Genomic DNA, 57,671 nt, shown 5'->3' with positions numbered 1-57,671 from the left:
TACAATTTCATGGCTCAAGATAAAGAGGTCGTGGAAGAGGGTTTTCCGGGCGACGTAATTGGTTTATATGATACGGGTACCTTTAAGATTGGCGATACGCTGACGGAAGGCGAAGTGATGAATTACCAAGGTATTCCGAGCTTCTCGCCGGAGATCTTTAAGGAACTCATCAACTTGGATCCGATGAAGGCAAAGCAATTGGAAAAGGGAATTGACCAATTAACCGATGAGGGTGTTGCTCAATTATTCACGCAGCCTCAACTCGGTAATCGCAAGATTGTGGGTACGGTGGGTGATCTACAATATGAGGTTATTCAATACCGTTTGGAGCACGAGTATGGCGCAAAATGTCGCTTTGATGGCATGTCGGTGACCAAGGCTTGTTGGATTACTTCCGAGGACCCGAAAAAACTCCAAGAATTCGTGCGCCTAAAAGGCCAAAACATCGCCCAAGACAAAGACGGTAACTATGTGTTCCTCGCGGAATCCGATTGGATTCTTCGCATGAATCAGACGAATAATCCGGAGATTGAATTCCACTTTACGAGTGAGTTTAAGTTAGCGTAGAGATGTAGAGACGCGATACCTCGCGTCTTTTTTATGTCAGACGCGAAGTATCGCGTCTCTACATTATTTGAGTTTATTTATTTTCTCTTGAAACTTTCTGCTAGCCTCGTGAAAATATTGGAGTATTTCTTCGTGGGTAAGACCTTCCAACTCCTTGTTGATTTTAGTTCTAACTCGTCGGACAGATTTCACGCAATCATATCCTTTGATTGTATCTTCGGAGGTTTTCATAGAATTTCTCTTGGAGATTTTATGGTGATTTGGGTTAATCCATGCAGTGAATTTACATGATTGTATCCTTGAATTCTATTCGAATTTACGATATGTTTAAAATTCCAACTTACGAGTAAATCTGCATGATAAATTGTTGCGATTGCGATATGTGTGCAATCCTCTCTACTTGTCTTCCCTACTACTTTTTGATTTATATATTCTTCAGCCAAATTTATAACTTGTTGGTTTATGACTAACCTCTCCCTGAATTTTGAAGGTAAATTTTTTAAAAGATTGTGTACATGAGTTGGAGCCGGGTATAATTCCCTTTCAGTTAATTCTGAGTACAAACAAATCATTTTACCTGCTCTTACCTGGTTGAAAAGTAAATGCGTTTCAATTGAAAATTCATCATCAAAATATCCGCCAAATATTGAAGTGTCAAAATAGCATCGTTGAATCATGCCTGGTTTTTTTAGGCAAGTTCCAATCATTTTAGGCGACGAGAATGGCTAAAACTGATAATGAAAATCGGGTTATTGATTAATTTTATCAGTCAATTGAAAACAAAAAAAAGACGCGAAGTATCGCGTCTCTACAAGATGGTGTTTTAAAAGACGCGAAGTATCGCGTCTCTACAATAACCCCAAATCCTTCTGTATCACCCCCACCTTCTCCTGCAAGGCCGCGAAGGTCTTGTCGAAATCAGTAGCTGAGGCTAATGGGGCATTTACCGATACGTAGAACTTAATCTTCGGTTCCGTTCCCGATGGACGGGCGGAGACTTTTGATCCGTCTGCGAGGATGAGTTGGATCACGTTGGAGGCTTCGATGCCACGGCCAACGGCGATAGGCGTTTGGATGCCCGTCAACAGGTCTGTGGAAACTAGTCCTTCGTAGTCCAATACCGTTACCGGTTTAGACCCCGCTACCGAGGCAGGAACATTCGAACGCAAATTGATCATCATTTGCTTGATTTCCTCGGCACCGGCTTTACCTTTTTTGGTAAGGGAGATTAGGCCCTCGTAGTAGAAATTATTCTCGATGTACATCTCGGCCAAGAAGTCGAACAAAGACTTCCCTTGGTCTTTCGCATAAGCCGTCAATTCCGCAATCATGGCACATGAGGCCACCGCATCCTTGTCGCGCACCGCATCGCCGATCAGGTAGCCATACGACTCCTCGCCACCGCCGATGAACTTCTCCTTGCCCTCCAACTCGCGAATAACTTGCGCGATGTATTTAAATCCGGTCAAGGTATTGTAACATGGCACACCCTTGGACGCACACATTTTATCAATCAAATCCGTGGTGACAATCGTTTTGGCAACGAATTCATTGCCTTTGAGATCTGTGACCTTCAACAAGTAATACAGGATCAAACTCGCCATTTGGTTCCCATTCAAGAGTACCCATTCGCCATGTTGGTTCTTCACGGCAGCCCCCACGCGATCCGCGTCCGGGTCCGTCGCAATCACCAAATCCGCATCAATCGCCTTCGCCTTATTCAAGGCCAAAGTCATCGCCTCCTTTTCCTCCGGATTCGGATATACGACCGTTGGGAAATTTCCATTCGGAATTGCTTGTTCCTCCACGACCGTCACCGCCTCAAAACCCAAGGATTCCAGGGCTTTGGGTACCAAGGTAATGCCCGTTCCGTGAATTGGTGAGAAGACAATTTTTAAATCCTTTTGACGCTGGATCACCTCCGGCTTGCGGCAATTGGCCTGAATGGTTTTTAGGTAAGCCGCGTCGATCGACTCGTCCAACAGATGTAATAAGGCATCATTGCCCTCAAATTTAATTTCAGATACGGATGAAATGGCATTCACCTCCGCCACGATGTTTTTGTCGTGCGGGGCAACCACCTGCGAACCGTCCGCCCAATAAGCCTTGTAGCCATTGTATTCCTTCGGGTTGTGGGATGCGGTGATTACCAAACCGGCTTGACAGCCCAACTCGCGTACGGTGAAAGATAGCTGCGGCGTAGGACGCAAAGCAGGGAAGAGGTAAACTTCGATTCCGTTAGCCGTAAAGATATTCGCCGCGTTCCGCGTGAATTCCGGGGAATTGTTCCGAGAATCGTGCGCGATGGCGACCTTGATTTTTTGTCCCGGCAGACATTTGTTTAGGTAATTGGCAAAACCCTGTGTCGCTGCACCCACCGTGTATTGGTTCATGCGGTTACAACCCACACCCATCTCGCCGCGCATACCGCCGGTTCCGAATTCCAGCGATTTGTAGAAGGAATCCGTCAAAGCGGTTTGTTCACCGGCTGCGATGAGGGCTTGAATTTGGGATTTGGTTTCGGCGTCGTAGGGGCCGTTTAACCATTGGTCGATGTTTGCTTGGGTTGTTGCGTCAAATGTCATATCCTATATTTCTCCGGTAAAAACGTGTTTGGCTGGGCCAATTAAAAATATTTGCGTGTAACCTTCTGTGCTGTTTCCCTCGAATTGCACGGCGAGTTCACCGCCTAATGTCTTGATTTGAATGGGGCTGCTCATGCCCTTCGTGGCATTGGATACCAAAGCCGCTGCCGTCACCCCCGTTCCGCAGGAATAAGTCTCGTCCTCCACGCCGCGCTCATAGGTACGAACGAAGAGGCTTTGGGAATCGAGCTTCTCGACAAAATTCACATTGGTTCCATTCTGCCCCTGATGGGCCTCCGAATAACGGATGGCCGCACCGATGTTCTTCACATCCGTGAATTGCACTTGTTGGACGTAACGCACCACATGTGGCGAGCCGGTATTGGTGAAATAATCGTCGTCGTGCTGGGCGATATTCGCCACATCCTGCATTTGCAAGGAGATGGATGCGGGTGAAATATGGGCCAAATGCGGTCCATCCACCGCGATAAAGTGTGCTTTTTCTTTCACAATCCCCAGGTCGGAAGCGAAGCGAACAAGGCATCTGCCGCCGTTGCCGCACATGGTTCCCTCGGTTCCATCAGAATTAAAATAGACCATGCGGAAATCGTATCCTTCGGCTTCTTGGAGGAGCATGAGCCCATCCGCTCCAATCCCAAAACGGCGGTGGCAGAGCTGCGCAATCGCTTGGGTATCGAGCTTGAAGCTGCGATTTCGGTCATCGATGATGACGAAGTCGTTTCCGGTTCCTTGGTATTTGTAAAATTGCATGTCCTAATTTAAGAAAAATGTGGCAAGTATCGCGCTTGAATGATGCTAAGATGATGTTTTTCATGTCCGGCGATCATCCAAGACAAGGCCCGTGCCGAGATTTTATGCCCATTGGCCGAGCCAATCGCATTTCCCTGAGTTTGCGTAAAGGACTGCACCAAGGCAATCGTGGCCGCGCGTGCGGTTTTGTATTGGCTTACAACGGCCGACAAAGATTGATTCTCATAACCCGCCTGATCCATGTATTCGTTCTCATCGAATCCCGGCAGCGATTGCATTTCGCCCCGTGAAATCGCTAACGCCCGGTAACCGAATATCCGTTCCGAATCCACCATGTGTCCCAAGAGTTGCTTGAGCGACCATTTGCCCTCCGCGTAAGCGTATTCCGCTGTTTGCTCCGTCAAAGCCTCGTAGATCGCAAGCAGCTGCTTCGTTTGATCTTCAAAAACCTCCAGCAAATTGGCATTGGGGTCAAATTGCAAGTACTCCGCAAAGTATGGGGCGTTTGGGTATTCGTAAGAGGCTGGGAAATTCATAAATATAATTGCTTTCAGTTCTTCAAAGGTAAGTTTTTTGAAGGAAAACAGCTGAACGAAAACTGATAAAATGCACTCAGAAAGTATTCAATACACAGATTAGTCAACCCGATGATTTTCAAGTGGATAGGCGAGTAGGGAGCTTCGAGATGTAAATTTTTCCCGTTTTTTTTAGCCAAGCTCTTGCAGGCCCAAAGAATTTCCTTAATTTTGTGCCACCAATTACAAGACGGTCCGGTAGTTCAGTTGGTTAGAATACATGCCTGTCACGCATGGGGTCGCGGGTTCGAGTCCCGTCCGGACCGCCAACTAAGAAAAAACCCTCAGAGAAATCTGAGGGTTTTTTTTATGTATTTACCAACCAAAAATCATTTTGTAATTCCAAGATCTTTTAAAAAGTGATTTAAAAAACTTAAATCGTTAATCGTTATACCTGCCATATTTAATTGAAATTTTTCAATGATATCTTTACAAGTGTTTAATTCCCGAATGAATTTTTCTTCATTTAATTTATCCGAGTTATATTTTTCGGAAATTAAAGTATAAAGGTTTAAATAACATTTTTCTTTGTCTAAGAAGAAGTACTTATGTATCAGATGATAATCCAAGTTTTTAAAATCTAAATCATTCTTGGTGGAATTTAAATCTAATCCTCTTTTTTCCAGTTCTCTTCCTAATTTATATATCTCGTTTAATTTTGTAAGGCTAATTATTGATATTCCCTCCCTAATTCTGGTTATTAAATTTTTTACAGCTGTTCTATAATTTGAATATTGATTATCAATATTTACGTATTGATGAATAGAATTCAACTTTTGTGCCTCATCTTTTAAGAGGAATGTAATTATTTCAAAAAATTGTTCTTCTTCGGTTTTTACATTATCCTCTCTTTTGGAGGATAACATAAATGGTTTTAATGATTGTATAATTGAATCATCAATCTTAATATTATCTTTAACATATTCCCAGCATTCTGTTTTTTTTGTTTGTTCTTGTGCGGAAGTATTTCCAAATGTTGCAATTTGTTTCCAAGTTTGTTTAATGAAATGTTCCAATATTTTATCCAAATCAGAATTAATTCTTTTATCTGATTTTAATAAAGATCCTGCAACTTTATAATTCAAATCATAAATTTTATGATAATCAATTAATCCATTAGTGATATGTTCTAGGTAACTCATCGCATAAATTGTTGTTGCCATGCCTACACTTGAGTCAGCTATTATGCTAGGATAATCTCTATTTGTTTTTGTCCCACATAATTTCCTTGCTCTTTTAAATAAAATTCCAAATCCTATTAGATCTTTATATTGCGATTCATTTAAATTTGATAACCGATCTTCACTATCCATAAAAATGGTAAATTGTTTTTCAGCGCTTAAGGCTGCAATGTGAGGTTTTTGTGAAATGCAATTATACCATCTAGCAACATCAATTTTGTTAAAAACGAATTCTTTTGGTCTACTATTTTCCCAGGATTTAATCATTAATCCTTGGCTATTTTTCGAAACACTATATTGTCCTGCCATCCTTTCAAAAAAATAAAAGACAAACTTGCCATCTTTATCTTGAGCTGGTATTTTGTTGGATAACCTTTCAATGTTTATTAAAAGGGAATCATTAGAATAAAAATCACTTTCTCTTATGGAAGTTTGAGTATTTGCAGCTTTTGAAATTTCTGCTACTATTTTAGCATAATTAGTGTCATTTGAATTAATTGAAGTGATTTTAACTTGAACAAAAACATTTGATAAAGATAAGCCGTCCCTTGTTTTAGCATAATGAATCGTAGCAGTTGTTTGACCGCCATTAACTATCTGAAAATCTTGAATTTCACTTATTCTTCCATCTTTAATTACTACATTCGAAGCAGTTGCTGAAATACCATTATTAAACGAAAAAAAATTTTCTGGATATTCTTTTATTGTATTTCTTATTGCTTTATTTGCTTTTCTATTGGCTGACAAGAAAACTCGAACATTATTTTCAAGCAATTGAGTATTTTTATCATCATAAAGTTCGGCTAACAAATCGCCGGGGAATATTGCCAAAATATAATTTAGTTCACCTTGTTCTTGTTTAATGAAACTCACATTATAATTTTCATAATCTGTAGATTCAAAATTTATGTTTATTGGAATTCGTTTCGATTTACTTCTTTTTTGATCATTATATTTCTTTAAATCCCAATAGTAAATCCTACCTGAAAGATTATAATCATTCAGCGAAAATTTGTTTTCTAAATTGTTTGACTCAATTAATTTATCCGTTATAAAAATTATTTCAATTTTGTCTAAGGTCTTTTCTTTAAAAAATTTATTTATTTTTTCTTGAAGGTCTCTTCCTTCATTTAAATCTTTAATATAATAACCTTCTAATGCATTAATTATAAAATTTTTAGCTTGTTGAATCAAATCCAATATTTCATCTTTTTTGATGAATTCAATTTCTAAACTATTACTAAAGGAACCGGTAATTATAGAAACATGGAAATTTGGTATCAGTGAAACATTAGTCACTTCTTCTGGTATATCATCTGATGATGAACTATCATCATCATTAATTATAAAATGAAAAATACTATTTCCCAATATTCCCCATTTTTTCCCATTTATGGAGCCACTAAATCTAGAAACAACTGGAGGGTATCTAATTATTTCAGAATTGTATAAAAGGTCCATAAAACGCAAAAATTTACAATCTTCAATAAAATTTTCATTCCTTGAAATCTTATACAGATTGTAATATTCTGAAAATAATATCCCTTTTGTTATTTCTAATTCTTTATTCATATTTTAAACTTTTCTAGCATAGAAATGTCTACGCTGTAATTAACATCACTAATTCCAATATCTAGGTTGGATCTTCTAATTCGCGGGAATTCATTTTGATCTACTAGAAATTTCATCTTCTCAATAAGGACAAATTTGTAATTTAGTGGAGTTAATGATGGACCTAAATAATTTATTTCATCCATAGAACATTTTGTTGCAAACATTTCATCTAATCCTTCTGATTTAAGCATATCTATTATATTTGAATATAACTTGCCCAGAGAGTCTTCCAAGCTATTATTTATATTATCCAAGCGATAGCATACTAGATACAAATCTGAAGATTCTTGGCTTTCAAGTTGATATTCAGAAGTAATTTTAATTGTAGTGTTTTTTTTAGAAATTGTTTTTATTTCAATTTCAATTTTCTCAAATGAAAAATCGTGATTTGCAGGAGATGGTCTATGCCAAGAATCGATTAATTCTCTATAAAACCTTGATTCCCGTTCAAGTAGTAATTCTTCTAAATATTTTAATTCTCCAAATAGGCCCCTAGCACTATTAATTGATATTTGAGGATTTTTTTCCCCCAACTTAATTAAATCTCTAATTGAATTATTGAATTTTTTTATCAAATCAACTGTGGAATCTTTCTTTTCTAGTTGCGAATAGAATATATAAATAAACTTGCTGAAGTAATCAATTAATGATTCATCATTTATATGTACCATTAGTTCATTATTCCCTAATACAAAATATAAGTATTTTAATTTGGGTAAAAATAACTTATGAATTTCCTCATCTGAAGAAAATTTTATACTTAACAAATCATAATGGTTTAACTCGTTTTGCCTTTTAAAAAGAGATACGATTTCATTTTTTGTATGAAACTTAGATACCACATTTTCCATATTATTAACGATTTTTTCTGACGATATATGAAACTTTGTCAACACCATCCATTCCTGGAATTGTAAGATAAAATAGTGGGAAAAAGTGCTCATCAAATTTTGTTAAATAAATAATTAAAATGGCCTTTTTACTTTCCTTTCTTAATTCATAGCGAAATTTATGTTTAAAGCTTCCATTTTGAAGCTCATGATATTGATTATAAACATTTTCATTATTTATGATATCAAATGTGTTATCCAAATCGCTATCTAAAAGTTGTTCAAATACTAATTCGTTTATAGGTTGATGTGATTGTTTTGGAGATCGTATTATTCCATGTACCTGATGACCATCCTTGCTAGCTATTACCCATTCATTTTTCGGATAAATTTTAGAATTCATTTTTTGTTTAATTACAATGGAAAACGAATTGATTTTTGAAATGTTAACACTCAAAAATTTAAATACTTCTTTAAATTCACTTTTCTCGTCAGGATGTAAATAAATTTTTTGAAAAAAATCTAATATTTCGGTTGGATCAATATTTTGGAAATTAATATTTTGATCTAGTTTATTCGTTTTTTTAAATCCAATTAATTCATTGTTGTCTACCAAAATATTTTTGTGGTTATTTAACAATGAATCAATAAATTCCTTAAAATATTCAAAATTTTGACAATGGGATTCAATATTATTTAAACTAATTTTTCTTGTATAGATAGATGTGCCTGAAAACGATAATGGCATTTCCTGGGTGTTCTGTAATTTTAATGGATCGCAAATTTTTAATTTTGCCTGAATTGATGCAAGTGATTGATTTCTTGACATTTTGATTGACCATTCTCGTGGTTCAATCTGACGTTCATTCATTTCTAACAAATCATCTCTAAGGCTTTTCTCAAGCTTACAAATATCTACATACCAATCAATATGCTTTTCCTCTAAATATATCTTCACTAAATCTTCATAATTTTTTCTATATCCAAACCATCTACCCATTTGATAAAGTGAGTCCATTCGAGATGAATTTCTGACAAAATAAGAGGTTGTTAAACCCTCTAATGTTAGCCCCCGTGACAGTCTATTACCACCTACGACAATGTAATTTCTTAATCTTTCATTGAGATCTCTGGAAGCCTTGTAAATTAAATTTCGATTGCTATGCTTAAGAGGCTTATTGTTTCCATTTGAATCAATTAGTGTTTTGGACGAGTGATAACTTACCACCTCTAATGGCTGAATTTCTGAATTTAGGATGTCAATAATATCATTTATAGAAATTTTATCTGGGGTCAAATAAGATCTGTCATCACCAAATTGCAATTTGTAAATTGGATTTAGTGAATTTGATTTAATTAATTCTAATGCATTATTATATTTTTGATATGTGTAATTATTTTGAGCTATTAATAATTCTCTTTGATTGGTTAGAAAAACGTTAATTTGGTTTGCAAGGTAATCAACTCTTGATGTCAAATGTGAAGTGTGTATTAACATTGAATTGTAATCGTGTTGACCCCTATATTTTCTTACATAAATTGTTACCAAAAAATGTATGATGGCATCTGATAGGCTTTCAGGAAGTTGTTCAAAATTATAATCTTGATTTTGCCCCCGGAAAAATATCTCATCAAGATTTTCGGAATAAATTTGATTAATATTAACTAATACAGGTATCGAGTCATTATTGCCGCCGAAAATTTTCTCAATTCCCATGTAGGATTTACTCGGGTTAAGTGGTGTTATGAAATGTTTTGGGAAAAGTTGGCTATTTTTATCGATTCGATATTTTTTTTGATTTATAATAATGTCTTCACGTTCAATATTCAGTTCATTTTGGTTAATTACTGAGTAGGGTGTTGCTGTATATGCAATAAAAGTTTTTTGAGAAATAAGTGATAATGCTACCCTTATATATTTATTAATTGTAGATATTACTTGATTTTTAGCATTTTCTAAAATTACTTGTTCACTTTCACTTAATTCATCCTTAGCTTCCAAATCTATTGCTAAATCATACAAGTTAAATTCAGATTTAGACATTGATTGAATTGAGGCATTATCAGCTTCATCATCTATAATTAAAAAAGGGGTATTTTGAAGTTGATAGTTCTCATCTTGTCTATTGCTATGATTATTTAACCAAGTAATTAAATTTTCTAAAACAGTTTTATTTTTCTTGATTACCCATATTGATTTATGGTTTATCCCAACTAAAGTATCTAAATTACCAATTCTTGAAAGATCTGAATCTGATGAGGTTGGACATGAAATATTATCGTCAAGATCTTGGAACAATTTATCTTCACCAATACCAACCCATTCCCCATTCAAAATTCCAAGAACACCATGATCTATCCTTGCTTGAGTTTGTCTTCGTAAATCTTCGGTAATTCCTGTCAATACAATTATTACTTTATAACCGACATCAAATGCCCTATTTATTAATCCGACATAATTTGCTGTTTTTCCTGACTGAACGTGACCATATACCAACCCTCTCCGATCCCATGACTTATTTATTGTGTTTGGGTCTTTGGGATTATGACAATTATCTAGGATTTCAAACGTATCAGCTTCGAGTTGTTCAATAAGATCTAACTTTCCTGTTCTGGTTAGATACCTTTTATAACATTCAAATCTTATTTTTTCATTTTTTCTCCAGGCCGAATCTAACCATGGCTCTATATCATGTGATTTTGCTGATTCTGCAGCTTTTTTTTCCCCAAATGATTCGGATAATATTTTATAAAATTCTTCAAAACTTATATCATTTTGATTTGATAGAAGGCCATTAAAATAAATAGATGATATTGAAGAAATAGTTTTTTCGATATTTTCAAAACTATTGTTGCCAAATAAATTTAATTCTTCAATTTCTGCGCTAATCTTTAACCTGCAACCGTTTAAAGCTTTTTGTATAGTTTCATTCATTTAGAAAAGATTTGATTTGTTCTTGATGTAAATAAAAAGGTTCACATTTAAACAGTTGGATTAAAGATTCATGATGATTAGAATTTAGGCGATATTTTGAATATAACTCCTTTGCAATTTTTAGGTATTCAGTACCTAATTTTTCTGTATGTTTTATTCTGTCATGATGTGTAGGTTTTAAATCATTATTTTCAATAATTTTTGAAATAGGCAAATTAGATTCTATGACATTTAATATAATTTTTAATGTTTTTAAATCAATTAGTGATTTTTGAATTAGTATTTGAAATATTGGATGGTTTTCATTGATTTTATACTGGTAACTAGATTTTTCAATTTGATCTTTCCATATAGTTGCATTCTCATAGTTGGCTCTAAAATCCTTTTGAATTTTTCGACCTCCTCCATTTACTTTTACCCCTGATAATATCTTAGTTTTTTCTACAAAAAGTATAATCTCTTTAATGAAATCATAAGGAATATTGGCGTTTGTTTTTGTAATTTCTAAGTTCCATTTTTCATCTATTTCGGTATTGTTCGGTATATCTATCTTAACTCGCGCTAATTTTGAAGAGTTTTTACTTTTCATTAGATCTCTCCATCCGCCATATGGAGTAATTAATCTGTTTAAACGATAAATATATATTCCTTGCTGTTGTTCAAAGCCATTAAATAAGCAATACGAATTAAATCTAAATGTGGCATTTTCGTAATCCTCGTCCCAATGAATTGGGTGTTGTAAACTATAAGAATTTAATGTAGTATCTTCTTGGTCACTTAATTTTATCGTTGAACTTAGAGTTGATGAATTTGGAATTGGATTAATGCCTATAATTTTAATATCGTTAATTATAATTTTTAAGGTTTGATTCTCTAAAAATCTGTGAAAGCATACGGATATATAATTTATGGTTTTAACAATCTGAGAAGCAAAATTTTCTAAATCTTGTGGTGCTCTATCCCAATTGTTCCAAATTAATATAGTTCCACTTGTTCTTTTTTCTAAATAATCGAAATCCTCCTCAAAATCCTCTAATTGTGGTTTAATCAAATTCCATGAATTATTTTTTTGAATGAAATCTAAATCAAGAGACCTAGCAACTGGTTCAAAGCTTTCTTTTTTGGAAATTATAATAAGTTTTCTTGCTTGACTAATTGAGGCTGTTTTCATCCCAAATCCAAATCGCCCTAAATCATTCTTATTTCTCTCTTTTAGCGATCCTAACTTAAATGAATGGATTAATTCATTTAAATTCATTCCATTTCCATTGTCTATAATTTTAAAGTATGGACTGCAATTATTCCAATTTAATCTCAGTTCTATTTCCGTTGATTTAGCCGATATTGAGTTATCAATTAAATCCGAAATTGCTTCCTCTATTGAATAGCCCAAATTTCTATTTGACTCTAAGAGAGCAAATGGATCTGGTGTAAAATCCTCGGCAATATTATTATAATTTAACCCCATTGTTCAACCATTGCTTTTGCTATTCCAGGAAAAGTTTTACTTCTTAAATGGCCATTTCCTGAAGCCTGAGAATACCATTTTGCCATTCTTTTCCCACTTGAAAATGTTACGAATTCACCTTTGTGTGTATGGGTAACTAATTCCGGGAAGAGAGGCGCTTCTTTTATGTGCACTAGTTTTGGTAGACCCTTTAACCAGAGGCAAGTTGCTTTAGAATATGGATCTCCAAAATAATAGGGTTGGATTATTTGCGTTGGTTTTTGATAAATTGAGCTCATAATTCCAATAGGATTTTCTATTGCTATTTTAGGAATGGGAGCATTGACCATTTTCATGAAAAAGTCAATACCTTGCTGTTGTCTACCATCTTCTTTTTTTTTCTTAAAATGTCTAGCTCCGCTTACAGCTAAATGTGTGCAAGGGGGGAATGCAATCATCATATCCCAATTATCATTCAAGATTTCTAATACATCACCTTGGATATGCCACTCAGGGAATCCTCCTGAACAAGGTAAAATATCCGCAGAATAAGCCTCATGTCCAATTTCCCGAAACCCTTTACATACTTCTTGGGATTCTTCGCATGCTAATAAAATTCTCATATTTCAACTAAAATATTTTTAACAACCTTACATATTCGTCAAATATGTCCGAAACAGTAAAAAAGCCTTCTACTCTCCAATTACTACCATCTTCTATTAATAATAAAATTGGATGCTTATTTATTTTTTGTAGAATAAGACATTTATTTGCAGTTTCATTTTCGTTAATAATTCCTTTCTGTGCCTTGAAGGAATAATTGTAGTAGTCTTTTTTTTCATAACCATCATGTATGTACTTGCCTGCTTTAGTTTTTATGATTACTAATTTAAATTCAGGCATTTTACCAACCCAATTTATACCTTGTTGTGGAGTATTTCCAATAATATATGTTTCATCGATATAATATTCGCTTCCCTTAACTTTTGAATATTGTATGAGGTCCCAAAGATTTTTTTTGGTTAAAAGGCTGTTTGGTTTCAATTCGAGCAAATCTTTGTAAGATTTCAGATTTATTACTTCATTCATAATTATTTTTTGACTCTAATGGCATGCTCCTTTTAATCCTTTCCACCGGCTCCATACTATTCACCTCCACATCCAGCAACCACGAACCATCTTTTTGTTCCGTTAGAAAATCAACCGTTGCCGGATAATCATCTTTTAGGAAGAGCATAGCACGCATGCTGAGTTTTAACTGGATGTGAAAGCGTTCGCCGGTTTCGTTGAAACCAAAGACGTCTGGTTTTAGCAGTTGGTGTGCGTCCATGAATTTACAATTTTCTTCTAATATTTCTAGGCCACCCATGCGCTCGAGTTTGAAATATTTATTTTGTTGTGACTCGATCTCAAAGGCGCAGAGGGTTTGGTAGTTGTCGGTGAATCCAATCGGTTCTATGACTCGATCAGTGATGCTTTCGCTGCTTGCCGACTGGTATTTAAAAATCTTGACTTGTTTCTGGTTTTTAATCGCCTCCTGAATTTGGGAAACGAGCTTGGCTAAATGAACGGCCATGACTTGGTTGGCTCGGGTTTGGGATTCCGCCAAGTAGGGGAGTTTGGCTTGAATGGAAGCGGCCAAGGGATTGTTTTTGGCAGCAACCGAAAGAGCCTCATGGATGAGTTGGGATTCCTCCTTCGTAAAGGGTTCCGAAATGGTTTCCGAACGTAAATAGAATTTATGGTGCAGGTCTTTCTCCACCTCAAACCCGAGTTCCCCTAATAGATCGAGGTAGCGGTAGCAGCTACGCTCAGAGATTTCCAGGGACTGCGCGAGGCGTTTGATGGATTTGGCAGGAAAGGTTTTTAATAGGGTGATCAACTTGAAAACCCGCAGAATCCGATGTTGGTTGAACATAAATTCGGTTTTAAAATTTAAACTTAATGAATTGTTTTTTAGGGTTTTGGGGAAATGACTTGATTTGTCAGTGAAAGTTAGTGGGCGGTGGGCAGTGGGCAGTCCGAAGTCCGAAGTCCGGAGGGGAGTTAGATTAGGTGGTGTTTGGTGTTATTGATGACCATGGGGACTAGACGCGAAGTATCGTGTTTTTACAAAAGGGGATAGACGCGAAGTATCGCGTCTCTACAAAAGGGGATAGACGCGAGGTATCGCGTCTCTACAAAAGGGGATAGTCGCGAGGTATCGCGTCTTAAACTTTGGCAAACCTGAAAGGATTGCCAAAGAGGCTGTCTGCAATTTTCCTGCCAAATCGGGTCGGGGAAATAGGTTTGACTCTAGCTGTCTTTGGCTTGAACTTATTTGCCAGAAACAAATTATATACACATGAAAAAATTAGTTCTAGTACTTGCTTTAGCAGTTATGAGTTTGTCGGTTAATGGGCAGACGGCTGTGGTGTCGCCGTGTAACGATAGTCTCTATACGGTATTGAAAACACGGTCTATCGGTCAAATGACAGATCGTGAGTTTGCATATTTTAATCAGAAGGAAAAGGATTGTGCGGAGTTTCGTAAAGCGGTGATGCAGGAAGAGGTAAAAAAAGAGACCTTGGATTTAACGAAGAAGACAGTTAATACGTATTGGACGATTGCGATTATAGGAGTGGCGTTGTCTTTGGTGCCATTGTTGTTATTGTAAGAAGGGGAGACGCGAGGTGTCGCGTCTCTACAAGAAAATGGCGACGAATTTTGTCACTGAAATTCCTTTCCGTGTTTTTAGGCTCTTTACTAATTCACTTTCTTGCAGTGAATTAATTACATACTATGCAAAAAATCATTTGGGCTTTATGTTTGTTGGCCTGCATGGGCTGTCGGGAAACGACCTTGGAATGGGGCCAAAAGTTAATTGCCGCGAAGAATTATGAAAAGGCCCGGGAGGCTTTGACCTTGTGGATACAAAGTGACACGACGCACTGGGAGGCCTATTACGATCGCGCGCGCTGTGAAACGGAGCTGTATCAATATTCGGAGGCCTTGGCGGATTATGAGAAAGCCTACGCGATGCATCCTGATGCGAAGACGTGTACGGGACTCGGGAAGGGCTATTGGGACCTGAATGACACTGAAAAGGCCAAAGCCTATTTGAATCGGGCCATTGGGATGGACCCTACTTATGCGGATGCATATTTGAATCTGGGGATAATCTATACAAAAGAAGAGGCCTTTCAGGTGGCATTGCCCTATTTGTTGAAGGCGAAAAGTTTAGCGGATCAACCGTCCGATGAACTATCCATGGCCTTAATGATTGTTTATTTTGAGACAGGAAATGATCCGGCGTGTTTGGAAATGATACAATCCTTTAAATCTTCGGATACCTTGACTTCCGACGCCTATCAATTCCATGGACGATTATATCAGCGGAAAAAGCAGTATCAAAAGGCGCTGAAGGAATTCGATGCGGCGTTGGATATCGATTCGACCAATGGTTTCGCGCGTTTGTGCCGGGCGGATACCTATTCCGCCTTGAAGCGATTTGATTTGGAAATCGGGGACCGGACGCGTATCATTCGGGCGATGGAAGCCATGGACGATAATGCCTATTTAACGGGACAGTCCTATTATTACCGTGGCATTGCCAAAGGGAATGCGGGGGATAACCGAGGGGCACTTCAAGATTTCAATCAAAGTTTAGCCATTGCGGGGGATGAAGCGGGCACGTATTTCAGTCGGGCCATCGCCAAAATCCATTTGCATGACCTACCCGGTGCCTTGCGTGATTATCAAAAGGCAAGTAGGTTGGAGAAGAATGTGGCATTTGATCGCTATTTGACAGAAGATCCACGGGCATTTTCGGCTTTTTTGGCCTACGCGAAAAAGCGGGGTGTTCAAATTAAACAGATGTAAAATGATTTTACCTAATTTGATCCACATCGGTGGAGATTTGAATGTTCAGGGAAACCAACAGGTGGATGAACACAGCTTTCCCAATTTGGAGGTGGTAAAGGGGAATTTGGTGTTGGCACATTCAGGCTTCCAACGGTTGCCCGCGAAACTTAATCAAGTAGGCGGGGATGTGGTGTTGTCCAAATCAAGTCCTGCTAGCCTTTTGGAGGATGTCAAGCGTCTGAAGAAGAAGGGGGTGATATTGGGGGTAGTAAAATATTGTTATTAAACATCTTTAACAGATAAAATATGGCTTATCTCATTGACCGCCCTGAGGAACCCTCGGAGCTCTTTTTGGCCGCGAGGCAAATGGCTGGCATGCAGCTTCAGGAGCAATTTACTCGATTCAATTTTTCGGCTCCCCCCGCTCATTTACCTGCGTTTCGATGGATTAAAGCGGAGATGACATTTCCATCTTTTGACCACCTAAGTTTTGCGCATAAAAACTCAATATTTTCGGTTCTGATTGATATTCGGCATGGAGAAGAATCTTCGCTTAGCGAACAACAAATGCGAAATTTATTGGATGCCTGCCGGGCGCACCAATTAATTCCATGTGTTTTCAGGATTGATTTTGATGATGAAATATTGTTGCCTAGGTCAACAGGTTGGAATTTGATTCATGGCCAAACGGGGGAGTTAATTGATCCACCTGGGCAGTCGGAGGAAGCTCCAGTGGTTATGTCAGCCTGGGAATTATCGAATTTTGCCATCCAAGTAGTTCGCGATTTTGTAGAAAAACAGGGGAATGAGGTTTTATCCTTTTGTGATTTGCCGGAGGTGAATCCGCAAATCTGGTTTCGGGATGCACAGGGGAAGGAATGTTGGCTAATTGTGGAAAATACGGTCACGAATGAAGCCTTAGATGCTGCGAAATGGCAGGATTTCGAGCAATCTAATCCGCAATTAAGTGGGATGGATGGCTATTATACAGGCGTTCGGATCAAGTCTAGGAATCCTCAGGTCATGCGGGGAGATGGATTGATGGTGGATTTTAAGGGGATGGAAAAAATAGGAGAATAGCGATGTTGGGCGAGTAGAATTCTGCATCTTTCTTTGTCTATGTCATCCAAAGAATTCCTTTGTTAATTATCAGTTTTTTTGATTAGTAAACGTAATGAATTGACTAGTTTAGGTTTAAATAACCTAATAGGAATGGGGAAATATGCTACGGACATTGAAGCTCAAATTCGCTTACTACAGGCAAGAAGAATGCAATTTGAAATACCTTTTGGTATCGAAAAAGCCAAAGAGATATTATTAGACATCGGATATTATCGCTTAGGTTTTTATTGGCAGCCATTTGAGGAAGATAAAAATCATACTTTTCGTAGAGGGGTGAAATTTCAAGATGTAGTTGATTTATATTATTTGGATGCTGATTTAAGAGAGGTCCTATTTAGGGCCATCAAGCGAATCGAAGTAAATTTTCGAACTCAGCTCGTCTATCATGTATCAAACAACTACGCTTCAAATGCGCAATGGTATGTGGATTCAGAAATTGTACAAGAAAAATTTGTCCAAAAATTCAAGCAAAATTATTACACAGCTCAATTTATCAGTAGCAACAAGGCAATCAAAAGGCACCATACGAAATATCCTGCCGACCTATATGCCCCAGCATGGAAAACCTTGGAGTATTTGACTTTTGGCACGATTGAATTATTGTTTAAATCAATTAGAGATGAGAATGTTAAAATGGCAATTTCGCTCAGGTATGGCATTAATCGCTTGGATATTTTTAGTAATTATTTGAAAACAATTGTCTTCATTCGTAATATCTGTGCACACAACGAAGTGCTTTTTGACTCCAATACGGCTCAGGGAATCAAGATAACTCCGTTGATTCCTCTTTCGAATGATGATCGGCATAGCTTATATGGTTCCATACAAGTTGTCTTGTATTTTTTAGGTCAAATCTCTAGGAATAGAAAGCTGGATTTAGAAGTTCAGATGAAGAACTTATTCAGTAAGTTTGTTGATAATGCAATAATTCGAGGTGTTATTGAGCATGATATGATGATTAAATTATAAGTTTATTTTTTCTGTTTTGATTTATTTATTTTAAGTTTGTGTTGTCGTGCCCAACTATGCTTCGATGTAGAACTGCACGTTAAAAAGTATACATAACCCAGACTCGATCTGGGTTTTTTGTTTAAGGCTTTCGAATTGCCAGATTTTCTTTATCTTATCGCCAGATCAGAATTTTCATACTGTACATCTTAGGTCTAACTCAGAACAGTGAAACCAGTTTATGTAAATCATTGTTCGAGCAATCTAGTAAATTTTGTCACTGAATTCATTGCCCAATTTCCTCATTCAATTCCGAAATTGCCTATTTTTTTTTATCTTGAAGAAACAGTCTTTTTAGCTTATGAACCCAAGCATCGAACTCTATACGATCAAACGAACAGACGTGCGTGTCTATATGAACCTCGGATTTGAGGGAGAGGATTTAAAATTTGATGGGCATGATTTGGGAACTACTGTCGATGAAAATTGGGGGAGTTCCGAATATGAATATACAGCGACGGTTTTGGCGAAGGATCTGGGGCCTTTGTATGATTTACATGGGATTAAACCGGGAGCGAAAGAGGCTTTACTGGAGGCATTGGCCCCCTTGTTTTCAAATAATTCAGGTTATACCCAATTCAAGACTTACTTGAAGAAGCATGGGATAGCCTTTGATACATTTACTTATTAATATGAAATTTGATTTAATTGGCGATATCCACGGCCATGCCGACAAGCTTGAAGAGATTTTGACCCTCATGGGCTATGTCAAGAAAGAAGGCGTTTATCAACATCCGGAACAACGGACACTGGTATTTTTAGGGGATTACATCGATCGCGGGCCCAAGATTCGCGAGACACTTCATCTTGTAAAGGATATGTGCGACGCGGGACATGCCTTGGCCATCATGGGAAACCATGAATTTAATGCGATTTGTTTTCATACGAAGGATACTGTCAATGGAGGGTTCTATCGAAAACATAGTATCGTTGAAATTGATCAGCATATTGAAACCTTACGTCAGTTTAGAAATTATCAGGAAGAATGGGAGGAGGTATTTTTACCTTGGTTTCATCGCTTGCCGCTCTACATCGACAGGCCCGAATTTCGGGCCGTACATGCTTGTTGGGACGAAGACCAAATAAACTGGTTGGCCGAAAACAACATCTACGAAACGGTCCATGGTCAAAAGCGCATTGCGCAAAACGTTCTGGCTGATTATGCGAGCAAGAAATCCCCTGTTTATGATGTATTAGAGGAACTGTTGAAAGGCAAGGAATTTGATTTGCCTGAAGGACAAGGTTTTGTGGATAAGGATGGGACAAAGCGGCAGCGTGCCCGGGTAAAATGGTTCCAGCCTGTTGAACAACGCCAACTGCATAAGGATGTGTTTCTGGGAATTGGAGAGGACTTTGGCAATTTGGTATTGAATGAAGATATTCACGCCGCGCTCCACAGATATGAGGGTGAAACCTCCGTGTTTTTTGGGCATTATTGGTTGAAGGGTAAGCCCACAGATCCATTTGCTAAATCCATTTGTTTGGATTACAGCGTTGCCAAAGATGGGCATCTCGTGGCATATCGTCTGGATTCAAAAGAATTTGTGATTGTTTAGCGATGTGTGAAATAAGCGACAAGATTAAGTTTTGTACCTGCGTCAAAGGTCATTATTCCAAACTCCCACATTACTGGTTGTATTACCGGGTGGGGGAGAAGAATGAGTTGCATTGCATGGGTATGCCTAGGACCCCATTTGACTATTTTGTTTCTGATTTTAAGGCAAATGAGATAAAATTGGCTGAGCGCTTAAATGAATCCGATGCATTTGATATACCGATCAATCCAAAGGCCGGCGACCGCATGGAAATTGTAATTAATAATTTGAAATCATATGAAGAGCGGGTTGTTTATAGTTTTCGCTATAAAAAACGGCAATGGATGATTGATGAATATGATCCATTTGAATCGTTGAATCATCACATCAAAAAAATCGCCAAAGGCCCGATACGTTTTGAGGGTTCCTCTCAAGAATGATTTAGCTATTTCCACTTTATAAATTAAGTTTCGAAATCATGAATTGAAAATCATCTTTGATGAATTCCCAATATTTACCTCTCAAGCAGATTGGATTTAGGTCTTCATCGGCATATTGGAAATTGGAGAAATTATGAAGGATTAATGTTCTGTCATGGGAGTATGGGTAGCGTAAGGCATGTAGTTCAATCATGTCATGGATCGAATAGCGTGATACCAATTCGTGCAAATCCCAAAAGTCTTTTTTCCGACCACCCCGTTGAATAACATCGATTTTCATGGCAATGATTTCCTCGACGGTCGCTAAGCGAATGGAATCGATTAAAAGAAAAGGTTGGATGAATGGATCTGTGTAGAATATGTCCAACTTGAAGGTTTGATTTTTATTTTTTCCCAAATAGTACGCTTTCCCAATCAATGGAAGCATCGAGGACGTAGAAACGTAGGAAAAGGTTTGTCGGAGAAAGTAGTCAATCCGATCAAAATCGATGCTTCCATAAGGTGCATCGCTGAATAAATCAAGGTCTATGGATTCGCGATGGCCTACTTGTAAACTTAGTGCTGTACCGCCAACGAGCCGAAAGGGATCAAACACGGGCGCCTGCATCAAGATTTGAAGGCTATTTTTTAATAATTCATTGATCGTGTTGGTGTAAAATGTTTGCATCCGGCGAATTCGCATGGAGGGTATAAGGTGCCCTGGGGGAATTCTTAAGAGCAGCTTGGAAAATAGCCGCTCCATAGAATTGCTTGATTTCCTTTATTTCAAGCTCATTGCCTCGTTCCATGATGCGGCGAATAACCGCATTTTTTTGCCTCTCCCAATCGATTTGACTGATATCCGTATCCCAAAAAACTGATTTTCTAATTAGGCTAAGATTGGGGGTCAAAGGTTTAAGCTTTTTCTTCGCTTCTTCAATTTCATAATAGGTCTGCAAAATCGCTAAGCTCCCTTCCGCCCAACCCAGTTTTTCCTCGATTTTGAGTGCGATGGAAATAGGTAAATTTCGTTTTCCCTTCGTAATCGCATGAAGCGTTTGCGGGTGCTCGCCAATCGACAAGGCAAGAGGTCGCTGCGCGATTCCTCGCATTTTCAATTCCCGTTCCAGAATGATGCCTGGATGAATACCCTTAAATTTAGCTAGGTAATCGCTCATGAAACAAATGTAAGCAAATTTGTTTACATATTTATTCGGTCCATTGATTCGAAAGGGTGATTATTCATACTTTTTCGAATGAGCAACTGTTCGTAAATACCGAACAGTTCAATTTAATGTGAAAATGAAGATATCGGTGTAGATTTGCCTAAGAAAGCAATATGCAAAACATGCATATTACTAATTCGAATGAGCAGTTGTTTGTTTTCCGTGTCAATTTGAACATAAAATCAAACGCAAATAGCCTACTTCGTAATCCACCCCACCATCACCTCCGCCGTTTTCTCACACCCCTCATCCAACATCAAATCATGCGATCCGCCTGCAATGATTTCAATGGGTGCCTTGTAATGTTTAGCGGTTTGTTGGAATTCATTCACGCTAATTAATCCATCGGCGGAACCACCGATGACCAAAACCGGACAATCGATGCGATGCCTCACTGGGATAAATAGCCCCAAATACGCCCAAAAAGATTCGGCGCAGAGTTTGGGTTTGTAGACGTCCGACAAGGGGTTGTCGTTGAAAAAGAGTTTGGCGTATTTCCGAAAGGCCTTCAGCAGATTACCTTGCAGCAAATAAGGAATCGCACCTGGATAGCGGAAAAGCGTCCGTAAACTCGGGAACAACACCCCGCTCGGGGGAACAGAGGCGAGCAAGATGGCCTTTTTGGCCTTACCCGTCTTTAAATAACGCTGCACAATCATCCCGCCCATGGAATGTCCGATCAAAATAGGAGGGGTGTCGAGTTTGTCCACGAATGCGCCCAAGGCATTAAGATAATCGTTAACACTATACGATATTGCTTGTGAACTGCCTATCTCCTCATGCCCCGGCAGATTTATCGCGAAACAAGTATATCCTTTGGCCTCAAAATAAGGGATGAATTTCTTCTCCCAGCACCAAGCACCGTGACTCATTCCATGCACGAAAACGAGGGTTTCCTTCATGCCACCGGCGTTTTGCTCACGTAGTTTTTGGGGAGATGCTTCTTCAACTGGCCCACGAATAAATGAAAGTCGACCGTTATCGTATGCCGCGGCGTTTTAATCTGATTCAAATGCGGATGCGTCACCTCATGCTGGCATAATTCCGCGATATTCTTCGGTCGTTGCCAAAGTCCCTTAATCGCCCGCGCCACAATTTTACTCTGTAATTCCGCCCCCGGCCAAATGCATCCCAAGGGCTGGAACATGCCCACGAAAAACAGATTCTCGTATTTTTCATGCAACATCTTCAAATACAAAGGCACATCCCCCTCGCTGTAATTCAAGAAGCTCTTCTCAAAGAATGGATGCTCCAAAATATATCCCGTGCAGGCAATCACCACATCAAATTCCTCCTGCGTGCCATCCTTGAAATGCACCATCTTCCCCTCAAAATGATCGATGTCCCCCTTCGGAAACACCTTGCCATGCCGCAGTTTGTACAATAATTCATCATTGATCGTCGGGTGCGTCCCCGTGATCGCATGCTCCGGTTCAGGTAGTCCATAGTTCTTATTCGGTCCCGCGAAAATCTTCACGGTCAGCTCCGACAAGAAGAACTTGAGTTTCGTGGGCAAAAAGGCCATCGTGGAGGCCACGACGTCGCTTGGTTTGCCAAAGAGGAATTTGGGGACGATGCGGTAGCCGCGACGCCAACTGATGCTTGTCTTCTGACTGACCCGACTCGTTTCCACCGCTACATCGCAGGCGGAATTTCCTCCACCAATCACCAAAACCTTTTGGCCCCGGAAGGGCTCCGCTTTCTTATAATCGTGCGAGTGCATGAATTTTCCGGTGAATTCACCCGGATACGAAGGCATGCGCGGCAACCAGTGGTGGCCGTTGCACACCACTAAATGGCTGAAACGCTCGGTCTTGCTTTGGCCCTCATGTTCAGTAACGACGGTCCATTGGCCATCTTCATCTAATGTACAGGATTTGACCAAGGTATTAAACTGTATGTAGGGCAGGAGCTTAAAATGCTCGGCATAGCCTTGAAAATAACGTCGTAATTGGTCATGCGACGGATAATCCGGAATACCCTTTTCGAAATCATCGAAGGTAAAATCCTCGTATTGCGACAAGGTTTTGGAGCTGATGATGTGTGTCGTTTCAAACACGCTGGAATGCCCCACCTTTTCATTGTAGATCCAGTTGCCCCCCACTTGGCTGTTGAGGTCGTAGCAACGAACATCCAGTCCCTGATCCATTAAATTCTTCACCGCGGTAATCCCGGAGGGCCCCGCGCCTATTACACAAACTTTAGTCATTTAGCTAGATACGTTTTGTTCAAATATAGTAAAATGCCAAAATAATCTTGAAATTTTAATGTACAACCTTTGGCAAACCTTTAAGGATTGCCAAAGGTTTTTCCTGTTGAATTATTGGTAATATTAATATTGATATAAAATACCGATGTTTTGTTAAGTTCTTTCATAAAAAAAACCAGGCATCTATTGATAACCTGGTTTCTTGTCTTTCTTTTCTAATTTCTTCTCTTTCGCTGTTTTCGCGGGTTCCTTCTTTTCCGCCTTCTTGGAATTCATGCCTTTGGCCATGGTATCAGGGTTTAAGCCCCCAAGTACGGTATAATTATTGGTTTTACCTTCCTTCGCTTTCCCTAAACCACCAACAAACCCATCTCCCGCAATTCCTCCACCAATTCCCCCTCCCAAAAACGCTCAAAATTTCCGAGTCCCGATTTTGAAAATTTTGCTTGAAATTCCTCAAATGTCCCCGTTCTTTCCGGCCCCAACGCTAAGCCTGGCAGCGTATTCACCAACCAATTTCCCATCTTTTCCGGCACCTCCAATTCCACATCCTCACGCCCCAGACTGAAGGTCAAGGTTTGAGTAAGTTTGTCGTAGGTAGGGTTTGGTCCAAGCCAACAAACCTTCGCGTTTGCTTTCGGGAACTTACCCTCCTTTTGGCTTAGTATCCGGGCGATGTAATTCTTCGGAATCTGCGTCCGCGGAATCTTAAAATCAAACCATTCCTGCAGCGGCATGTCCAAACCAATGCCATGCATGTAATTAAACAAGGACTTCTTCAGCCCCTCGCTAAACTGCGCATGATCCGTACCCGTCGGGTCCGCATGCTCCAAATCATTATTCGCAAATGCACCCGGCGTTGGATTTAAAATTTCAATCTGATAAGCATCCGGATTCAAACCCACCGGGCTATGCGCCGTCAACGCAAATTGATGCCAAAAACCAGAATGCATCACCCCGTTTTCAACCAGTTGGCGAACCACCTCCAGCGAATCCACCGTCTCCTGTGCGCTCTGCGTCGGAAAGCCATACATCAAATACGCATGCACCAAAATCCCTGCTTGCGTAAAATGATCAGCAACCTGGGCGACCTGGGAAACGGTCACCCCTTTATCGATTAAAGCCAACAAACGATCGGAGGCAACCTCCAATCCCCCCGAAACCGCAATGCAGCCCGAACGAACAAGGAGTTGGCATAAATCCCTTGTAAAACTCTTCTCAAAACGAATATTCGTCCACCAGACCACCGTTAATTCCCGACGGATTATCTCCAGCGCCACATCGCGCATCAAGGCCGGCGGAGCGGCCTCATCCACAAAATGAAAACCATTGTTTCCGGTTTGTTGGATCATCGCCTCGATGCGATCCACCAACATCGGTGCGGTCGTCGACTCGTAATTTTTTATGTAATCCAAAGAAATATCGCAAAAGGTGCACTTGCCCCAGTAACAACCATGGGCGAGCGTCAACTTGTTCCAGCGCCCATCGCTCCACAAGCGGTGCATCGGATTCGCGATTTCAATGACCGATAAATATTTGTCCAAAGGCAAATCCGTGTAATCCGGAATGCCCACGTCCTTCTGCTTGACATCGGATTCTTTGGCGCCGTTGAGGTAGGTGACGATGCCCTCTTGCCGACAAAATGTTCGTTTCAAATCCTGCAAGTCCCGCTTTCCAGCCAGATGCTCCAATAAATTCATCAAAGGCGTTTCGCCATCATCCAAACTGATGAAGTCGACGAAATCAAATACCCTAGGCTCCTGCAAGGAACGTAATTCGGTGTTTGCATAACCTCCGCCTAAAGCGACTTTGATATGCGGATGGTGTTGTTTCAACCATTGACCGCAACGCAGGGCGCTGTATAAATTGCCCGGGAAGGGCGTGGTAATCGCGACCAAATCTGGCTTTTCAGTCAGGATTTTTTCGGATAAAATGTTGACTAATATCTCATCGATGTAGGTAAGCGGCGCATGCAGCGCCTCGTGTAATTCTTGAAAACTGGATGCCGAGCGACCGAGTCGTTCCGCGTATCGACTGAACCCAAAATGCGGGTCCACCGCCTCGATGATTAAATCGGAAATGTCTTCCAAATACAGCGTCGCCAAATGCCTTGCTTTATCCCGCACCCCCATGCTGCCAAAGGCCCATTCCAAATCCGCGACCTGCTGAAAACGTGATGCCTCGGGCAAGTAGTTTTGCTCCGCGATGAGATGCGCCATCGTCGGATTTTTATCATGTAAGAAGGAAATAACCGGGTCAATGCTACGTAAATAAGCGCTTTTCAATCGCATCATCCTTTGCCCATTTTCACTCATTTCCTTGCCCGATGACTCGATACGCGCGAATAATTGGGCTAATCCGTTTTTGGAAAATACTTGTAAGATGACCTCCAAACCCAAGTCGGCCTGATACGACGCCAGCCCCTTCGTATTCAAAAAACCCTTCAAATAAGCCGTCGCAGGGTAGGGCGTATTGAGTTGGGTAAAGGGCGGGGTAATAAAAAATACCTTGGGACTTTTTGAGTTCATGGACGTCAAAAGTAATGAAAAGCGGTTAAAACAAAATCATTTAACCTTTGGCAATCCTCTTTAGGTTTGCCAAAGGTAGTTCACAATTCTTCCCATTTGTTTTAATCCAATTATAAAGATTATCAACAAGATGGTTTTTTGAATTCGAAATTCTCTGTTGAAAAAACTACCTTTGGCAAACCGCTAAGGATTGCCAAAGGTAAGGATAAAGACACCTGGTCTCCTTTCAGGAACATCAATCCAAGCAATCCATGCCGATGGGTGCTCCATCTGGAATTTTCGGGGTATCCATCGGTTTCCAATCATTCGGATTCGCCTTAAACTGCTCGATCGTCTGCACCATGTATTTCGCCATAGGCGTCGCTAATTTGCTGTAATGGCCGCGAATCTTTTGCACCGACTCATGTACTTGGGCCGCCGCCAAAGGCGATAAACTCGGCGCATTCAAGACATTCAATAAAGCGGCTACGACCTTGTAATTTATCGTCTCCTGCGTTGCCTGCAAATAAGCATCCGTATGGGATTTCATGATGGTCGACTGCACCACATGATTCAAGGTCTCTTCCAATCCCAATTGCTTTGCATCCACTGCCTTGTTGCCCGCTAAACGAGATAGGCGTTCGGGATGTAGTAAGAAATCTAGCGTAAAATCACTCGCTGATTCCACAGCTCCTAGGGGATCGAAGGTGATACCCGTCTTGCCTTTGAAGGACTCACGCGTACGGTCGTAATTAAAGGCACGCGGTGGGAAGAGGGCTAACTTATCTTTAGGAATGGCCAAATGCTGTGCATCCAAAGTTTGGGTAATCGTATGTAAAGCGTCCAACTGCAAAGCCAAAGGTGCTGGCGAAAGCACTAATTCCTTGCCACCTCGCACGGCATAATTGTATTCGGATCCTCCGATGATTTTAGACACCGCCTCCGTTTGGTAGCGGTGTAAAAAATACAAGGGAACGAAGACGTCTTCCAGATGTGAATAGGTCTCGTTAGGGCGAATGTTGTTCACAGAGAAGTTGGCAATGGCCTTTTGGCGCACCGTCAAAATACTTTTTAGTTCATCCACGATCGTCGTTCCATTGTCCCATAAGTGCGCGTAAATATGTGCGCCTCCCGGGTTTCGCGCATCCGAGTCGGTGATGAAACGCATGCCTTTTTCGTAGGCCTTGTCCAAGACCTGGTTTAGTTCCGCTTGTGTCTTGTGCTCGCCATAGGCATAATCCACCGACACCTTATCCCATTCACCGATTTTCGTGTCATAGGCATGGCTGAAATCCATTTGATTTCCCTTGAATTCGATTTGTGGATGGGGGTAATCCATCACACTGGTATTGTTACGCGCACTTGCCGCATAGTTGTGCGCAAAGCCGAGCGTATGTCCTAATTCGTGCGCAGCGAGCTGGCGAATACGCGCCAAAGCCATTGCCATCATCGGACCATTATTCGATCCATCCACCGCAAAAGGCGCATTCATCAGTCCCTGCGCGATCAAGAAATCCTGGCGGATCCGAAGACTCCCCAAACTAACGTGTCCCTTCATGATTTCCCCCGTTCTCGGGTCGGCGATGCTCGCCCCATAGGACCAGCCGCGGGTCGAGCGATGCACCCACTGAATGACGTGGTAACGCACGTCCATCGGGTCGGCATCTTCGGGTAATAATTTGATTTGGAAGGCATCCTTGTAACCAATCGATTCAAAAGCCTGGTTCCACCAGCGACCACCCTCCATCAGCGCGGAGCGAATCGGTTCCGGGGTGCCGTTGTCCAAATAATAGATAATCGGTTTGACCGCCTCGCTCACCGCCGCAGTCGGATCCTTTTTCTCCAAACGATGTCTTGTGATCCATTTCTTTTCAATGACCTCGGTCACCGGAGAAGCATAATCTTGGAAGGTAATCGCATTCGCTCCCGAACGCGGATCGAATACACGCGGTTGGTATTTGTTGTCCGGCAATTCAATAAATGAATGGTGCTCCACGACCGTTACAAAATCGGCATTGGGTGCGACCGAACGAATTTCCGCCCCGGTTCCATTCCCAGCAAAGGTCAACCTTGCCTCGAATTCCGAATTTTTTGGAAAGGATTTGGTACGATCCAATGCCAAAGAACTTCTCGATTTATCCAAGGAATAAGTTCCCTGTTTCGCTTGCGCCAATCGCTTCAACACCCCGTGGGCATCTTGCATGAGGAAGTCGGTGAAATCAATAAAATAGGATCCATTACTCGCATGTTCGATTTTAAACCCAAACAAAACGGATTTCGCAAAGGCTTGTTGGACCGACATCTTCTCCAGCGGATTTGTCGTATTCGCCCGGTACCTCGTATTCGGTTGGACCAAGAAAATCTTGTTTCCTTGCTTCTCAAAAAACACAACCTGCTCGTTGCCTAATTGGCCGCGATCTAATCCCAGGTCATTATTCCCCACACCTTGCGCAAGGGAATAGGCATATAAAAATTCCTCATTTAGCTTGTTGACCTCCAGGTAAATCTTGTCATTGGAGTCGTCGTAATAGAAATTGAAGTAGCCGGAATAGGCCTTCATCGCTTTCAGTTTATCGGCGAATTGAGCTTGCGCGCCAAAGCTTAGCAGGACAAAAAACAGGATCAGTTTTTTCATATTTCGTTGATGGTTTACCGGATAAGCCGGTTTGATTTCTTCGTCAATTTGTCTATCATTGATAGTAATTTCTAAACTTATGAAAAATATTTTATTGTTCCTGCTTTTGGCATTTTCTGCTGCCGCACAAACCAAGCCCTTACGCATTATTTTTATCGGTGCGCACCCAGATGATTGCGACATCAAAGGGGGCGGAACCGCCGCATTATTTGTGGAAATGGGCCACCAAGTGAAATTTCTATCAGTCACCAACGGCGATGCGGGCCACCAAAGTCAAGGCGGTGGCATGCTCGCGAAACGTCGGATTGCCGAAACGCAAGAAGTCGCGAAACGCTTAGGTGTCTCCTACGACGTGCTCGATAATCACGATGGAGAATTGCTACCTACCTTGGAAATTCGTCTGCAAATCATTCGCAAGATTCGTGAGTGGAAGGCCGATGTGGTCATTGCCCCCCGTTCGAATGACTACCATCCCGATCATCGCTACACGGGCGTACTCGTGCAAGATGCGGCCTTCATGGTAGGTGTGCCCAATGTCGCTCCGGATGTAGAACCACTCCGCAAGAATCCCGTATTCCTGTATTTTCAAGATAATTTTAAGAAACCGAATCCCTTTCAGCCCGACATCGCCGTGGACATCACGCCGGTCATCGCCAAAAAATTGGCGGGACTCGATGCCCATCAATCCCAATTTTATGAGTGGTTGCCTTGGATCGGGAATTATGAGTCGGAGGTACCGAAAGACCCAGCTAAATACAAAGAATGGTTGTTGCAAAAACGCGTCGCGAAACCCAATCCAGAGGTGCAAAAGAGTTTAGTGAAATGGTACGGACCCACGCGCGCTGCCAAGGTACTCTATGCGGAGGCCTTTGAAATTTGCGAATATGGCTCCCAACCCACGGAGGCCGACTTACGAAATTTATTCCCGATGTTAAAAGTGGAGTAAAGACCTATTACCTTTGAATACTAAACCTAGGAAACATGAAAAAATATTGGGCTTTTGGCCTTGGTTTGTGTCTATTATTGAGCACAAATCTACTCGCACAAGATTGGAAACCCCTTTTTAACGGCAAGGACCTGACGGGTTGGAAACATGTGGGCGGCGGCAAACGCTTCGTCGAAAACGGACTTTTATCCAGCACGGGCGGCATGGGCTTGTTGTATTGGACGGGTGGAAAATTAGGCGATTGCCAGATCCGCGTCGTTTATAAAATGCAAAAGTTTAATAGCAATGCGGGAGTCTTTGTGAAAATCCCAATCGAACCCAAGGAGGAGTGGATGCCCGTGTTTTATGGCTACGAGGTGCAAATCGATAATCACCCGGAAACCTCCAATGAGGATGAATACCATATTTCGGGAACCTTGTATGCCTTCACCAAACCGAAGAGCAAACCGGGAAAACCCGGCCCTGAGTGGAATACCTTGTTGATCACCTTAGACGGCCCGCGTACCATCGTGCACCTCAATGATGAGTTGGTGACCGATTACCGGGAAGGAGACCCTGTTCCTGCGCGTAAATTTGATTTTGAACCTTATCCGGGAATTCGACCAAATTCCGGTTGGTTCGGATTGCAAAACCACGGCGACGAAGACGTCGTGTATTTCAAAGAAGTAGCTGTTAGACCCCTGAAAAAATGAAACGTTCTGAATTTATCAAGAAAAGTACGCTCGCCTCGGCGGGATTTTTCATCTTGCCCCGTCACGTTTTGGGCGGTAAGGGCTTCGTAGCCCCAAGCGACAAATTGGTCATTGCGGCCATCGGTTGCGGAGGCGAGGGGGATAATGACATTCAGCATTTGGCGAAAACGCCGAATAATAATTCGACCATTGGATTTCTTTGCGACGTGGATCAGCGTCAAGCTGCTCCCAAACGCATGCAATTTCCCAAAGCGAAATTTTACGAGGATTGGCGGGAGCTCTTCGACAAAGAAGGCAAGCATTTCGATGCGGTGACCGTCGCAATTCCGGATCATAACCATGCCGTGGTGGCGCTGCGTGCGATGCAAATGAAGAAGCATTTGTACCTGCAAAAGCCTTTGACACATGACATTCACGAGGCACGCATCATCACGAATGCGGCGGCTAAATACCAAGTCGTCACCCAGATGGGCGATCAGGGAGCCTCTTGCGAAGGGATGCAAACCATGCGCGAATGGATGGAGGCGGATTTGATCGGGGAGGTGACGAAGGTGTATTGCTGGACCGACCGCCCTGTATGGCCCCAAGGGATTTCCTGGCCCAAAAAGGCGAGTAAAATTCCGAAGGAACTCAATTGGGATTTATGGTTGGGCACCGCGCAAAATACGAATTACATTGAGAACCTTGTGCCCTTCAACTGGCGCGGTTGGTGGGATTTCGGTACGGGCGCCTTGGGCGACATGGGTTGCCACATCATGGGGCCGCCGTTTAAATTATTGAACTTGGGCTATCCGCATGAGGTGTCGGGAAGTGCCTCCACGACCTACAGCGGCGTTTTTAAGGAATCGGCCTTCCCAGAAAGCGGGCCGATTTCGAGTTCCTTGAAATACCGTTTTACCTTACCGAATGGGAAGGATTTGGATTTATATTGGATGGATGGGGGCATTACACCGGAGCGTTTGCAGGCCTTGGCACCCGATGTGAATATGAATGATGCGCTGGGGGATTATCCGGGGGAGAATGATTTCGAGGGCTCTACCTTGTTTGTGGGGACCAAAGGGTTGATTGCCTGTGGCTGGGGTGGAAGCCATCCCCGTTTATTTTCAAAGGAATTACAGGAAGCGGCGAGTCACATTCCACAGAAATATGCTCGGGTGAAGGGAGGCATGGATGGTCACTGGTGGCAATGGATCGATGCGAGCATTGCGGGCTATGGCAAGATGGAGGTGAGTTCGCCTTTTGAGGGCTATGCGGGACCTTTGACGGAGACCGTACTTTTGGGGAATTTATTGTTGAGGAGTTTCAACATCCGCGAAAAGGTGAAGCGCCAAGATCCGGTTTACGGCATGATGGAAGGCTATTCGTATAGCGGTCGATATAAGGCGCTGAAATGGGATGGGGCCAATATGCGCGTGACGAATTACGAACCGGCTAATCAGTTCTTGCAACGTAGCTACCGCAAGGGTTGGGGGGATTTGGTGATTTAGTTTTTGCTAGGCGTATTATTGACTAAAGGTTTGGCCCAAAAACCAATGCTCCCGATGAAGGCGAGGCTGAGGAACAGCATGCTCATGCCTGTTTTTAATCCCCAGATATCTCCGATTCCACCCACGAGGAAGGGGAAAATCGCACCGCCGACAATCCCTGTCACGATGATGCCGGCGAAGGAACCGTGGTGTTCGCTCACCGAGTTCAGGGCGAGCGAGAAGATGACCGGGTACATGACGGAGGCGAAAAAGCCGACGAGCGGGAAGGCGATCAAGGCCATTTGGGTATTGCCGTAGAGCGCAAAGCCGAGCGAGATCATTGCGAGGAGGGTGAAGCTGGAGAGCACGACCCGACTGTCTAAAAATTTCAAGAGAACTAAACCCAACACGCCGCCGGCGGTCATCAGGCCCCAATAATAGGCGATGGTGTCTGCTCCAGTGCTTTGAGGATCTTGGCTGTGGTAGGTAGAAAGAAATTGCGAGATCCAAGTCGCGATGCCTTGTTCAGTGCCTACATAACAGAGCATGGCGATGAAATACAGAATCACGTATTTGTTTTGAAAGAGTTGGACGTGAATCGCCCAGGCGCCTGCCTTCTCGTCTTCGCCTAATTCGACCTTTGGGAATTTAATGAGGAAGCTAATCAGCATCATCAATAGGCTGATTCCGATGAATAGGTAGTAGAGCGAGAGCCAGGGAAAAGTTTGGGCTTGAATGCGCGGATTTGCGATGAAGTTTTGGTAGACCATCGGACTTAAGAAAGACGCGAAGCCGAAGATTAATTGAGCCAAAACGGAGTAATGGGCATATTTTTCCTCCCCACCCGCAGTTCTCAAGAGCGGATTGATGACCACCTGCAACATGGCCATGCCGCTACCTATGAGGAAAAGCGACAGCAGAGCACTTAGGTAATTGGGCGATAAAACCATCAACAAAGACCCAATGGTCGCCATGCCAAAGGCTACCAACATCACCTTTTTTTCTCGATAGGTTTCGAGTAGAATTCCGGCCGGGATGGAGGTCACGCCGTAGGCGATGAAAAAGGAAAAGGGCAATAGGGAAACCAAGGTAAGATTCAGTTCAAAGCTCTGAATCAAGTCGGGGATAATCGGCCCCATGATGTTCGAGATAAACGAAATGACGAAAAATGTCAGGAGAATCAGCAGAACGAGAATGGGGCTTTTTTGCATGGAAGTGCTTAGAATTTCAGGTTATAAGCCAAATAAGGGATGGCCACAAAGTCACTGACGGTTGGGGATAAAAAGCCAAAATCCACCGCATACCTTGCGCCCAAATAGCGAGCTCCTGCGGACAGAATGCCATTGTATTCGTAATAAGAATTAATGGGTTGGCCCGTCATCGGATCATAGTTGACCGTTTTAGCGGAAAAGAACCAATTCTCTGTCATCAGCATCATGCGTTTCGAAATGCGCGTCATGCCCGATAGCGTCATCATGGGTCTATTGGCCAACTTCCATACATAATCATCTTGTAAGAGTCCGGAGTTTTCTTTCACGGCACCGAGGCCCAAATTTAAGGTGACATTTCTTTCTTTGGAACCTAGCGTGAGGGAACCATAGCCGGCGCCAACGCCAAAATTAAAGTCTCGGATGAGCGAGTTTGCTACGATGATTCCACCGCCCACATGCACGTTTTTGGAAACTTGGTAGCCCACTTTGGGGGTAACAAACAGGACGAAGGGGATGACGACACCCGCACCGATGGAGAGGTGGTCGGTCAAACCAAGTTGAAATGAGTTTACGAGGAAGTACGCGTTTTGATAATATTTATCCCCTTTTTGGAGTGGGATGGCGGATGGGCCAAAGAAATAGCGTGTGGGTTGGGGGTTAGGAAAAGTTGAATTTCCAGACTTCCCTAAATGTGTTACGGTTTGAATATTTTCCCAGGGAATTGTCATTAAGCCTGTTTCTGGAATATTGATTGTAATCGACTTGTCATTTTGGTAGTTCAAAGTTCCCTGTACCGAATTGCCTTGTTTCAGCTCAACCCGCACGAGGGTGGAATCTTGCGCTTGTGCGATGCTAGCAATCGCCAGGAAAAAGAGAATGATCCATGCTTTCATACGATGATGGGTTTAGCTAAGGGTTCAAGGTAGGACTTTTTTTGAAATAGCACAACTTGATGCCTACAATCCACCTAATTTAGAAAACTTTACATGTAATCACATAATTCACGTAAATTGACTCAGGTTTCATCGTGATTATAATGACCTTTCATCAGGGGAATTTTTAGGCAAGAAAGAAAATAATTTCGGAAGTTTGCTAAAAGGAATTAATCAGACGTTACATGAAGTCGAGAGCTTTCGTTTATTTAGTTGTTTGCGTATCTCTATTGTTGCCACGTGAGTTATTTGCTTTGTCAAATGACAGAGAATTAGTGTGGTTTGATTCGAAAATTAAGCAACGTAAACGAATTGATTTGTTGACGGGAATTTTGTCCATTGAGCGATCGATGGGTTCTTGGCAAAAGCTGTCGGAGCTCCGGATAGATTCCTCGTTGATTCTTCATTTACCCCCTCGCATTGCCCCGCATTATATTCCCATGGGGAATGGACGAATTCGATTTGCCTTATCGGGAACCGGCCAGGTTCTGGAATGGGATGAAATCAAAAACACATTGTCGCGAATCGATCACGCTTTTTATGCAGGCTATAATTTTGGGGCGGCGGTGTTTAGTCGGCAGAATCAGCTCTACAGTTTTGGGGGGAGTGGCTTTTGGAATTTTAGTCGGGCCTTAACCTATTTCAGTGAGTCTGCTAAGGAATGGGAGAATATCAAGGTTAAAAATGTAGGTCCGCAAGCAATATTTAATGGTTTTCAGGGGTATTCAAAGGGAGATGATCGTTTTTTTGCGGGTGGGTCGGAGTTTCATGCGTTTTTGGCTGGGGACTCAGGCCAAAGAGATCCAGGTTTTTATGCTTTTGATTTTGAACAGAAAAACTGGAGCTATTTAGGGGATATTTCGTCAGATTTGTTGGCCGCAAAGGATCAAGATATTTTCTGGACGGGACGGTATTTTGTGCAGTTTTCAAGTGAAGGGCTGAATATCATTGACCCTGTGGAGAACCAAGTTTATGCGGTTAATCGCTCGGAGGCTGATTTGCAAGTTGCCCCACTCATGTTTGTATCAGAAAATAAGTTGATAGGCTATTGGGATGAAGAAGGCGGTAAAAGCAAGGTCTATGACATACAGGCTTACCTGAAAATAGCCAAGCCGATTGGTCAATTCTACACGCGGCCAAACTATCTATTGTATGGCGGCCTGTCCTTTGTAGCTCTTGCCATTCTTGTGTTCTTGTTCTTTTCGAAACGTCGGACAAAGATGAAGTCCGACTTGGAATTGGATGAGTTTGAGATGAAGCTTTTGAGAGCATTGCTTGATTCTGGACAGGGCTTAACGTCGATTGAGGTGAATGAGATCTTGGGACTTTCGACGAAGAGTATTGATAATCAGCGGAAGCTGCGCGTTCAAGTGATTGCGAGCATTAATCAGAAATTTCATTTGAAGTATCGAACTGGAAATATCATTGTTCGAAATTCCTCGTCATTGGACAAAAGACAGAGTCAATATGCTTTGGTTCCAGAGGCGCGATCGATTTGCCAAAAGTTCATTTGATTCGCTAAATCTGTGATTCACTGTAATCACACAGATTACGTAGAATAAACATTTCCACTAGGCTAACTTTGTTTTGTAACTAGTCTAAAAATATGTTCATCAAATCGTTGCGATTAATCCTCCTGGGTAGCGCGTTGTTTTTTTCCTGTTCAAAGGAAGATGCTATCCCATCGTATAAATTATCTGTGGATGCGAACCCTGTTAGTGGGGGTACGATCACGCCCAACTTTGGTTCCTACATGAAAGGGGAATCTGTGCAGTTGCTCGCTAAACCAGCTTCTGAATATTTATTTAAGGAGTGGAAGGGGGCTTTATTAGGGGATACCAATCCGGCATCCATTGTCATGGATGCCGATAAAAAAATTACCGGAGTATTTCAAAAAAGGACTTATCCATTGTCCTTGGAAATAGAGGGCCAAGGTGCGGTGGATGAAACAATCATTGCTGTAGCGCCTGATGCTAGAATTACCAATTATCCATCAGGCACGACTGTACGACTGAAAGCAACACCCGCGGATGGTTGGTTATTTAAATCTTGGAGTGGCGATGTATCGAGTACAACGAGTTCCTTAGATGTGAAAGTGGATAAGTCGGTTAGCCTGAAGGCCTTATTTGAAAAGGCCATCGTAAAATTGACAGTAAACATAGCTGAAGGGGGTAGTTTAGAAATTAAATCCCAAAAATTAAATCAAACTAAGACAATCAGTACTAGTCAGGTAATCGAATATGATTTGGGAGATCAGTTAACCATGACGGCTAAAGCAGGAGTTGGTTATCTTTTTGACGGTTGGAGTGGCGCAGTCGATGACCGATTGAATCTGGTGGAGAGCCGATCCATAAAAGTCAGCCAAAATGCGGATTTAGGCGTTCATTTTGTTAAAATGTACGCTGGAGGAAAGCTGATGCAAAACGAATTTTCAGATGAATCCAAGTTGAATTACCGTAGTTCTGAAAACTTTATCGTTTGGTGGGACAAAAGATATGATCAAAACCACAAGGGAAAAGATTTGTTAAAATGGGCTGAGCTTACACGGCAGAAAGCAGTTTTAATGGGAATGGAACCACCTTTGAATTCCGACAAATCATTAATTAATTTATATATGCATTTGCGTGGAACCGAAGGAGCTGGGGAGGATGTTTTCAATGATAATTGGAATCAAGGAGTAGGTACCGATCGCTTTGGTATGCCATTTTATACTGCACCCGTAATTCAAAAGCCTACTGCTATTTATCCCAATTTCACCAACGTGGGTAGTGTCGTACATGAAGGCTTTCACTTGATGCAATATAAAGGGACAACTCAAGATCAAACATTTAGTTATGGTAAATTAGATAATCGATGGTATATCGAAGGAAGTGCCAACTGGTTTGAAGCGATTTTAACTAAAATTGACCCAATTTTGAATCCTTCAGGTCCATTTGATAGTGTGCCTTCCTATTTGTTTCAACCTCAGTTAGCTTTATGGTCTTTTGGATATCAAACCAACGGAGCCGCAACATGGAGTCGTGCCGTTCATGGCTATGGGTCTCAAATTTTCTTACTCTACTTAACGTGGAATAAGATTATTTCGGAAGATTTCATCGGCGAATCATTTTATTCAAAAAGCTCTTTGTCTCCGCAGGAATATCTTTATCGAAACATTCCAAATTTTGAACAGGTATTTAGGCAATTCGCTGTCAATATTGTTGTGAAGGATAAAATCCCTTCTTTGGAAGCGGATGCGATTCGTGCTCGAGAAAAAGAGTGGTTGCTTTATGGGAAACAACGAGGGAATGCTAAGGCGAATGGAGAGAATGATGTTAATCTATATGCATTTGAATTAAAAGATCAGGGCACAAATGGATTTGTATCGCCGGTGGAAAAGCCTCAAGCCTGGTCTTATTCCGTTACGAAAGTTGAGAACACGACTGCGAGAAATTACAAGGTTGATTTTGAGGGCGACCGATTAGGGAATAAGGGTACGGAATCAAATTTTTATCTCGGCTATGTTATTGACCAAGGTGGTAAGTTTACCTATTCGAATGTTGAATTGAATAATGGGCTTGGAGCAAAAGAAATAAGCGTCCCCAATAATGCTACCTTGTACTTGGTTACAGTTTCTACACCGAAGTTGTTTGGTGGGGATGAATCATTTGGATATAAAATTAAAGTACAGCCTTAATATAAATCACTTTTTAGCGTTGGTAATCCTCTAAGGCTTGCCGAAGCTAGATTATTACTGCCTAAAGCGGAACACGCTCAACAGAAATATTCATCAATTACCTGATTTTCTTTATCAGTCAGCAGCTCAAATTTCTCATTTTCCCCCACTACCTTTGGCAAACCTATGACAGGATTGCCAAAGGTTAAAAGAGGTATTTTCTGATTTTTGTCACTTATTTAAAATAATTCTAAATAAGCTTGCGCCTTACAATTAATGGTTTTAGTTTTGGGCTTTATTTATAATTAGTCTAAACAAAAATAATGTATTCAATTCGCCTAACTTTTGCTTTTATTCTCCTAGTTTCCTCAGTTTTTGCGCAAAATGCTAACATTCAAGGTCTTGTAATGAATGTTCAGAACCAATCTGTTCCGGGTGTCAATGTCCGATTATTGGAGACGAAAAATGGCCAAATTTCTGATGCAGATGGTCAGTTTTCTTTTTCCGGCTTAAAAGCTGGCATGTATACACTTCAAGCTTCCTTCGTTGGTTTTAAAACGTTACAAGAGAAGATACATTTAGAGGAAGGAAAAACCTTGAATTTAACATTGGAGTTGATCGAAACGAGTACTGATTTAAAAGAAATTGTTGTCGTAGGTTATGTCAGCCAAAACGAAAAACCCGTGTCAATAGGGAAGCTTCCCATTCGACCGATGGACTTGCCTCAAAGCGTCATGACTTTGGACCGTACGTTGTTAGAGAGCCAACAAGTTCGCACAATGAGCGATGTATTAATGAATACGAATGGTGTTTACATTATGGGTACAACGGGAGGATATCAGGAAGAGATCTCCGCTCGTGGTTTTGCCATGGGAAGTTCGAATACGTTTAAAAATGGCATGCGGTTTTCCAATGGAATGATGAGTGAATTAAGTGGCGTGGAAAAGGTAGAAATCTTGAAAGGTAGCTCTGCTATTTTATTCGGTAATGTTGCTGCTGGGGGTGTGATTAACCTGGTAACGAAGAAACCCAAATTTACGTTTGGGGGTGAAGTTGGTTTACGTGCGGGTAGTTGGTCATTATGGAAGCCTACCATCGATATTTATGGAGGAATCACTAAAAACTTCGCTGTTCGTTTAAATTCGAGTTATGAAAATTCAAACAGTTTTCGGGTTGGTGTGAGTTCTGATCGAACGTATGTTAACCCTTCTGTTTTGGTTAAGTTGGGCCCGAAAACAGAACTGTTGGTCGAAGGCGATTATTTGGCAGATCGTCGTACACCTGATTTTGGAGCGGGAATTATCAATTATCAAATTGTCAATATTCCCCGGGAGCGTTTCATTGGTATTCCTTGGTCTTACATCAACCAAAATCAAGCGAGCATAACAGCCACTTTATCACATCGATTAAATGAAAATTGGTCCATTAAGTGGATGGGTGGTTTACGCGAAAATAGCTCTGAATTGTTCTCCAATACGCGCCCAAATACGGGCACCGTTATTAGTTCCACGGGAACTTGGATTCGGAACCTTCAAAAAACGAGTTCAGAGGAAAACTACGGCATTACACAGGTGGATTTGACAGGGAATATTCAACTTTTGAATATGAAACACCAAGTTTTAGTTGGCGCTGATGCTGATTATTATAAAACCATTACCAATGCTTTTGCTCAATTTGCTCGGTATGACACGGTAAATGTTTATGGGGCAAAAAGTTATAAAACTCGGACAGATGTTCCAAATTTAGCAGCAACAACCGTTACTACTGCACCTATTTCGCGTGTCGGAATTTACGCGCAAGATTTAGTGCATGTTTCAGAGAAGTTAAAGGTATTGGCGGGCTTGCGCTATTCTTACCAACAAACGGGTAGTAATGTGTTGACTTTGAGTACGCAAAAGACTACATCCACGACTTATTTTGATGGAGCTTTTTCACCGCGCCTGGGCTTGGTATTTCAGCCGAGTTCAATGCATTCATTTTTTGCGAGTTATTCAAACTCATTTACGTTGAATACAGGGGTTGATGTGAATAATAATGCCCTGCCTCCTTCCTTCTTAGATCAATATGAGCTGGGGATTAAAAATGAATTGTTCGGCGGTCGCGTTTCGGCCAATTTGACCGTATACCGTATTTTGAACAGCAATTTAGCTCAAACTTCTTTGGCAAATGGGAATACCAATTCGAATATCAAGGAATTAGCAGGATCTGTTCAGAGTGATGGCCTGGAAGTTGACGTGATGACAAAGCCTTTGGGAGGTATTTCTTTAACGGCAGGCTATAGTTATAACGAAACTAAATATGTCAAAAGCAATACCTACATCGAAGGGAGTTTATTGAGATACAATCCGAAACATACGGGAAATCTTGGAATTCAATACACGAAAAATGGTTTCCAAGTGGGTGTAACGAGTGTATACATTGGCCAACGATTCGCAGGAAGATCAACACGCCTAACGGTAGCTAATGATGCATACCGATTAATCGAATTGCCTTCCTATTTCCAAGTGGATATGACGGTCTCTTACCGCTATAAAAAGTTTGCCTTGCGAACCAAAGTGGCCAATATCACGGATGTGTTGAGTTACAATGTCCATGATGACAATTCCGTGAATCCGATTGCGCCTCGTAATTACAGTATTTCGTTAACCTATCAATTATAATTCAAATGAGTCAATTATCAACAAAAATGCGTGTTTATCACCGCTATTTAGGCTTTTTTTTAGCAGGCATCATGGCTGTGTATGCCCTAAGTGGGATTATTTTAATATTCCGCGAAACTCCCTTGCTAAAACGTGAGGTACATCAAGTGAAAACCCTGAAGCCCTTATTGACTGGGGAGGACTTAGGTCGTGAATTAAAGATTAAGGGATTTAAAGAAGACCGATTGGAAGGTGATCTGGTTTATTTTAAACAAGGGACCTATAATCGTGTTACTGGACATGCCGATTATACGCAGAAAGAATATTCCTTTTTAGTTAAAAAGATGACCAATTTACACAAGGCATCCAGTAAACATCCTTTATTTTACCTGAATGTGTTTTTCGGTTTATCCTTATTTTTCTTTGTCATTTCTTCGTTTTGGATGTTTCTACCCAAGACGACGATATTCAAAAAGTCGATGTATTTTACCCTAGCTGGTATTTTGTTAACTATCCTATTATTATTCATTTAATTTTTGGGGGTTTAGCCTGTTTTTGAATTTATCAGGCTAAACCCCCAAATATTTTTTTTGCCGAGCATATTGATGAACAATGCACCGAGTTATCATGGCTGGGCTTTCAGAGGAATGGGATTCGTTTTCGACAAACACTTATTTCGTCTCAAACTCCATATTTGCTCTTAAATTCACAGATTTCTTTGATGTTTTGGGAATGAGCCCTTCTCTCGAGTCGAATTCATCCTTAAATGCCATGTTCCAAAAAACGTTTTAAGGAACATATCGATATTTCTCTAAATTGTTCTTTTCGAGAAATATCGGTTTATTGTTGGTATGAAATATACCCTTCTTTTGCTCTTTGTTTTTCAAGTGGCGCTCGCCCAGCAAAAAACACCCTATGGAAATAATTCACAGGTGGGAAAATATGCCTCCATTCGCGGTTTTAACATGTATTATGAAACCTATGGACAAGGGGAACCGCTTCTCATCATTCATGGAAATGGAGGATCCATTAAGGATTTCCAACATCAGATTCCGTACTTCAGTCAATTTTATCGGGTGATTTTGGCGGATAATCGTTCACATGGCAAGTCGGTCGATACACAAGATTCCCTGAGTTACGAAATGATGGCCGATGATTTTGCGGGTTTATTGGATCACCTTAAAATTGACTCCGCCCATGTAATCGGTTGGAGCGACGGGGGAATCAATGGGTTATTGTTGGCCAGTCGGCACCCCCAAAAAGTCAAAAAATTAGCCGTGACGGGGGCGAATCTAACGCCGGATGCGGGTACGAGTGCTGATCCCTGGGTAGTTGAATTTGTGAAACACAACATTGATAGTCTGCATCGCTTGCCCGCCACGCAGGAGAATAAACGATGGTTGAAATTAAATCGGATGTTGGTTGAGCAGCCGAACATCAGCCATGCGGAATTAAAGAAAATCCAATGCCCAACCTTGGTGATTGGGGGAGATCATGATGTGATTGTTACCCGACATACCTTGGAGATTGCCGAGAATATTTCAAAATCGTATTTGTGGATATTGCCGAATTCGGGGCATTCCACGCCTGTTAACTATGCAACTCAATTTAATCAAACTGTGCATGATTTCTTGAAAAGCCCCTACCGGAAGATTGAGAAATTTGCCAAATTTAATTAAACCTTGAAAAAACTAATTTACAGTTTACTGGCTGTCGCTGTTCTTTTGGGCAGTTGCCAAAAAGACGCTCCCAAGGGGACGGAAGAACACATCGCCGATATCACGGAAGCGGTGGATGATGATGCCTTAACGAATGCCCAAAATGCGCCAGGGGACTGGATGTCCTATGGCTTGAATTATTCGGAGGACCGATTTAGTCCGTTGACGCAGATTAATAAGGATAATGTGAGTCAGTTGTCTTTGGCTTGGTCGACGGATTTGGGGACCAACCGGGGAATCGAAGCCACGCCATTGGTGGTGGATGGTATCATGTTTTTGAGTGGACCTTGGTCGGTCGTTTATGCCTTGGATACCCGCACGGGGAAAATCCTATGGACCTACGACCCAGAAGTGCCGAAGCAGACAGGAATCAAGACCTGTTGTGATGTAGTCAACCGCGGTATTGCGATGTACAAAGGGAATATTTTTGCCGGTACGTTAGATGGTCGTTTGGTATCGATTAAGGCAAGCACGGGTAAATTGAATTGGGCCGTTCAAACGGTGGATACGACTCGTGCTTATACGATAACCGGTGCGCCACGTGTCTATGATGGGAAGGTAATTATTGGAAATTCAGGTGCGGACCTTGGGGTGCGTGGGTATGTAACGGCTTACAATGCGGAGGATGGCAAGGAGGCTTGGCGATTCTGGACAGTGCCTGGAGATCCGAAGAAAGGATTTGAGTCCAAGGCCATGGAGGATGCTGCCAAAACCTGGAAGGGGGAATGGTGGAAGATTGGTGGGGGAGGAACGGCCTGGGATGGCTTTGCGTATGATCCAGCCTTGGGATTGGTGTACATCGGGACGGGAAATGGTTCGCCATGGAATCGGGAAATTCGTAGTCCAGGCGGAGGCGATAATCTTTACTTGTCTTCGATTGTCGCAGTGGATGTGAAAACGGGGGAATACAAATGGCATTACCAAACGACTCCGGGAGAGACTTGGGATTTTACGTCAGTGCAGCAGATGATTTTGGCCAATATTCAGATGGGTGGCAAGGAGCGTAAGGTGATTATGCAGGCACCGAAGAATGGATTCTTTTATGTGTTGGATCGGGAAACTGGAGAGTTGTTGAAGGCGGATCCTTATACCTATGTCAACTGGGCTTCTCATGTGGATTTGAAGACAGGACGTCCGGTCGAGACACCGTATAGTCGCTATGAGAAATTCAACAAATTGGTGGCGCCGTCACCGATCGGAGGACATAACTGGCAGGCAATGGCCTATAATCCAGTTACGAAATTGGTTTACATTCCATCTCGTGAGTGGGCTTATCCGCATGGGAATCAAGCGGATTTCAAGTACGATCCGAGTACCTGGAACACGGGTTCGGCACCGAATCCGAATAACAAGATGTTGGACGATCCGAAGGCACACAAGGTAGAAGGACGTTTAATCGCTTGGGATCCGTCAACGGGCAAGGAGGTTTGGCGTTCGCCGGGTGCCTCGGTTTGGGATGCGGGTGTCTTGACGACAACGGATTTAGTATTTCAGGGAAATGCGCAGGGTAAATTCAGCGCTTATGAGGCGAAGACAGGTAAGAAGTTGTGGGAGACTGATTTGAAATCGGGTATCATCGCGCCGCCGGTTACGTATTTGGTGGATGGTGTTCAGTATGTGACGGTTGCCGTAGGTTGGGGAGGCGTAATGGGGATGTGGACCAAATACACGGAGACGATACAACCGGGTCGCGTATTTACCTTTAAGATAGGTGGAAAAGCTAAGATGCCAGCCTTGGTTCAGGAGGAGAAGAAGGTGAAGGTGAACCAACCGGTGACCGCGACGGCTGCGGAGCTAGCCAATGGCGCTCAGTTGTTTAAGGTGAATTGTGGTTCCTGCCATGATTTGGGCCAAGGAGGTTCTATTCCGAATTTGACCTATTCTAAACCTGAGATTTTGGCGATGATTGATGATATCGTTCGTAAGGGAATATTCTTGCCAAAGGGGATGCCGAAATTTGGCGATCGATTTACGGTTCAGGAAGTGAAGAATATTCAGCAGTATATTTACGCGGAGGCGAAGAAAAAATAAAATTTTAATCTGTTTACGTATGGCAAACCATGAAGGTTTGCCATACGTAAAATAAGATTTATTGCATGATCTCGTTGATACCCTTCGTATCATAACGCAACCATTCTACGACTTGCTTGCCGTCTTTGATTCCATCTACTGTGTGGATGACAACTTTCTGTTGCTTATCCCCACGAGTCAAGGTAAATACTGCATAAGCATAGACGAAATGACTTGCACCATAGTAGGATGGTTCATTCGTTACTTCTTCGTGGATATCCAGCATTTTATCCAATTTCATGGTAACCCCTTTGGCCTTCATTGCGCCAATAACCGCGATGTTTTGATTGAGACCCATCGAATCTAAATTGTCGTAAAACACGGCATCTTCTGAATAGGTCGAGCGATAGGTTGCTGAATCGAGGTTAGCCAAAGCCGTCATGGATTTGATGCTCAAATCGATGTTGTCTGATTTAGAAAGAATGTAACCCACAGCGCCTTCGGGTGCTTTGCTTTCTTCTTTGGAACAAGACATGATGCCGCCTGCGATTACGCAGGCAATGATTAGTAATTTTTTCATGAGTTTTGTGTATAAAAAAGGCCGACTCATGGAGCCGGCCAATGATTAGAACTAGTTAAATGTACCCACTGCGTATTGTAATAAAACAGCTTGATTGATTTTACGTAAAGAATCAGCCTTCTTTAGGTATTGGTCAGGAGTCAAATTCATGTATTTTTTGGCGCCATTAACATAAGATTCAGTTGAATCTTCATCAAGTTTAGACAAATCTTTATAGAAAGTAACCGCTGTAAATTGGCCTTTTCCATCGTCCGACATAGGAGCCAAATGTTGCCAAAAAGCCCATTCTTGAATATTCCCAGCCTTAATACGATCCATGTGAATCGACTTCACTTGTTTTTCGAAATCAACATATGCGAAATAGTTAGTTGTTGTTGTTTTCATTGTTTCCATCAAAACGACAGAATTCATGTCATTCGAACTTCCTGTGTATTCCAATGCTTTAGTTATAATATTACGAGAAACATACTGAATTTTTTCAGTATCCTCAACCAATGTGAACAAACTTGGATCTTCTTTGATTAAAGATGCTCCCATATCTGCAGGATACTGCGTGATCTTATTCAAGTCTTCCGATGCATTCATGGATACGTAATCGTAATCTACCGATTCAGATTTGTATTGGTTTAAGATTGGATATACAGCCCATCCTGTAATTAAGCCTAGTGACTTACGTTTCAGGTGAACAGCTTTCCAGCGCTTTTCGATTGCCATCGCCTCATCAATCGTATGACCGGGCTTTAATTTGTGAAATGCGATATTAATGTAAATGGGTTTGTTTTGAGCAAAAGTACTCGCGGTGATTGCAAAGATTGCAATGAATAATAAGGTAAGTTTTTTCATGGTAATTGAGGTTTAAAAAATTGTCCGTGTGCGATCTGCACACGGACAAAATCAAGTTATTTTTTTGTTTTTTCTCTTGAGAATTGAGTGACTGAATCAATTTTTCCGTCCAAGTTGAAGCCGAAAAGTTCCACAAGATTTTTCTCCCAAACGCTTCCATCCTTCATAACGCGTTTTTCATTCGAGAACACGATAATGCCGGATGCTGGATCGGTATCTTTAACCTTAAAAGGAAGAATAAAACCTGGTTTCCAATCCAAGGATTTGAATTCTGCAAACATAGCAGGAACCATATCTTTCGTGAAATTAATTACGGAGCCATCGAAACCTTCCATCTTGATCGCATCAGCCATCAAGGCTTGCACACCTTTCACATCCATGGCATTGTATGCCTTGGCGAAGTTTTCGATGGCTTCGATTTCTCCGCGATTGGTGAATTGAACAGCTTTTCCATTTAATTGAGATCCATCCTTATACGAAATGAATTTTCCGCCATAGGTCTTGCCATATTCGGCATTGGCTGGAATCGAATAATATTGTTGGAAGTTTGCCAATTTCCCCGATTTATCTACGAAGAATAATTCGAACAGATCTAAATTTTGTTTAGCTCCATTCTTGTAAAGACGCTCTTCGGTCGATTGCATTAAGACAACTTCGTTTGCTTGTCCGTCTACCTTCAAGGGTACGATGGCCATGGGTTTGTTGACTACCGATTTGTACTCCTTGTTAGGGTCTTGCGCTTGAGCCTTGTATTTTTCAATCATTTCGGCCGACCAGAATTTTGAATATTCTTCTTTAACATTTGAATTGTAAGCTTTGACAGCGTCTAACACAATGTTTGTGCTCTTCTCAGATCCAAACTGGAACTGCTTCCCTTCGCTTCCGCCAACAAAAATTTTACCAGCTTTTTGAGCATTGACCATGAATGCTGAGGCGATGAATGCGCCTAATAGAATAATTTTTTTCATGCGTTTTTTGATTAAGTTAATTTAGGATAGCAAGAAAGAAAGTTTGCTTGGCGTTTGGACCAAAATCAAAAGGCACTTTGTACCCTTTTTACATTTAAGGAACAGATTGAAATACAGGAATGGCTCCCAAGGCAAGGGATTGACTAGTTTTGATTCTCGAGATTAATGAATGAATCGTGACAGGAAATTTGCCTGAATCAATAGGGTATTATGGAACGACGTAAACGATGAGTTCCTTGATATTAAGATGAAGTAGGTAGTTCGGAAAGCCTGGCGCAGATTGCGTTAGGCTTTTTTGCTTTTGATGTAGGCTGACGGTGTTTGGCCCATACGTACCTTGAAGGCATCAATGAACTTCGATCGCGATAGGAAACCCGCATTCGTAGCCAATGCCTCAATCGTATAGCGTTCTGCGTGGCCTGTGTTAATGAGTTGGACGACATACTCAATCCGTAAATCGTTTTTCCATTCCCCAAATGTCTTGTTCAAATCAATATTGAAATAAGCGGAAAGTGTTCGTTCAGGAATCTTCAGATCAAAAGACATTTGTGATAGGGTGAAATCCTTTTTAATGTAAGGATGATCCTGTAGGTATTCCGCCAATTGCTGCGCGAAGTCGCCACCCGTTTCATGAATTTTGACCGGTCGGGCAATACTCGATTTTAATTTTTGCAAGGTGCTTGTCGAATCAAAGTCGAGCGAATAGGAGATATTTCCATAAAGAATATTCGGAAACAGAAAAAGAAAGAAGTTCTGAACGAAGAATCCCCCACCGCAAATGCGGAAGAAATGCGATTCGCTAAATACCTCGATGGACGAAAATCCCAGGATGTCGAAGGGTTCGAAATAAAGCGTAATCATGTGTCCCAAACTAGTTCCCGCAATGACAACCTGTAAGGTGATTAAGGTGAAAAACCAACGTTGGATAATGCGATGGTTGGTGGGTATCATGCCATATTTGGCCAGCAAATGTTTCTTGTTCCAGAAGAAATAAACAAGGGAGACGATGGCATATATGATTACATGAATGGATCGCCCATAAAGTAATTGTTCGAAAGTCACCCAGTTGAAGGGCAGATTATAATCCTCTGTGATATTCACGATTTCATGTGCCATTTTGGTTTTCGTTTCCAAGGGCAGGGTCGTGAAGGGGAGCGTTGCGATGGCAACAAATACGGCTGGAAGTAAATGCAAGTAGTCGGTGAGCTGAAATTCCTTCCGTTCCGAAACCGTGTGTTTGACGTAATAAAATAGGGTAGGGCCGAGTAAAAAGGAAAGTGGCAAGAAGTGCACAAAACATATACCCTCCCAGAATTCCATTTTGCTGTAATGCAGGCCAAAATAGACCATGACCACTAGATTGCAACATAAGAAAAAAAGCGCCAAAAATATATTCGACCGGTTCAGCGAACTGAGGTAATATAACAGAATAAAGGACGTAAATATCCCAAATACAGGCGCAAGTATTTCCAAAAGAGTGAAGTAAATTAAACCCAAGATAAACATTTGGATTTAATTTCTAAATGAACACTACGTAAAGGTTTTGATTTTATTCGATGGAAAAGCAGCTCGATTTTTCGAATCCTAGCCAATCGACTTTCCATAGGGCTCCATCCAGCGCACTAATTACGACAAAATCAGTCGTCTCTTTGTCTTTGTATTCGAGCCCCTTGGAAACGATGACATCGGTGAAATGTTCCAGGTCTCGCCAGTTCATACAACCAAAACGAATCAGCTGTTCGTCTTCGCGCATTGATCTGTTCGGTATGTCTTGTTTATACTGTGCTAATCCCCCTTGGTATTTCTCTTCCAAGGTGCTTTTGCGGATTACTAAATTGATAAATTCGAGTTCGATTGCCATGGTGCAATTTAGGATTATTTTCTGACCGACCGTTTGATAATTAATTTTTCATTTTGTCACTTGAGTCAAAATATAAAATATTGATTGTCAGTTATTTGTATTTTATATCCTAAAATATTGCGTTAAAATTTGTCATTATAATTTTCCCAAAATGCGTAATTGGCAAGAAGAAATTGCAGATTTGCAATCGCTAAAATTAACATCTCCATGAACCCGATTACCGACCGAATTAAGAATCACTTCAAAGGCGATATTCATATCTTATTGATTGTCTTTTTTCTCAGCGTCATGGGAGTTGTTATTCAGTTCTCAGCCAAGGGTCGTTTAACCATGGATGGTCCGCTTTCCCCTCTATTTCCATTGTTTAAATCCCTCATGATTTTGTTAGTTGGATTTTGGTGCATGGGGCGAATATCGCAAATAGATTATTTGAAATCGACGAAACGCATGGACCTACTCTTGTATGGTTCTTGGATTTTGATCGCTGTGGCTTATCTTTTTGGCCAGAAAGCGGGTGGGGCGAGTCGTTGGATTCAATTGGGTCCCTTGACCTTTATGCCTTCCGACATGGCTAAATTGTGTTTGACGATTTCGTTGTCGAAGATGTTTGCTGCCCGACAAGCGGATCCGAATGCTTACAATCCGACCGTCATTTTTGCTTTATGTTTTAAAATTGGGGGAACTTGTTTTTTGATTTTTCTTTCGAATTTCTCGACCAGTGTGATTGTTTTTGGAACGTCCATTGTCTTGATGATTTTTGGTCGAGTGCCGTGGAAGAAGATTGCCTTGGTATTTAGTATATTCGTTGGTCTTGCCGTTGCACTTATCTTCATGGGAGTTGGCCAAAGAGCTGAGACGATTGTTAATCGAATTGAGGTATATTGGAATCGAATGATGCGTCATCAATCGAAGGAGGAAATTGAAATCGCCGATCAGGGCTCTAATTTTCAACTAAAGCAAAGTTTGTATGCCATCGCAACAGGCGCTTTGCAGCCCAAAGGGCCAGGAAATAGTCAGTTTCGCTTTCACCTGTCACAAGCAGAATCTGATTTTGTTTACGCCATCATCATTGAAGAATGGGGAATTGTTGCCGGTATTTTATTGCCGGCTATGTTTATTGCCCTTTTCTGGCGTGGAGCGCTCGCTATTAGTTATAGTGCTAAACCTCTGGGAGGATTGATGTCGGCCGGGCTCACTTTCTCCATCGTTTTGCAGGCCTTTTTGAATATGTTCGTGGCCACCGGTGCGATTCCGGTCACGGGCCAACCTATTCCCTTGGTTTCGGCAGGAGGTACGTCTTTAATCTTTACGTTGATTAGTATCGGCTTTATTTTATCCGTCACGCGCGACAAGGATAAAAATAAAAAAGTAAATCTATCTTCTGATAAGCGATAAGGTAGGCTGACCCGCGTATCTATCGAACGGTATCCTATTTCCACGTGATTTCTGCTACCTTTGGTTAACAAACGCTGTTAACCAAAGATTATATCATTTTGAAATATTCGATCATCCTTTTATTTCTACTATCATTCCCTATTCAGGCGCAAAGCCCCTTGGATTCGCTCATGCAACATGCGGAATCCCTGGGTCTCCAACAAATCGATTACCTATACACGCCCAACGATACCCTAGCCGCTAGAAATGCAGTCCAGCGATTCATGATGGACCTCCGTTTCGGCGTACAACCCAAACTGCGTTTTCAAGGCTATGATTTCAAATTACCGAAAGAGGCTTATCGAATTCGTTATGGCCAACTCTGGAATTCGCCAAAAATTAAACAATTAGCTTATCGTCTAATTAATGAAAATGATGAGGTGCTTAACATATTGAAAGTATTACGGGATTCAAGCCAATTGAGCGCCTCGGATCGGAGACTGCTGATAAAGTCGGCAAATGAATTCAGGTGGTTGGCCGCAGTAAAGGCAAATCGTTCGATGGTGGTGGTGAATATTCCATCGGCCCAGTTAAGGGCCTATGAGTTTGGCCAACAAGTTTTAAAAATGCGGGTGGTGCTCGGTAAACCGAGTACTCCGAGTAAAACACTCAGTAGTCAATTGAAAACAATCATTGTCACTCCTTATTGGAGTGTTCCGCGATCAATTTGTATCGAGGAATTAGTGCCCGAAATTCGAAAAAATATTCGCTATTTCTATGCGAGTCATTTGGAAATCTTCGATCGAAATAATCAAAAGGTTTCCCCTGAATCTGTCCCCTGGCATCGATTGAATGCCAATTATTTCCCCTATTCCATACGTCAACGCAGTGGAAAATGGAATACATTGGGTATCATGAAAATCACGTTTGATAATCCTTTCAAGATGTACCTCCATGATACGTCTGAAAAGAAATTATTTGCGAGGGAAAAGCGATTTTACAGCCACAGCTGTATCCGTTTAGAAAAACCGCTTCGATTAGGTTCATGGCTAATTAGACCCCATTCGGTCGCCATCGACACGCTGGATTCACAGGCACCTTACTCGGATAAAATCCCAACCTACTTAACGATTAAGCGGGATACCCCGCTGATTATTTGGTATAGTCTTGTGGATTTTGACGAAAAAGGCCAACTGAAAATCTACCCCGATATGTATCGGAAGAACTAGATTTTATAGTATTGCTCCCAACCTTTTCTAGGTGCGGGGCCGACAAGCAATTGGTTCGCTAATTTGTTGTTGGTAATCAACTTCGTTTCCCGATCAAACACCAATTTCGTATTCAGCTTCTGCGCCAAAACACCCAATGAGAATACTTGACTCAATGGACCCGCAATCGCGAATGGGGAACGTGTCTTCTCTTGTCCCATGCAGGCCTTCAGGAAGTTGGCATAGTGATTCGATGGACTTTTCATGACATCCGGTAATTTCAAATCTTTAACAGCGTCTCCCAAAATAGATAGGGTAGAGCCGTGTGAGCCTCCTTTGAAGGTCAAATCTTTGCTATAAATGATCTTACCTGGATTCAATTTAGCGGGCTGAATTTTGCCATTGCTCGCGGGTGGAATGTTCGGATCTAATTCCGTTGTTCCATAATTTGCAGGTACCGGAGGAATATTATTCAATCCATCGTACCAAGTAATATCCATCGCAGGCATCTCTTTCCGTGAAGGGAATTTGAATTGTATCGTCGAAGACATCGGATAGAAAAAGTCATTATGTCCATCCGCGCGCAACATATTGATTTCTGTTGGCAAGCCTAAATCCAAAAATTCATGCGCCGTATCCATAATGTGTGCCCCCCAGTCGCCCAAAGCTCCTAATCCATAATCAAACCAGCAACGCCATTGTCCATTCACGAAATCTTTTTGATAGTCATGCGGCTGCACAACTCCTTGCCAGATGTCCCAATCCAAGGTGCTCGGAATCGCTTCGGCTGGCGGGAAGCTTTTGATTTTCGGATCCCATCCATGCCAACGGCGTGGGGAGTTCATGTGTGCGGTCATCGAAGTTACATCCTTGATGATGCCAGCCTCTTTCCAAGCTTTAAACTGAAAGTAATTGGCCTCCGAGTGACCCTGATTACCCATTTGCGTCACCAAATTCGGATGCTTACGCGCGGCTGCCATCATCAGTTCCACCTCATGAAAGGTACGTGCCATTGGCTTTTCCACAAAGACGTGCTTGCCCATCGCTAAGGCCATCATCGTAATCGGGAAATGGGAATGATCCGGCACCCCGATGGATACCGCCTCAAACTGATTTCCCATCTTGTCGAACATTTGACGAAAATCTTGAAAACGTGGCACATCTGGGAATTTCTCCAAGACCTTCAAGGTCTGTGGTGCCCCCATATCCACATCGCAAAGCGCGACAATATTACATAAACCTGTGCTGTACAAAGACATGACATCCAATCCCCCTTGATTTCCAATTCCGATACAAGCCAAATTGACTTTGTCCCCCGAATTTTTCGAGATAAATGACGGGAATACCGCCGCTGAACTTAATAGGGCCGCATTTTTCAGAAAGGTTCTGCGAGAAGATTCATGTAATTGATTCATAGCGATTGATAGGTTTATATCTGTTAAAGGCAAAGTAAGGATCTTTATACTGAAATTAGATTTCAATCGCGCAACGTTCCTCAGCACATTCCAGTCTCATTTCCGGTAAACCCAAATTGGACTTGAGGATTTCCCGCTTTTCTTGCGAAAGTTTCCGTATGCATTTGCCCTCATAAAAGCGCCTTACTTGTTGTTCCGTCCGTAGTTTCAAACCTGGCACTTCGGTTAAGTTGCCATGCTCGTCTTTGGCCGCCATCGTAAAATAGCAGGAATTGGTATGTCGGACAATCCCATCCCTCGGATTAAAGGACTCCACGCGCATGCCTATAATCATCGTGGTGCGTCCCACATAATTAACCGATGCCTTAATTTCCACCAAATCCCCGACTTCCACAGGACTTTTGAATTCGACTCCCTCCACGGAAACCGTGACGCAATATTGTTGACTGTGTTTGGAGGCGCAGATGTAGGCTACTTTGTCCAACAAGGATAAGATAATCCCCCCATGGACCTTGCCTCCAAAATTAGCGTATGACGGAATCATCAATTCCGTGTAGGTGGTTTCCGATTCGTGTACTTCTTTTAATTGCATATTCAAAACTATTCAAATATTTTAAACTTCGATGAAACCGGACAGGTATTGCGTTGGATTTTATTTAATTTGAGACCTAAATTTATTTATCCTATGAAAAGAAGAACATTTTTAGCGGCCAGCCCTTTAGTTGGCGCCGCATTAGGCCAAAGTCCAGCCAAAAAACCTTTATTGCACCATGTATTTTTCTGGTTAAACAACCCCAATTCCGAAGCGGATAAAAAACAATTAATCGAAGGATTAAAGCGTTTGAAAGGCATTCCGACCATCAAGGAGATTCATATTGGTACCTTGGCTTCTACCGAAAAACGTGAGGTGGTGGACACGTCCTGGGACGTTTCCGAATTGATGTTTTTTGATGATGAGGCAGGTCAAAAAGTTTATCAAGACCATCCGATCCATCAAGAGTTTGTTAAAAACAACGCTCATTTGTGGAAGAAGGTAATCGTGTATGATTCGATTGACGCATAATCGGGTAAATGCTGCCGGGGTCCGTAGATTCCGGTAGCAGGAACCCTAAACGAAATCTTCCCGCATGGGAGCGAAAACATCGACTAATTCACCTTTCTCGATACATACTGCGCCGTGAATTTGATCACTCGGCACAAAATAGACATCACCCGCACCTAAGCGTTCTGTTTTCCCATCAATCGTAATGTCAAAAACTCCTTTGGAAACATAGGATGCTTGGGTATGGGGATGCTGATGCAGTGTTCCCACAGCCCCTTTTTCAAAGGCCACTTTCACGATCATCATGCCTGCGTCGTAGGCCATTACCTTCCGTTGGATCCCATCCCCTAAGTCGGTCCATTCAATGGCTTGATCTTGGATAAGTGTTTTCATGTTTTAATTATTGAGCGATCCTGCCACAATCCATGATTTAACCTGATCGATTTCGCAGGTGCTCAGTTTTGTCGTGGCAGATGGCATGGGGATATATCCCGTTTGATGCACGATGGATCCATATAACTTGCCATTGATGGCATATTTTTGAACATTCGCATGGGTTGTTAAATCAATCCCTCCTAAGGGCCTTGCCCCACTGTGACAGCCTGTACAATTGGTTGCCAAAATGGGTTGAATGATGGATTTATAACTCACATTCGTAGTCACACAATTCGCTGCAGAAGCCTCACAAGAATTATTTTTAGCTCCTTGCTTAATCCAGGTCAGGACATTGTTGATATTCTCCGTCGAAAGTGGGCCTGCCGGCGGCATTCGATCTCCTCCAGTTGCAATCAGTGATTGGTATAAATCACTCGAAGCGGGATTGCTCACCCGAACCTCCCGCATGATGTTCGTGTAATCCGTTAAGATCACCCCATCCTTTTTGGAAATGGCATCATGGCAACCACTCATGGCACAATTGGAGACGAGTAAGGGAAGGATTTTTTGTTTAAAATATACCGTATCCGGGCTACAGTTTACGGTTACAGGAGGCTTGGTCACCGGAACTTCCACGACCGGATTGACCGGGTTTGCGGGATTCAGGTCGACCATAATATTCCCACTCGGCGCAGAACCGCGTAACCATTTTCGGATGATCGTCAGATCGCAATTGCTCAACTTGGTCGTTGACGAAGGCATCGGTTTATACCCCGTCGCATGGGTAATCGAGCCATACAATTTCCCATTTTGAACATAGGGTAAAATTTTGCCGTAGGTGGATAAATCGATTCCGGCCGATGGGCTTGTCGCACTATGGCAAGTCACACAGTTTTTTTGAATAATGGGCCAAATCGATTTCTCGAAACTAATCAACAGGGTATCACACGTATTATTGCTTACGGGCAATTGGGTCACCGTGGTCGTATCTACCTTCGTGGTACTCGGCGCAATGTTCTTATCTTCCAAACAAGCAACCAGAATCAAACAAGAAATGAATAAAATGAATAAAATGAATTTCTTCAATTATCGAATGTTGTATTGAATGTTTCCTTTAACCTTAATGATCTCTGCAATTTTGGCAAAAACAATCTTCGGAATATCAATTTTATATTCGTCCAATCGAATATCAAACGCACATTGCAAGGATAAACTTTTTCCCGTCGATACGATCGTTCCACGTAATTCCACAGGTCTGGTGACACCATGAATTGTCGCTTGTCCAGCTGCCGTCACGGCATATGTTCCGGGCACCTTCAGATCAACAGCCTCCTTGATTTTTCCTTTAAATGTCGCCGATGGGAATTTGTCCGTCTCCAGGTAGTTTTCATTAAAATGCTCTTGCATCAATTTATTGGGGAATACAAAATTGGTCACACGCATCTGTACCGCCACCTCATTATTGGCGGAATTGATAATGCTTCCCACTTGTTTATTCACCGCATCGATGTCCTCCATCGGTGTCTTCGAAAAGAATGAGATTTCCCCGTTCTGGGTCGCAAATAATTGTGCTTGCGCTGTTCCAGCTACACACATCAGTAGGATTATTAAAAGGTGTCTCATTATTTTTTGATTTTAGGTTCTAAACTGAAGGTTCGGGCCATGTTGAAGCCATAAAACAGATCTCCATTTTGCCACGTACCGATCGTTTGGCCGATGAAGTGTTTTTCAATCATTCCACGGGAATTTGTGACGTGCAACTGAAACACGTGCCCACCGGTTTCGATGTCAAAACCAATCGCCAAGGAGTTGTGGTAGGGGTATTTTTGGCCAGCCGCTACTTCATATTCCTCTTTCTCGACCAAATTATAATAATATTCCGCCGAGACGCTCAATCGGTTACTGACCTTGTAACGGCCTCCCACGCCCATCGCTGCTTGCGTATTTTCCATGTAAACGTTCTCCGCCAAATTGTTGTGAAAGACCGTAGGCATGACCTGCAAAGAAAGCTTATCCGTAAACTTACGGGCAATCAAGACTTGCCCCATAAAGGTTTGACGCTGCAAATTATTGTTGAAGCGCATCACGGTCCCCGACTCCATCGTGTAGCCTGTCTTCATCGTGTTGCTCGCAATACTTCCATACGCCGTCACGGTTACTGGCATGCGATTGGATTGCCGTAAAACCTTGTATTTGGCATAGGTATCATAGGTTTTCTCAATGGTGGAGCGACCAGCGCCCACCAGCAAACGATCTGTCAAGGCATATTCCAAACCCAATCGAATTCGGGCCTCGTCCAATCCGAGGAAATTGTCAATGAACCCCGAATTAATTGCCCCAAAGCGATGGGATATCCAGAAATTCAAATGTTTTTTGGCGATGGTCTCCACACTTTGACCATTGATCAAACGGGATGCTTTAAATGTCGCCAAGGTATAATTCGTCTGTTTGGCGTCTTCTTTCTCGAGCATGGCCATCAGGTCATCCTGCGCCGAAAGCGTAAATGTGACAAACAGACAGATACCGGTGATAAATAGCTTATGCATATACGCGAAGGCTTGTTCCCGTCAGGGTTGTTTGGTAGGTTTTTAACGCTTTGCTCGTAACCGATTCCGCCGTACCACTCGTGCTAAACGTAGCTCCGTGGGCCGTACAGTAAAATTTCGTTCCATTGTAGATCACCTGAGCCTTTCCTTCGTGCGTACAAATTTGGGTCACTGCTGCAAAGCTACTGGTTGACACGCGGGCAATCACCACTTGATTGTAAATCACATATTTCCCCACTGTATTCAACGAAGAATAAGCCGCATTGGATAGATCCAAGGTAAAATCAACGGCTGATGCGGGTGTAACAGCTTCGTTTTCACACGAACTAAGGGCAGATGCCCCACAATAAACAGCTAACAAGGAAGCTCCCTTTAAACCCAGGGATTTCAAGAATTCATTTCGATCGATTTTCGATTGCATAGATATGGGATTTGTAAAAGCAATTTAAGATAATTTCCACGAAGTTAGGAGTTCCCCGATATGATTCTCGTCAGTAACGACCTTTGCGTTTAGGCCGACTACCAATTCGGTCTATTCGCCGACAAAATATCTTCTGCCATTTAAACGGAATACGCTTAATAAATTGTGTACATTTGAAAAATTTATTTACCATGATTGAGCTATTTGCCCTGCGGTTTTTAATCAATTTGTTCTTCACGTTTATCGTGATTCGTTTTATCTATTATCCGCAATACAAGAATAAAGACTTCGTATTCACCTTCTTTCTATTTAATTCGATACTTTTTGTTCTTTGCTATTTATTAGCCGAAGCCGATCTGAAATTCGGATTTGCCTTCGGTCTATTCGCGCTTTTTTCCATGTTTCGCTACCGAACGGTTACCGTTCCCATCGGTGAAATGGGTTATTTTTTCCTGGTTGTTACGCTGGGTATTATCAATTCGATTTCGTCCCTAGAAAATTATCCCATGTTGATATTGGCAAACGGACTTCTTGTAGGAGTAACTTTCTTGTTGGGCCGTTTTCTTACCTTGACACATGAGAATTTTCAAGTGCTGACCTATGAAAATTTAGCCTTAATTAAGCCAGATCAAAAGGCGCTCTTAATCCAAGATTTGATTGAAAAGACGGGCCAACCGATTCATCGGGTACAGGTAGTCAAAGTAGATTATCAACGCGGAGTCGCTCAGCTCAAAGCCTACTATTATTCCAAGGATAACGA

General features: G+C 41.8%; 54 protein-coding genes and 1 tRNA gene (2 of these 55 only partly in view). 23 read left to right on the top strand and 32 right to left on the bottom strand.

Annotation, left to right across the window (positions count from 1 at the left end; translation table 11 throughout):
* Nucleotides 1-567 carry the 3' portion of a peptide chain release factor 3 gene (locus ACMH5P_RS05110; RefSeq protein ID WP_459493256.1) on the top strand. Its footprint begins 1,026 nt before the window's first position, so only the last 567 of its 1,593 coding nucleotides appear in the window; the start codon falls outside the window, past its left edge; the stop codon is at nt 565-567.
* Between the two features lie 227 nt (nt 568-794).
* Here the strand turns inward: ACMH5P_RS05110 and ACMH5P_RS05105 are convergent, their stop codons facing one another.
* The 4 genes from ACMH5P_RS05105 to ACMH5P_RS05090 form a co-directional block, all read right to left on the bottom strand.
* Nucleotides 795-1,244 (bottom strand): PIN domain-containing protein, encoded by a 450-nt coding sequence (locus ACMH5P_RS05105; RefSeq protein ID WP_459493255.1) that lies wholly within the window; start codon nt 1,242-1,244, stop codon nt 795-797.
* A 171-nt stretch (nt 1,245-1,415) separates the two neighbouring features.
* Nucleotides 1,416-3,152 (bottom strand): phospho-sugar mutase, encoded by a 1,737-nt coding sequence (locus tag ACMH5P_RS05100; RefSeq protein ID WP_459493254.1) that lies wholly within the window; start codon nt 3,150-3,152, stop codon nt 1,416-1,418.
* A gap of 3 nt (nt 3,153-3,155) precedes the next feature.
* Nucleotides 3,156-3,923 carry a diaminopimelate epimerase gene (dapF, locus tag ACMH5P_RS05095; RefSeq protein ID WP_459493253.1) on the bottom strand — a complete coding sequence of 256 codons (768 nt, stop codon included), beginning with the start codon at nt 3,921-3,923 and terminating at the stop codon, nt 3,156-3,158.
* Between the two features lie 8 nt (nt 3,924-3,931).
* Nucleotides 3,932-4,459 carry a DinB family protein gene (locus tag ACMH5P_RS05090; RefSeq protein ID WP_459493252.1) on the bottom strand — a complete coding sequence of 176 codons (528 nt, stop codon included), beginning with the start codon at nt 4,457-4,459 and terminating at the stop codon, nt 3,932-3,934.
* A gap of 231 nt (nt 4,460-4,690) precedes the next feature.
* On the opposite strand from ACMH5P_RS05090, the gene ACMH5P_RS05085 reads away from it, so the two are divergent.
* Nucleotides 4,691-4,767 (top strand) — tRNA-Asp (locus ACMH5P_RS05085).
* A 60-nt stretch (nt 4,768-4,827) separates the two neighbouring features.
* On the opposite strand, the gene ACMH5P_RS05080 is transcribed toward ACMH5P_RS05085, so the two are convergent.
* Genes ACMH5P_RS05080 through ACMH5P_RS05050 form a run of 7 tightly spaced genes read right to left on the bottom strand, consistent with a single transcriptional unit; the run spans nt 4,828 to nt 14,423 of the window.
* Entirely contained in the window at nt 4,828-7,251 is a 2,424-nt protein-coding gene (locus ACMH5P_RS05080; protein WP_459493251.1) for an AIPR family protein, read from the bottom strand.
* Nucleotides 7,248-8,144: a PD-(D/E)XK motif protein gene (locus ACMH5P_RS05075; RefSeq protein ID WP_459493250.1), complete on the bottom strand. Its 897-nt coding sequence runs from the start codon at nt 8,142-8,144 to the stop codon at nt 7,248-7,250. The genes ACMH5P_RS05080 and ACMH5P_RS05075 overlap by 4 nt, the downstream gene beginning before the upstream one ends.
* 4 nt (nt 8,145-8,148) lie before the next feature.
* The gene (locus ACMH5P_RS05070; RefSeq protein WP_459493249.1) at nt 8,149-11,058 is read right to left on the bottom strand and encodes a Z1 domain-containing protein; all 2,910 of its coding nucleotides are present in this window, start codon (nt 11,056-11,058) and stop codon (nt 8,149-8,151) included.
* Complete coding sequence (locus ACMH5P_RS05065) at nt 11,051-12,526, bottom strand: ATP-binding protein (protein WP_459493248.1); 1,476 nt, start codon at nt 12,524-12,526, stop codon at nt 11,051-11,053. The genes ACMH5P_RS05070 and ACMH5P_RS05065 overlap by 8 nt, the downstream gene beginning before the upstream one ends.
* Nucleotides 12,517-13,128 carry a hypothetical protein gene (locus tag ACMH5P_RS05060; protein ID WP_459493247.1) on the bottom strand — a complete coding sequence of 204 codons (612 nt, stop codon included), beginning with the start codon at nt 13,126-13,128 and terminating at the stop codon, nt 12,517-12,519. Before ACMH5P_RS05060 ends, ACMH5P_RS05065 begins: the two co-directional genes overlap by 10 nt.
* 7 nt (nt 13,129-13,135) lie before the next feature.
* A complete protein-coding gene (locus ACMH5P_RS05055) occupies nt 13,136-13,594 on the bottom strand; it encodes a hypothetical protein (protein ID WP_459493246.1) in 459 nt (152 codons plus the stop codon).
* On the bottom strand, nt 13,587-14,423 hold the full coding sequence (locus ACMH5P_RS05050) for a helix-turn-helix transcriptional regulator (protein ID WP_459493245.1): 837 nt from the start codon (nt 14,421-14,423) through the stop codon (nt 13,587-13,589). The genes ACMH5P_RS05055 and ACMH5P_RS05050 overlap by 8 nt, the downstream gene beginning before the upstream one ends.
* A gap of 426 nt (nt 14,424-14,849) precedes the next feature.
* On the opposite strand from ACMH5P_RS05050, the gene ACMH5P_RS05045 reads away from it, so the two are divergent.
* From ACMH5P_RS05045 to ACMH5P_RS05010, 8 genes are all read left to right on the top strand, one after another.
* Nucleotides 14,850-15,161 carry a hypothetical protein gene (locus tag ACMH5P_RS05045; RefSeq protein WP_459493244.1) on the top strand — a complete coding sequence of 104 codons (312 nt, stop codon included), beginning with the start codon at nt 14,850-14,852 and terminating at the stop codon, nt 15,159-15,161.
* Nucleotides 15,162-15,286: 125 nt separating this feature from the next.
* On the top strand, nt 15,287-16,366 hold the full coding sequence (locus tag ACMH5P_RS05040) for a tetratricopeptide repeat protein (protein WP_459493243.1): 1,080 nt from the start codon (nt 15,287-15,289) through the stop codon (nt 16,364-16,366).
* 1 nt (nt 16,367) lies between these two features.
* Nucleotides 16,368-16,634 (top strand): hypothetical protein, encoded by a 267-nt coding sequence (locus ACMH5P_RS05035; RefSeq protein ID WP_459493242.1) that lies wholly within the window; start codon nt 16,368-16,370, stop codon nt 16,632-16,634.
* A 20-nt stretch (nt 16,635-16,654) separates the two neighbouring features.
* A complete protein-coding gene (locus ACMH5P_RS05030) occupies nt 16,655-17,428 on the top strand; it encodes a hypothetical protein (RefSeq protein WP_459493241.1) in 774 nt (257 codons plus the stop codon).
* Between the two features lie 132 nt (nt 17,429-17,560).
* On the top strand, nt 17,561-18,439 hold the full coding sequence (locus ACMH5P_RS05025; protein ID WP_459493240.1) for an Abi family protein: 879 nt from the start codon (nt 17,561-17,563) through the stop codon (nt 18,437-18,439).
* A 340-nt stretch (nt 18,440-18,779) separates the two neighbouring features.
* Nucleotides 18,780-19,109, top strand: coding sequence for a hypothetical protein (locus tag ACMH5P_RS05020; protein ID WP_459493239.1), 330 nt, complete (start codon nt 18,780-18,782; stop codon nt 19,107-19,109).
* 1 nt (nt 19,110) lies between these two features.
* Entirely contained in the window at nt 19,111-20,034 is a 924-nt protein-coding gene (locus ACMH5P_RS05015) for a metallophosphoesterase (RefSeq protein ID WP_459493238.1), read from the top strand.
* A 2-nt stretch (nt 20,035-20,036) separates the two neighbouring features.
* Complete coding sequence (locus tag ACMH5P_RS05010; protein ID WP_459493237.1) at nt 20,037-20,453, top strand: hypothetical protein; 417 nt, start codon at nt 20,037-20,039, stop codon at nt 20,451-20,453.
* 16 nt (nt 20,454-20,469) lie between these two features.
* Here ACMH5P_RS05010 and ACMH5P_RS05005 read toward each other — a convergent pair whose 3' ends face one another.
* The 7 genes from ACMH5P_RS05005 to ACMH5P_RS04975 all read right to left on the bottom strand — a co-directional run bounded on the left by ACMH5P_RS05005 (nt 20,470) and on the right by ACMH5P_RS04975 (nt 29,009).
* Nucleotides 20,470-21,120, bottom strand: coding sequence for a nucleotidyl transferase AbiEii/AbiGii toxin family protein (locus ACMH5P_RS05005; protein ID WP_459493236.1), 651 nt, complete (start codon nt 21,118-21,120; stop codon nt 20,470-20,472).
* Complete coding sequence (locus ACMH5P_RS05000) at nt 21,089-21,610, bottom strand: helix-turn-helix transcriptional regulator (protein ID WP_459493235.1); 522 nt, start codon at nt 21,608-21,610, stop codon at nt 21,089-21,091. Before ACMH5P_RS05000 ends, ACMH5P_RS05005 begins: the two co-directional genes overlap by 32 nt.
* Nucleotides 21,611-21,855: 245 nt before the next feature.
* Entirely contained in the window at nt 21,856-22,560 is a 705-nt protein-coding gene (locus ACMH5P_RS04995; protein WP_459493234.1) for an alpha/beta hydrolase, read from the bottom strand.
* The gene (locus ACMH5P_RS04990) at nt 22,557-23,867 is read right to left on the bottom strand and encodes a flavin-containing monooxygenase (RefSeq protein WP_459493233.1); all 1,311 of its coding nucleotides are present in this window, start codon (nt 23,865-23,867) and stop codon (nt 22,557-22,559) included. Before ACMH5P_RS04990 ends, ACMH5P_RS04995 begins: the two co-directional genes overlap by 4 nt.
* A 183-nt stretch (nt 23,868-24,050) precedes the next feature.
* Nucleotides 24,051-24,272 (bottom strand): hypothetical protein, encoded by a 222-nt coding sequence (locus ACMH5P_RS04985; protein WP_459493232.1) that lies wholly within the window; start codon nt 24,270-24,272, stop codon nt 24,051-24,053.
* Nucleotides 24,218-26,395: a B12-binding domain-containing radical SAM protein gene (locus ACMH5P_RS04980; protein WP_459493231.1), complete on the bottom strand. Its 2,178-nt coding sequence runs from the start codon at nt 26,393-26,395 to the stop codon at nt 24,218-24,220. Before ACMH5P_RS04980 ends, ACMH5P_RS04985 begins: the two co-directional genes overlap by 55 nt.
* Nucleotides 26,396-26,630: 235 nt before the next feature.
* Nucleotides 26,631-29,009: a zinc-dependent metalloprotease gene (locus ACMH5P_RS04975; RefSeq protein WP_459493230.1), complete on the bottom strand. Its 2,379-nt coding sequence runs from the start codon at nt 29,007-29,009 to the stop codon at nt 26,631-26,633.
* 79 nt (nt 29,010-29,088) lie between these two features.
* Here ACMH5P_RS04975 and ACMH5P_RS04970 point away from each other — a divergent pair, with 79 nt between their 5' ends.
* The 3 genes from ACMH5P_RS04970 to ACMH5P_RS04960 are packed head-to-tail and all read left to right on the top strand — an operon-like array spanning nt 29,089 to nt 32,134.
* Entirely contained in the window at nt 29,089-29,955 is an 867-nt protein-coding gene (locus ACMH5P_RS04970; protein WP_459493229.1) for a PIG-L deacetylase family protein, read from the top strand.
* 35 nt (nt 29,956-29,990) lie between these two features.
* A complete protein-coding gene (locus tag ACMH5P_RS04965) occupies nt 29,991-30,647 on the top strand; it encodes a 3-keto-disaccharide hydrolase (protein ID WP_459493228.1) in 657 nt (218 codons plus the stop codon).
* Nucleotides 30,644-32,134: a Gfo/Idh/MocA family protein gene (locus ACMH5P_RS04960; protein ID WP_459493227.1), complete on the top strand. Its 1,491-nt coding sequence runs from the start codon at nt 30,644-30,646 to the stop codon at nt 32,132-32,134. Before ACMH5P_RS04965 ends, ACMH5P_RS04960 begins: the two co-directional genes overlap by 4 nt.
* On the opposite strand, the gene ACMH5P_RS04955 is transcribed toward ACMH5P_RS04960, so the two are convergent.
* The gene (locus ACMH5P_RS04955; protein WP_459493226.1) at nt 32,131-33,324 is read right to left on the bottom strand and encodes an MFS transporter; all 1,194 of its coding nucleotides are present in this window, start codon (nt 33,322-33,324) and stop codon (nt 32,131-32,133) included. The two genes, ACMH5P_RS04960 and ACMH5P_RS04955, sit on opposite strands and share 4 nt — an antisense overlap.
* A gap of 8 nt (nt 33,325-33,332) precedes the next feature.
* The gene (locus tag ACMH5P_RS04950) at nt 33,333-34,217 is read right to left on the bottom strand and encodes a hypothetical protein (RefSeq protein WP_459493225.1); all 885 of its coding nucleotides are present in this window, start codon (nt 34,215-34,217) and stop codon (nt 33,333-33,335) included.
* Between the two features lie 224 nt (nt 34,218-34,441).
* On the opposite strand from ACMH5P_RS04950, the gene ACMH5P_RS04945 reads away from it, so the two are divergent.
* The 6 genes from ACMH5P_RS04945 to ACMH5P_RS04920 all read left to right on the top strand — a co-directional run bounded on the left by ACMH5P_RS04945 (nt 34,442) and on the right by ACMH5P_RS04920 (nt 44,299).
* Entirely contained in the window at nt 34,442-35,770 is a 1,329-nt protein-coding gene (locus ACMH5P_RS04945; protein ID WP_459493224.1) for a hypothetical protein, read from the top strand.
* Between the two features lie 92 nt (nt 35,771-35,862).
* Nucleotides 35,863-37,932: an InlB B-repeat-containing protein gene (locus ACMH5P_RS04940; RefSeq protein ID WP_459493222.1), complete on the top strand. Its 2,070-nt coding sequence runs from the start codon at nt 35,863-35,865 to the stop codon at nt 37,930-37,932.
* 302 nt (nt 37,933-38,234) lie between these two features.
* A complete protein-coding gene (locus ACMH5P_RS04935; protein WP_459493221.1) occupies nt 38,235-40,571 on the top strand; it encodes a TonB-dependent siderophore receptor in 2,337 nt (778 codons plus the stop codon).
* A gap of 5 nt (nt 40,572-40,576) precedes the next feature.
* Nucleotides 40,577-41,083, top strand: a complete 507-nt coding sequence (locus tag ACMH5P_RS04930; RefSeq protein WP_459493220.1) for a hypothetical protein — start codon at nt 40,577-40,579, stop codon at nt 41,081-41,083.
* Nucleotides 41,084-41,401: 318 nt separating this feature from the next.
* A complete protein-coding gene (locus ACMH5P_RS04925) occupies nt 41,402-42,229 on the top strand; it encodes an alpha/beta fold hydrolase (RefSeq protein ID WP_459493219.1) in 828 nt (275 codons plus the stop codon).
* Nucleotides 42,230-42,232: 3 nt separating this feature from the next.
* Nucleotides 42,233-44,299, top strand: coding sequence for a PQQ-dependent dehydrogenase, methanol/ethanol family (locus ACMH5P_RS04920; protein WP_459493218.1), 2,067 nt, complete (start codon nt 42,233-42,235; stop codon nt 44,297-44,299).
* 58 nt (nt 44,300-44,357) lie between these two features.
* Here the strand turns inward: ACMH5P_RS04920 and ACMH5P_RS04915 are convergent, their stop codons facing one another.
* The 5 genes from ACMH5P_RS04915 to ACMH5P_RS04895 form a co-directional block, all read right to left on the bottom strand.
* A complete protein-coding gene (locus ACMH5P_RS04915; RefSeq protein ID WP_459493217.1) occupies nt 44,358-44,858 on the bottom strand; it encodes a hypothetical protein in 501 nt (166 codons plus the stop codon).
* Nucleotides 44,859-44,909: 51 nt separating this feature from the next.
* On the bottom strand, nt 44,910-45,701 hold the full coding sequence (locus ACMH5P_RS04910) for a hypothetical protein (protein WP_459493216.1): 792 nt from the start codon (nt 45,699-45,701) through the stop codon (nt 44,910-44,912).
* A 56-nt stretch (nt 45,702-45,757) separates the two neighbouring features.
* Nucleotides 45,758-46,669 (bottom strand): nuclear transport factor 2-like protein, encoded by a 912-nt coding sequence (locus ACMH5P_RS04905; protein ID WP_459493215.1) that lies wholly within the window; start codon nt 46,667-46,669, stop codon nt 45,758-45,760.
* A gap of 285 nt (nt 46,670-46,954) precedes the next feature.
* Nucleotides 46,955-48,019 carry a helix-turn-helix domain-containing protein gene (locus ACMH5P_RS04900; protein ID WP_459493214.1) on the bottom strand — a complete coding sequence of 355 codons (1,065 nt, stop codon included), beginning with the start codon at nt 48,017-48,019 and terminating at the stop codon, nt 46,955-46,957.
* 199 nt (nt 48,020-48,218) lie between these two features.
* Nucleotides 48,219-48,530: a hypothetical protein gene (locus ACMH5P_RS04895; RefSeq protein ID WP_459493213.1), complete on the bottom strand. Its 312-nt coding sequence runs from the start codon at nt 48,528-48,530 to the stop codon at nt 48,219-48,221.
* Between the two features lie 207 nt (nt 48,531-48,737).
* On the opposite strand from ACMH5P_RS04895, the gene ACMH5P_RS04890 reads away from it, so the two are divergent.
* Entirely contained in the window at nt 48,738-49,925 is a 1,188-nt protein-coding gene (locus ACMH5P_RS04890; protein WP_459493212.1) for an FtsW/RodA/SpoVE family cell cycle protein, read from the top strand.
* 98 nt (nt 49,926-50,023) lie between these two features.
* On the top strand, nt 50,024-51,133 hold the full coding sequence (locus ACMH5P_RS04885; RefSeq protein WP_459493211.1) for a L,D-transpeptidase family protein: 1,110 nt from the start codon (nt 50,024-50,026) through the stop codon (nt 51,131-51,133).
* Here the strand turns inward: ACMH5P_RS04885 and ACMH5P_RS04880 are convergent.
* Nucleotides 51,130-52,527 (bottom strand): Gfo/Idh/MocA family oxidoreductase, encoded by a 1,398-nt coding sequence (locus ACMH5P_RS04880; protein ID WP_459493210.1) that lies wholly within the window; start codon nt 52,525-52,527, stop codon nt 51,130-51,132. The two genes, ACMH5P_RS04885 and ACMH5P_RS04880, sit on opposite strands and share 4 nt — an antisense overlap.
* A gap of 55 nt (nt 52,528-52,582) precedes the next feature.
* Nucleotides 52,583-53,119, bottom strand: a complete 537-nt coding sequence (locus tag ACMH5P_RS04875) for an acyl-CoA thioesterase (RefSeq protein WP_459493209.1) — start codon at nt 53,117-53,119, stop codon at nt 52,583-52,585.
* A gap of 93 nt (nt 53,120-53,212) precedes the next feature.
* On the opposite strand from ACMH5P_RS04875, the gene ACMH5P_RS04870 reads away from it, so the two are divergent.
* Nucleotides 53,213-53,590 carry a Dabb family protein gene (locus tag ACMH5P_RS04870; protein WP_459493208.1) on the top strand — a complete coding sequence of 126 codons (378 nt, stop codon included), beginning with the start codon at nt 53,213-53,215 and terminating at the stop codon, nt 53,588-53,590.
* A gap of 45 nt (nt 53,591-53,635) precedes the next feature.
* Here the strand turns inward: ACMH5P_RS04870 and ACMH5P_RS04865 are convergent, their stop codons facing one another.
* The 5 genes from ACMH5P_RS04865 to ACMH5P_RS04845 are packed head-to-tail and all read right to left on the bottom strand — an operon-like array spanning nt 53,636 to nt 56,911.
* On the bottom strand, nt 53,636-53,962 hold the full coding sequence (locus tag ACMH5P_RS04865; RefSeq protein ID WP_459493207.1) for a cupin domain-containing protein: 327 nt from the start codon (nt 53,960-53,962) through the stop codon (nt 53,636-53,638).
* 3 nt (nt 53,963-53,965) lie between these two features.
* Nucleotides 53,966-55,030 carry a hypothetical protein gene (locus tag ACMH5P_RS04860; protein ID WP_459493206.1) on the bottom strand — a complete coding sequence of 355 codons (1,065 nt, stop codon included), beginning with the start codon at nt 55,028-55,030 and terminating at the stop codon, nt 53,966-53,968.
* A complete protein-coding gene (locus ACMH5P_RS04855; RefSeq protein WP_459493205.1) occupies nt 55,031-55,567 on the bottom strand; it encodes a YceI family protein in 537 nt (178 codons plus the stop codon). It abuts the gene before it with no gap.
* Nucleotides 55,567-56,490: a DUF5777 family beta-barrel protein gene (locus ACMH5P_RS04850; protein ID WP_459493204.1), complete on the bottom strand. Its 924-nt coding sequence runs from the start codon at nt 56,488-56,490 to the stop codon at nt 55,567-55,569. Before ACMH5P_RS04850 ends, ACMH5P_RS04855 begins: the two co-directional genes overlap by 1 nt.
* Nucleotides 56,483-56,911, bottom strand: a complete 429-nt coding sequence (locus ACMH5P_RS04845) for a Rieske 2Fe-2S domain-containing protein (protein ID WP_459493203.1) — start codon at nt 56,909-56,911, stop codon at nt 56,483-56,485. Before ACMH5P_RS04845 ends, ACMH5P_RS04850 begins: the two co-directional genes overlap by 8 nt.
* 191 nt (nt 56,912-57,102) lie before the next feature.
* Here ACMH5P_RS04845 and ACMH5P_RS04840 point away from each other — a divergent pair, with 191 nt between their 5' ends.
* On the top strand, nt 57,103-57,671 hold the 5' portion of the coding sequence (locus tag ACMH5P_RS04840) for a DUF4956 domain-containing protein (protein WP_459493202.1). Its footprint extends 28 nt past the window's final position; only the first 569 of its 597 coding nucleotides appear in the window; the start codon lies at nt 57,103-57,105; the stop codon falls past the right edge of the window.

Source organism: Aquirufa sp. 5-AUSEE-100C1 (genome assembly GCF_054558655.1).
The sequence above is the reverse complement of the archived record's forward strand: the minus strand, read 5'-3'. Positions and strand labels throughout refer to the sequence as shown.

Coding starts and splice junctions, on each gene's coding strand:
- ACMH5P_RS04990 (WP_459493233.1), bottom strand. CDS start 23,867: ATGACTAAAGTTTGTGTAATAGGCGCGGGGCCCTCCGGGATTACCGCG.
- dapF (WP_459493253.1), bottom strand. CDS start 3,923: ATGCAATTTTACAAATACCAAGGAACCGGAAACGACTTCGTCATCATC.
- ACMH5P_RS05105 (WP_459493255.1), bottom strand. CDS start 1,244: ATGATTCAACGATGCTATTTTGACACTTCAATATTTGGCGGATATTTT.
- ACMH5P_RS05020 (WP_459493239.1), top strand. CDS start 18,780: ATGAACCCAAGCATCGAACTCTATACGATCAAACGAACAGACGTGCGT.
- ACMH5P_RS05005 (WP_459493236.1), bottom strand. CDS start 21,120: ATGCAAACATTTTACACCAACACGATCAATGAATTATTAAAAAATAGC.
- ACMH5P_RS04975 (WP_459493230.1), bottom strand. CDS start 29,009: ATGAAAAAACTGATCCTGTTTTTTGTCCTGCTAAGCTTTGGCGCGCAA.
- ACMH5P_RS04865 (WP_459493207.1), bottom strand. CDS start 53,962: ATGAAAACACTTATCCAAGATCAAGCCATTGAATGGACCGACTTAGGG.
- ACMH5P_RS04940 (WP_459493222.1), top strand. CDS start 35,863: ATGTTCATCAAATCGTTGCGATTAATCCTCCTGGGTAGCGCGTTGTTT.
- ACMH5P_RS05100 (WP_459493254.1), bottom strand. CDS start 3,152: ATGACATTTGACGCAACAACCCAAGCAAACATCGACCAATGGTTAAAC.
- ACMH5P_RS04960 (WP_459493227.1), top strand. CDS start 30,644: ATGAAACGTTCTGAATTTATCAAGAAAAGTACGCTCGCCTCGGCGGGA.
- ACMH5P_RS04965 (WP_459493228.1), top strand. CDS start 29,991: ATGAAAAAATATTGGGCTTTTGGCCTTGGTTTGTGTCTATTATTGAGC.
- ACMH5P_RS05060 (WP_459493247.1), bottom strand. CDS start 13,128: ATGAGAATTTTATTAGCATGCGAAGAATCCCAAGAAGTATGTAAAGGG.
- ACMH5P_RS04915 (WP_459493217.1), bottom strand. CDS start 44,858: ATGAAAAAATTACTAATCATTGCCTGCGTAATCGCAGGCGGCATCATG.
- ACMH5P_RS04970 (WP_459493229.1), top strand. CDS start 29,089: ATGAAAAATATTTTATTGTTCCTGCTTTTGGCATTTTCTGCTGCCGCA.
- ACMH5P_RS05015 (WP_459493238.1), top strand. CDS start 19,111: ATGAAATTTGATTTAATTGGCGATATCCACGGCCATGCCGACAAGCTT.
- ACMH5P_RS04950 (WP_459493225.1), bottom strand. CDS start 34,217: ATGAAAGCATGGATCATTCTCTTTTTCCTGGCGATTGCTAGCATCGCA.
- ACMH5P_RS04925 (WP_459493219.1), top strand. CDS start 41,402: ATGAAATATACCCTTCTTTTGCTCTTTGTTTTTCAAGTGGCGCTCGCC.
- ACMH5P_RS05090 (WP_459493252.1), bottom strand. CDS start 4,459: ATGAATTTCCCAGCCTCTTACGAATACCCAAACGCCCCATACTTTGCG.
- ACMH5P_RS04945 (WP_459493224.1), top strand. CDS start 34,442: ATGAAGTCGAGAGCTTTCGTTTATTTAGTTGTTTGCGTATCTCTATTG.
- ACMH5P_RS05050 (WP_459493245.1), bottom strand. CDS start 14,423: ATGTTCAACCAACATCGGATTCTGCGGGTTTTCAAGTTGATCACCCTA.
- ACMH5P_RS04930 (WP_459493220.1), top strand. CDS start 40,577: ATGAGTCAATTATCAACAAAAATGCGTGTTTATCACCGCTATTTAGGC.
- ACMH5P_RS05080 (WP_459493251.1), bottom strand. CDS start 7,251: ATGAATAAAGAATTAGAAATAACAAAAGGGATATTATTTTCAGAATAT.
- ACMH5P_RS05030 (WP_459493241.1), top strand. CDS start 16,655: ATGGCTTATCTCATTGACCGCCCTGAGGAACCCTCGGAGCTCTTTTTG.
- ACMH5P_RS04855 (WP_459493205.1), bottom strand. CDS start 55,567: ATGAGACACCTTTTAATAATCCTACTGATGTGTGTAGCTGGAACAGCG.
- ACMH5P_RS04905 (WP_459493215.1), bottom strand. CDS start 46,669: ATGAAAAAAATTATTCTATTAGGCGCATTCATCGCCTCAGCATTCATG.
- ACMH5P_RS04850 (WP_459493204.1), bottom strand. CDS start 56,490: ATGCATAAGCTATTTATCACCGGTATCTGTCTGTTTGTCACATTTACG.
- ACMH5P_RS04875 (WP_459493209.1), bottom strand. CDS start 53,119: ATGCAATTAAAAGAAGTACACGAATCGGAAACCACCTACACGGAATTG.
- ACMH5P_RS05065 (WP_459493248.1), bottom strand. CDS start 12,526: ATGGGGTTAAATTATAATAATATTGCCGAGGATTTTACACCAGATCCA.
- ACMH5P_RS05040 (WP_459493243.1), top strand. CDS start 15,287: ATGCAAAAAATCATTTGGGCTTTATGTTTGTTGGCCTGCATGGGCTGT.
- ACMH5P_RS04870 (WP_459493208.1), top strand. CDS start 53,213: ATGAAAAGAAGAACATTTTTAGCGGCCAGCCCTTTAGTTGGCGCCGCA.
- ACMH5P_RS05075 (WP_459493250.1), bottom strand. CDS start 8,144: ATGGAAAATGTGGTATCTAAGTTTCATACAAAAAATGAAATCGTATCT.
- ACMH5P_RS04910 (WP_459493216.1), bottom strand. CDS start 45,701: ATGAAAAAACTTACCTTATTATTCATTGCAATCTTTGCAATCACCGCG.
- ACMH5P_RS05025 (WP_459493240.1), top strand. CDS start 17,561: ATGGGGAAATATGCTACGGACATTGAAGCTCAAATTCGCTTACTACAG.
- ACMH5P_RS04890 (WP_459493212.1), top strand. CDS start 48,738: ATGAACCCGATTACCGACCGAATTAAGAATCACTTCAAAGGCGATATT.
- ACMH5P_RS05000 (WP_459493235.1), bottom strand. CDS start 21,610: ATGAGCGATTACCTAGCTAAATTTAAGGGTATTCATCCAGGCATCATT.
- ACMH5P_RS04995 (WP_459493234.1), bottom strand. CDS start 22,560: ATGAAGGAAACCCTCGTTTTCGTGCATGGAATGAGTCACGGTGCTTGG.
- ACMH5P_RS04955 (WP_459493226.1), bottom strand. CDS start 33,324: ATGCAAAAAAGCCCCATTCTCGTTCTGCTGATTCTCCTGACATTTTTC.
- ACMH5P_RS04895 (WP_459493213.1), bottom strand. CDS start 48,530: ATGGCAATCGAACTCGAATTTATCAATTTAGTAATCCGCAAAAGCACC.
- ACMH5P_RS05035 (WP_459493242.1), top strand. CDS start 16,368: ATGATTTTACCTAATTTGATCCACATCGGTGGAGATTTGAATGTTCAG.
- ACMH5P_RS05045 (WP_459493244.1), top strand. CDS start 14,850: ATGAAAAAATTAGTTCTAGTACTTGCTTTAGCAGTTATGAGTTTGTCG.
- ACMH5P_RS04880 (WP_459493210.1), bottom strand. CDS start 52,527: ATGAATCAATTACATGAATCTTCTCGCAGAACCTTTCTGAAAAATGCG.
- ACMH5P_RS04935 (WP_459493221.1), top strand. CDS start 38,235: ATGTATTCAATTCGCCTAACTTTTGCTTTTATTCTCCTAGTTTCCTCA.
- ACMH5P_RS05070 (WP_459493249.1), bottom strand. CDS start 11,058: ATGAATGAAACTATACAAAAAGCTTTAAACGGTTGCAGGTTAAAGATT.
- ACMH5P_RS04900 (WP_459493214.1), bottom strand. CDS start 48,019: ATGGTCTATTTTGGCCTGCATTACAGCAAAATGGAATTCTGGGAGGGT.
- ACMH5P_RS05010 (WP_459493237.1), top strand. CDS start 20,037: ATGTGTGAAATAAGCGACAAGATTAAGTTTTGTACCTGCGTCAAAGGT.
- ACMH5P_RS04980 (WP_459493231.1), bottom strand. CDS start 26,395: ATGAACTCAAAAAGTCCCAAGGTATTTTTTATTACCCCGCCCTTTACC.
- ACMH5P_RS04845 (WP_459493203.1), bottom strand. CDS start 56,911: ATGCAATCGAAAATCGATCGAAATGAATTCTTGAAATCCCTGGGTTTA.
- ACMH5P_RS05055 (WP_459493246.1), bottom strand. CDS start 13,594: ATGAATGAAGTAATAAATCTGAAATCTTACAAAGATTTGCTCGAATTG.